This is a genomic window from Paraglaciecola marina (genome assembly GCF_004360155.1).
In the GTDB taxonomy this organism is placed as follows: domain Bacteria; phylum Pseudomonadota; class Gammaproteobacteria; order Enterobacterales; family Alteromonadaceae; genus Paraglaciecola; species Paraglaciecola marina.
The window spans coordinates 1-42,881 of sequence record NZ_SAIS01000034.1 but is presented as its reverse complement, the minus strand read 5'-3'; the positions used below and the strand labels follow the sequence as shown (position 1 = coordinate 42,881).

36 protein-coding genes and 1 tRNA gene are annotated in these 42,881 nt (G+C 39.7%); 14 read left to right on the top strand and 23 right to left on the bottom strand.

The window, feature by feature from the left end:
- Positions 1-206 precede the first annotated feature (206 nt).
- The 3 genes from gcvP to gcvT all read right to left on the bottom strand — a co-directional run bounded on the left by gcvP (position 207) and on the right by gcvT (position 4,778).
- Positions 207-3,113 (bottom strand): aminomethyl-transferring glycine dehydrogenase, encoded by a 2,907-nt coding sequence (gene gcvP, locus EOK74_RS19725; protein ID WP_133471834.1) that lies wholly within the window; start codon positions 3,111-3,113, stop codon positions 207-209.
- Between the two features lie 143 nt (positions 3,114-3,256).
- Positions 3,257-3,643, bottom strand: coding sequence for a glycine cleavage system protein GcvH (gene gcvH, locus EOK74_RS19720; RefSeq protein WP_133471833.1), 387 nt, complete (start codon positions 3,641-3,643; stop codon positions 3,257-3,259).
- Between the two features lie 55 nt (positions 3,644-3,698).
- Positions 3,699-4,778: a glycine cleavage system aminomethyltransferase GcvT gene (gcvT, locus tag EOK74_RS19715; RefSeq protein WP_133471832.1), complete on the bottom strand. Its 1,080-nt coding sequence runs from the start codon at positions 4,776-4,778 to the stop codon at positions 3,699-3,701.
- Positions 4,779-4,924: 146 nt separating this feature from the next.
- Here gcvT and EOK74_RS19710 point away from each other — a divergent pair, with 146 nt between their 5' ends.
- Complete coding sequence (locus EOK74_RS19710; protein ID WP_133471831.1) at positions 4,925-5,773, top strand: LysR family transcriptional regulator; 849 nt, start codon at positions 4,925-4,927, stop codon at positions 5,771-5,773.
- 439 nt (positions 5,774-6,212) lie between these two features.
- Here the strand turns inward: EOK74_RS19710 and EOK74_RS19705 are convergent, their stop codons facing one another.
- Both EOK74_RS19705 and trhA read right to left on the bottom strand, forming a co-directional pair.
- The gene (locus EOK74_RS19705; protein WP_133471830.1) at positions 6,213-7,256 is read right to left on the bottom strand and encodes an XrtA/PEP-CTERM system-associated ATPase; all 1,044 of its coding nucleotides are present in this window, start codon (positions 7,254-7,256) and stop codon (positions 6,213-6,215) included.
- Positions 7,257-7,393: 137 nt separating this feature from the next.
- Positions 7,394-8,038, bottom strand: coding sequence for a PAQR family membrane homeostasis protein TrhA (trhA, locus tag EOK74_RS19700; protein WP_133471829.1), 645 nt, complete (start codon positions 8,036-8,038; stop codon positions 7,394-7,396).
- A gap of 129 nt (positions 8,039-8,167) precedes the next feature.
- On the opposite strand from trhA, the gene EOK74_RS19695 reads away from it, so the two are divergent.
- Positions 8,168-8,497: a GIY-YIG nuclease family protein gene (locus tag EOK74_RS19695; protein WP_133471828.1), complete on the top strand. Its 330-nt coding sequence runs from the start codon at positions 8,168-8,170 to the stop codon at positions 8,495-8,497.
- Complete coding sequence (gene glnE / locus EOK74_RS19690; protein ID WP_133471827.1) at positions 8,494-11,412, top strand: bifunctional [glutamate--ammonia ligase]-adenylyl-L-tyrosine phosphorylase/[glutamate--ammonia-ligase] adenylyltransferase; 2,919 nt, start codon at positions 8,494-8,496, stop codon at positions 11,410-11,412. Before EOK74_RS19695 ends, glnE begins: the two co-directional genes overlap by 4 nt.
- Positions 11,413-11,423: 11 nt before the next feature.
- On the opposite strand, the gene EOK74_RS19685 is transcribed toward glnE, so the two are convergent.
- Both EOK74_RS19685 and lpxL read right to left on the bottom strand, forming a co-directional pair.
- Positions 11,424-12,041, bottom strand: a complete 618-nt coding sequence (locus tag EOK74_RS19685; protein WP_239024189.1) for a toxin co-regulated pilus biosynthesis Q family protein — start codon at positions 12,039-12,041, stop codon at positions 11,424-11,426.
- Between the two features lie 24 nt (positions 12,042-12,065).
- The gene (gene lpxL, locus EOK74_RS19680) at positions 12,066-12,998 is read right to left on the bottom strand and encodes an LpxL/LpxP family Kdo(2)-lipid IV(A) lauroyl/palmitoleoyl acyltransferase (RefSeq protein WP_133471826.1); all 933 of its coding nucleotides are present in this window, start codon (positions 12,996-12,998) and stop codon (positions 12,066-12,068) included.
- A 442-nt stretch (positions 12,999-13,440) separates the two neighbouring features.
- On the opposite strand from lpxL, the gene EOK74_RS19675 reads away from it, so the two are divergent.
- Entirely contained in the window at positions 13,441-15,348 is a 1,908-nt protein-coding gene (locus tag EOK74_RS19675) for a putative bifunctional diguanylate cyclase/phosphodiesterase (RefSeq protein ID WP_133471825.1), read from the top strand.
- A gap of 139 nt (positions 15,349-15,487) precedes the next feature.
- Positions 15,488-16,063 carry a thymidine kinase gene (locus EOK74_RS19670; RefSeq protein WP_133471824.1) on the top strand — a complete coding sequence of 192 codons (576 nt, stop codon included), beginning with the start codon at positions 15,488-15,490 and terminating at the stop codon, positions 16,061-16,063.
- 101 nt (positions 16,064-16,164) lie between these two features.
- Here the strand turns inward: EOK74_RS19670 and ilvN are convergent, their stop codons facing one another.
- From ilvN to EOK74_RS19635, 7 genes are all read right to left on the bottom strand, one after another.
- On the bottom strand, positions 16,165-16,662 hold the full coding sequence (gene ilvN, locus EOK74_RS19665) for an acetolactate synthase small subunit (RefSeq protein WP_133471823.1): 498 nt from the start codon (positions 16,660-16,662) through the stop codon (positions 16,165-16,167).
- A complete protein-coding gene (locus tag EOK74_RS19660; RefSeq protein ID WP_133471822.1) occupies positions 16,662-18,380 on the bottom strand; it encodes an acetolactate synthase 3 large subunit in 1,719 nt (572 codons plus the stop codon). Before EOK74_RS19660 ends, ilvN begins: the two co-directional genes overlap by 1 nt.
- Positions 18,381-18,582: 202 nt before the next feature.
- Positions 18,583-18,957, bottom strand: a complete 375-nt coding sequence (locus EOK74_RS19655) for a MaoP family protein (protein ID WP_133471821.1) — start codon at positions 18,955-18,957, stop codon at positions 18,583-18,585.
- A 177-nt stretch (positions 18,958-19,134) separates the two neighbouring features.
- Positions 19,135-19,623: a DUF4442 domain-containing protein gene (locus tag EOK74_RS19650; protein WP_133471820.1), complete on the bottom strand. Its 489-nt coding sequence runs from the start codon at positions 19,621-19,623 to the stop codon at positions 19,135-19,137.
- A gap of 80 nt (positions 19,624-19,703) precedes the next feature.
- Positions 19,704-20,789 (bottom strand): DUF917 domain-containing protein, encoded by a 1,086-nt coding sequence (locus EOK74_RS19645; RefSeq protein ID WP_133471819.1) that lies wholly within the window; start codon positions 20,787-20,789, stop codon positions 19,704-19,706.
- Positions 20,786-22,366, bottom strand: a complete 1,581-nt coding sequence (locus tag EOK74_RS19640; protein WP_133471818.1) for a hydantoinase/oxoprolinase N-terminal domain-containing protein — start codon at positions 22,364-22,366, stop codon at positions 20,786-20,788. The genes EOK74_RS19645 and EOK74_RS19640 overlap by 4 nt, the downstream gene beginning before the upstream one ends.
- Positions 22,366-23,655 (bottom strand): purine-cytosine permease family protein, encoded by a 1,290-nt coding sequence (locus tag EOK74_RS19635; RefSeq protein ID WP_239024188.1) that lies wholly within the window; start codon positions 23,653-23,655, stop codon positions 22,366-22,368. The genes EOK74_RS19640 and EOK74_RS19635 overlap by 1 nt, the downstream gene beginning before the upstream one ends.
- 179 nt (positions 23,656-23,834) lie before the next feature.
- Between EOK74_RS19635 and EOK74_RS19630 the strand changes: the two genes are divergently transcribed.
- Positions 23,835-24,335: an Lrp/AsnC family transcriptional regulator gene (locus EOK74_RS19630; RefSeq protein ID WP_133471817.1), complete on the top strand. Its 501-nt coding sequence runs from the start codon at positions 23,835-23,837 to the stop codon at positions 24,333-24,335.
- 28 nt (positions 24,336-24,363) lie between these two features.
- On the opposite strand, the gene EOK74_RS19625 is transcribed toward EOK74_RS19630, so the two are convergent.
- The 4 genes from EOK74_RS19625 to orn form a co-directional block, all read right to left on the bottom strand.
- Positions 24,364-25,938, bottom strand: a complete 1,575-nt coding sequence (locus tag EOK74_RS19625; RefSeq protein ID WP_133471816.1) for a tetratricopeptide repeat-containing sulfotransferase family protein — start codon at positions 25,936-25,938, stop codon at positions 24,364-24,366.
- An 81-nt stretch (positions 25,939-26,019) separates the two neighbouring features.
- Positions 26,020-28,500 (bottom strand): TonB-dependent receptor, encoded by a 2,481-nt coding sequence (locus EOK74_RS19620; RefSeq protein ID WP_133471815.1) that lies wholly within the window; start codon positions 28,498-28,500, stop codon positions 26,020-26,022.
- 460 nt (positions 28,501-28,960) lie between these two features.
- Positions 28,961-29,035 (bottom strand) — tRNA-Gly (locus tag EOK74_RS19615).
- A 169-nt stretch (positions 29,036-29,204) separates the two neighbouring features.
- Positions 29,205-29,750 carry an oligoribonuclease gene (gene orn, locus EOK74_RS19610; RefSeq protein WP_133471814.1) on the bottom strand — a complete coding sequence of 182 codons (546 nt, stop codon included), beginning with the start codon at positions 29,748-29,750 and terminating at the stop codon, positions 29,205-29,207.
- Between the two features lie 103 nt (positions 29,751-29,853).
- Between orn and rsgA the strand changes: the two genes are divergently transcribed.
- The 4 genes from rsgA to EOK74_RS19590 all read left to right on the top strand — a co-directional run bounded on the left by rsgA (position 29,854) and on the right by EOK74_RS19590 (position 34,730).
- Positions 29,854-30,885, top strand: coding sequence for a small ribosomal subunit biogenesis GTPase RsgA (gene rsgA, locus EOK74_RS19605; RefSeq protein ID WP_133471813.1), 1,032 nt, complete (start codon positions 29,854-29,856; stop codon positions 30,883-30,885).
- Between the two features lie 118 nt (positions 30,886-31,003).
- Positions 31,004-31,864, top strand: a complete 861-nt coding sequence (gene asd / locus EOK74_RS19600) for an archaetidylserine decarboxylase (protein ID WP_133471812.1) — start codon at positions 31,004-31,006, stop codon at positions 31,862-31,864.
- Positions 31,865-31,868: 4 nt separating this feature from the next.
- A complete protein-coding gene (locus EOK74_RS19595; protein WP_133471811.1) occupies positions 31,869-32,735 on the top strand; it encodes a DMT family transporter in 867 nt (288 codons plus the stop codon).
- A gap of 165 nt (positions 32,736-32,900) precedes the next feature.
- The gene (locus tag EOK74_RS19590) at positions 32,901-34,730 is read left to right on the top strand and encodes a monovalent cation:proton antiporter-2 (CPA2) family protein (RefSeq protein ID WP_133471836.1); all 1,830 of its coding nucleotides are present in this window, start codon (positions 32,901-32,903) and stop codon (positions 34,728-34,730) included.
- Between the two features lie 33 nt (positions 34,731-34,763).
- Here EOK74_RS19590 and EOK74_RS19585 read toward each other — a convergent pair whose 3' ends face one another.
- From EOK74_RS19585 to gpmI, 5 genes are all read right to left on the bottom strand, one after another.
- Positions 34,764-35,168, bottom strand: coding sequence for a MerC domain-containing protein (locus EOK74_RS19585; protein WP_133471810.1), 405 nt, complete (start codon positions 35,166-35,168; stop codon positions 34,764-34,766).
- Between the two features lie 104 nt (positions 35,169-35,272).
- Positions 35,273-36,199 carry a DUF808 domain-containing protein gene (locus EOK74_RS19580; RefSeq protein WP_133471809.1) on the bottom strand — a complete coding sequence of 309 codons (927 nt, stop codon included), beginning with the start codon at positions 36,197-36,199 and terminating at the stop codon, positions 35,273-35,275.
- 3 nt (positions 36,200-36,202) lie between these two features.
- The gene (locus EOK74_RS19575) at positions 36,203-36,916 is read right to left on the bottom strand and encodes a divergent polysaccharide deacetylase family protein (RefSeq protein WP_239024187.1); all 714 of its coding nucleotides are present in this window, start codon (positions 36,914-36,916) and stop codon (positions 36,203-36,205) included.
- A 124-nt stretch (positions 36,917-37,040) separates the two neighbouring features.
- Entirely contained in the window at positions 37,041-38,126 is a 1,086-nt protein-coding gene (locus EOK74_RS19570) for a murein hydrolase activator EnvC family protein (RefSeq protein WP_420818944.1), read from the bottom strand.
- Positions 38,127-38,205: 79 nt separating this feature from the next.
- On the bottom strand, positions 38,206-39,738 hold the full coding sequence (gene gpmI / locus EOK74_RS19565) for a 2,3-bisphosphoglycerate-independent phosphoglycerate mutase (protein ID WP_133471807.1): 1,533 nt from the start codon (positions 39,736-39,738) through the stop codon (positions 38,206-38,208).
- A 259-nt stretch (positions 39,739-39,997) separates the two neighbouring features.
- Here gpmI and EOK74_RS19560 point away from each other — a divergent pair, with 259 nt between their 5' ends.
- From EOK74_RS19560 to gpsA, 4 genes are read left to right on the top strand one after another with little or no spacing between them, the layout of a single operon-like run.
- On the top strand, positions 39,998-40,423 hold the full coding sequence (locus EOK74_RS19560; RefSeq protein WP_133471806.1) for a rhodanese-like domain-containing protein: 426 nt from the start codon (positions 39,998-40,000) through the stop codon (positions 40,421-40,423).
- A gap of 14 nt (positions 40,424-40,437) precedes the next feature.
- Entirely contained in the window at positions 40,438-40,695 is a 258-nt protein-coding gene (gene grxC, locus EOK74_RS19555) for a glutaredoxin 3 (protein ID WP_133471805.1), read from the top strand.
- A gap of 25 nt (positions 40,696-40,720) precedes the next feature.
- Positions 40,721-41,221 (top strand): protein-export chaperone SecB, encoded by a 501-nt coding sequence (gene secB, locus EOK74_RS19550; protein ID WP_133471804.1) that lies wholly within the window; start codon positions 40,721-40,723, stop codon positions 41,219-41,221.
- A 15-nt stretch (positions 41,222-41,236) separates the two neighbouring features.
- Positions 41,237-42,232: an NAD(P)H-dependent glycerol-3-phosphate dehydrogenase gene (gene gpsA / locus EOK74_RS19545; RefSeq protein ID WP_133471803.1), complete on the top strand. Its 996-nt coding sequence runs from the start codon at positions 41,237-41,239 to the stop codon at positions 42,230-42,232.
- Positions 42,233-42,881 lie beyond the last annotated feature (649 nt).

Below are 42,881 nucleotides of genomic sequence, written 5' to 3'. Positions count from 1 at the left end.
TTTGAAACCCGCAATGGATTGCGGTGAACGAAGTGAATGCCTTGTGTGCGTAGCGCATGCTTAATGAGCGAAGTGAATAGTCTCAATGCGCGCAGCACATAACCAGTGCACGAAGTGCATGCTCTGTGTGCGTAGCGCATGCCCTATGGCGCAGCCATAAAAAAAGGCGAGCTACCTGCTCGCCTCAATCAATTTTTTAAACATCCCTAATCTTGATAACTCTCAATACTTGGGCATTCACAAAATAAATTTCTATCCCCGTATACATCATCAATACGATTCACACTTGGCCAGAATTTATTACGTTTTACCGCTTCTACTGGATAGGCTGCTAACTGCCTGTCGTAGCTGCGGGTCCATTCGCTATCACAAATATCATCTAAAGTATGGGGGGCATTGTGTAATGGGTTGTCGATTACGTCCCATTCGCCTGTTTCTACTTTAGCGATTTCATAACGAATATTCACCATGGCTTCGATAAACCTGTCCAACTCTGCTTTGGCTTCAGATTCAGTAGGCTCAATCATTAAGGTGCCTGCCACAGGGAAGCTCATAGTAGGCGCGTGGAATCCGTAGTCGTTGAGGCGCTTGGCTACGTCCATCTCGGTTACCCCAGAGCTTTCTTTAAGTGGGCGCAGGTCAATAATACATTCGTGCGCCACGCGGTTATTGCGGCCGCGGTATAACACAGGGTAATGAGCTGATAGTTTGTCTGCTACGTAGTTGGCATTTAGCATGGCAACTTCGGTGGCTTTTTTAAGGCCTGCGCTGCCCATCATTTTGATGTACATATAGCTAATTGGCAGTATTGACGCACTACCCCATGGCGCAGCCGATACCGCTCCATGCTCACGTACTTGGCCATCACCTGCGTTTTCGACCCCTATCACTTTATGGTTTGGTAAAAATGGCGCTAGATGGGCTTTTACACCTATTGGTCCCATACCTGGGCCACCGCCACCGTGGGGAATACAAAAGGTTTTGTGAAGGTTAAGGTGCGACACGTCTGAACCAATAAAGCCTGGTGATGTTACCCCAACTTGAGCGTTCATGTTTGCGCCATCCATATACACCTGGCCGCCAAACTCGTGCACTATGTCGCACATTTCTTTGATGGTTTCTTCGTATACACCGTGGGTAGACGGATAAGTGATCATGGCGCAAGACAGGTTATCTGCCACTTCTGCGGCTTTAGTGCGTAAATCAGCTAAATCAACGTTACCGTCTTTATCACAGGCAACCACTACTACCTTCATACTCACCATTTGGGCAGATGCTGGGTTGGTACCATGGGCAGAGCTTGGGATTAAACAAATATTACGATGCCCTTCACCGCGGCTTTCGTGATATTTTTGAATGGTGATGAGGCCTGCGTATTCACCTTGTGCCCCTGAGTTTGGTTGCATTGATAAGGCATCGTAACCGGTAATGTCAATTAACCACTCGCTTAGCTCGTCCATCATTTGTTTGTAGCCTTGAGCTTGCTCGATTGGTGCAAACGGGTGTAGTTGCCCAAACTCTGGCCAAGTTACCGGTAGCATTTCTGCTGTGGCGTTTAGCTTCATGGTGCAAGAGCCAAGTGAAATCATGGAGTGGTTTAGAGCTAGGTCTTTGTCTTCCAATGATTTGATATAACGCAGCATTTCTGTTTCGCTGTGGTAGCTGTTAAATACCGGGTGCGTCATAAAGTCAGATGTTCTTAGCAAATTAGCAGGAATAGATTGGCTGCCATTGGCAACTATGTCTTTATCAAAGGCATCTATATCTAGCTCTACATTTGCTCCTACAAAGGCTTGGTATACGGCTTGTAGGTCTTCGCGACTAGTGGTTTCGTCAATGCTAATGCCTAACGCTCCGTCAAGGTCGCTACGTAGGTTTAAGTTACTCGCTAAGGCTGCCGCCAAAATTTTATCTTTGTTAGCACTCACTTTCACTGAAAGTGTATCAAACCAAGTATTGTTAACCAGTTCAAAGCCTGACTTTTGCAGCCCCGCAGCTAGGATATCGGCAAATCTATGAACCCGAGATGCAATAGTTTTAAGGCCTACTGGGCCATGATACACGGCATAAAACGATGCCATATTGGCTAATAATACTTGGGCGGTACATATGTTTGAGTTGGCTTTTTCGCGGCGAATATGTTGCTCACGGGTTTGCAATGCCATGCGCAGCGCTGGGCGACCTCGAGTGTCTTTAGATACACCAATAATACGCCCGGGCAATGAGCGCTTGTAGCTATCGCGGGTAGCAAAAAATGCAGCATGTGGCCCGCCATATCCCATAGGTACACCAAAACGCTGGGCGCTACCTAATACAACATCAGCCCCTAATTCACCCGGAGGAGTCAGCAAGGTTAAGCTTAGTAAATCAGCGGCAACGGCAACAATACCTTTGTTGCTTTGAACTGCAGCGATAATCTCTGAAATATCGTTAATTGCTCCAGATGTGCCGGGGTATTGCAACAAGGCACCAAATATATCGTTGTCACTGGCCTTAGCCGCTGGGCCTACTATGATATTAAAGCCAAACATATCGGCACGGGTTTGCACTACGTCTAAGGTTTGTGGGTGTACATCGTCAGCCACATAAAAACTGTTGGCTTTACGGTTTTTAGACATACGCTTGGCAAGGCCCATTGCTTCGGCAGCTGCGGTGGCTTCATCTAGTAATGAAGCAGACGCGAGCTCCATGCCTGTTAAATCAATAGTCACTTGTTGAAAGTTTAATAAGGCTTCTAATCTGCCTTGGGCAATCTCTGGTTGATAAGGGGTATAAGCTGTGTACCAGCCTGGGTTTTCAAGAACATTACGCAGAATAACGTTAGGCGTTAGGGTGTCGTAGTAACCCATACCAATAAACGAGCGCATCACTTTGTTTTTGCTTGCGACATTTTTTAAATAAGCTAATGCGTTAGCTTCTGTTTCACCCTCGCCTACTTTCAAAGATTCGGCTAAGCGGATCCCCTCAGGTACTGTTTGCTGCATGAGGTCATCTAGTGATGTGGCTCCGATGTCAGACAACATAGCTGCCATTTCTGTGTCACTTGGGCCTATGTGACGACGGACAAAATCTTGGGTTTGTTCAAGTTGAGATAGAGAGTGAGTGACAGACATGGCTAACTAATAATTCCTAATAAGAGGCAGTAGACCAAAGTTTATGCACTTTGGCCTTAGGGCTAAAATGTGTAAAACAAAACAGCAGCGTTAGGTGCTAAAAAGAAGTACCAAACAATTGGGCAATACTTGCCCTAGGCTTGCTATTCTTCGATGTTGCCTTCGTATGCTTCAGCGTCTAACAAGGCATTCACTTCTTCTGGGTCTTCAGCTTTGATTTTAAACAGCCAACCATCACCGTAAGCATCTGAGTTTACAAGTTCAGGAGAATCTTCTAGCTCTTCATTCACAGCAACTATTTCACCGCTGATCGGTGCATATACATCAGACGCAGCTTTTACAGACTCAGCGACAGCGACATCGTCACCCGAACCAACTTCAGAGCCGATTTCTGGTAATTCAACAAACACCATATCACCCAGTAATGATTGGGCGTGGTCACTAATACCTACGGTAAATACACCATCGCCGTCTGGACGAACCCATTCATGGGTACTTGCGTAACGTAATTCTGTTGGGATATTGCTCATCTTAGTTCCTAGTTTTTATTTAGTTTGATGTAATTTTGCTTGTTATTAATGACAGTTATAAGACACTTTTACCATTTCTGACAAAGCTGGGTTTGACCACTTTCACTGTAACCCACTTTTTACGGATTTCAACTTCTGCGTCAGCTTCGACACTCGCAGGAACTCTGGCCATGGCAATGCTGTGACCTAATGTTGGTGAGAAGCTACCCGAAGTAATAACCCCCTCGCCACCTGCTACTTTTACTTTTTGGCCAGCTCGTAATACGCCTTTATCGGTCATCACTAAGCCTACTAATTTTTCAGTGCCTTGCGCTTTTTGCTGCTCAAGTGCGCTACGGCCAACAAAGTTTCTATCACTTGGCTCCCAAGTGATTGTCCAGCCCATATTGGCGGCAAGAGGTGATATGGTTTCGTCCATATCTTGACCGTACAAATTCATACCCGCTTCTAATCGCAAAGTATCTCTGGCTCCTAGCCCACAAGGTACCACGCCTGCGTCTAACAGCTTTTGCCAAAAGTCTGCGGCATCATCAACAGGCACCATGATTTCGTAGCCTGCCTCGCCTGTGTATCCGGTGGTGGCAATAAATAAGTCTTCAGCTTGCACACCGTAAAATGGCTTCATATCTGCAACTGACTCGACTTGAGCGGCTGAAAAAAGCTTCGCTGCTTTAGCTTTAGCATCTGGGCCTTGAACCGCAATCATTGCAAACTCTGGGCGCTCGGTAATAGTGACGTCAAAATCAGATGCTTGAGAATTCAACCAGTTCATGTCTTTTTCACGGGTAGCAGAGTTAACCACTAGGCGATAATTAGTCACGTCAAAATAATAAACAATTAAATCATCTACCACACCGCCAGTTTCATTCAACATACCGCTGTATAATGCTTTTCCTTTGTCTTGTAGCTTGGCCACATCGTTAGCCAACAAAAAACGTAAGTAAGCTTGAGCTTGGTTACCAGTAATATCAACGATTGTCATGTGAGACACATCAAACATGCCTGCGCCTTGTCTTACAGCGTGATGCTCTTCAATTTGAGAGCCATAATTAATTGGCATTTCCCAACCATGAAAATCCACCATTTTAGCACCAGACGCTAAGTGCAGAGCATGTAAAGCTGTTTTATTTGGCATGTGATTTAATGTCCATTGAAAATAGATTGAGCTGAGTATATGCACTGAGATTATTCACAACAAATTGAAAGTTTTAATCTATACATTTATATTTTTAATGTATTATTAAATAAGCATTTAAAACTCTTATTTATCAAGGCCTAACTTTGAGACAACTATCACTCGATAATTTACGCACTTTTGTCACAGTAGTAGATTTAGGTGGTTACGCTAAAGCGGGTGAAATGCTAGGGCGTTCTCAACCCGCTATCAGCTTACAAATTAAGCGCCTAGAGCAACAACTCACAAAACGCCTTTTTCATAAACAAGGTCAACGGCAGGTTGTTAATCAAGATGGCCTTGCTTTATATCAACAAGCACGAACCATGCTTGCTCTAAACGATAATATATTTAAACAGTTTCAGCCTACTGGTTTAAAAGGGCGTTTACGTTTGGGTATACCCAGTGAGTTTGCAACAACTTTATTACCTAATATTATTGGTGAATTTGGCAAACTCTACCCTGATGTATCCCTTGAGGTCACGTCAGCGTTGAGCAAATCTTTGTTAGCCAAAGATACCTCTGAGTCGTTTGATTTAATTATGGCATTAGTGGATCCAAACGAATCCTTTGATGGTCAAATACTATTACACGATGATTTAGTATGGGTAGGTGACAAAGCATTAGGATTACAAACTCAAGCATTATCCTTAGTACTTGCTCCAAACGGGTGTGTATACAGAAGTAGAGTAATCAGTAAACTAAAACAACAAACTCAAAAATGGAAAATAAGCTACACCAATGCAGACTTAACTGGGATCACTGCCGCAATAAAACAGGGCCTTGGTATTACCGCTCTAGCTAAAAGCAGTGTTCCTGAGCAGTTAGATATAATTAAACATAAAAGCTTACCTGAGTTAGGTAAGATCAAAATTTGTTTATTTAGTGGTAATTCTGCGCACCCACAAGCCAGCGCTAAACTTGCCGAGTTTATTCAATCTAAGTTGACCCGCTAAAGGCCACAATTAGTCTACTAAAACTAAAAAAGCCGATTACTAAATTTTAGTAATCGGCTTTTTTAATTCATTTCTATACACAATGAACATTATCCATTATGTTGCAGCAGAAATATCAACACACATGTTATGCAAACTAAAAGAACTAACTCTCTTCTATGATACTTGCCATGGTAATAAGCTTTCCGTCGTTCCTTGATAACAAAATTACTGGGATCTCCTTCAGACGACCTTCGTCTATCCCCAATTAAGTTTTTCATAGAACACTCCCAAACTTAAAGTAAAGACACAAATATCAAAGTTTTTTGAGCCTAAGCAGAATAGAAAATACCTGCGTATAAGATATTATCCCATTCATAAAACTTATTCATCGACTTTTGTCATAAAAACTTAATTATTTTGTGTCCTAATTTAAATTAATGAGCTGGAGCCTCTAAAACTAATCATCAGACTTCATTCTGACGTAGGTCTTGTACTTTTTTTGTAATAAACGGTCTATATATCGAGTAAGCTTTATCTTTTGACTCAGGGCGTTATCTAATGCGTCAACTAACTCAGTTAACATAGTTTTATAATAATCAACGTCCTTAATTTGTCCGTCTTCTGTGGTTGCATCAAGAATTCCCGAAGCACTTTTTATTTTTGGTGGGGCTGCGTCTTGGTTTTCTGGCTGAAACATTTCTACTGACACTTCTTTTATTACATTTTCAACAGCATTTTCATCTAGGGTTTCTAACTCTTCAAGAAAACCATACAAAAGTATTCTGTCCATAAGGGTATTAATTTTACGAGGTACACCATGGGTAAACTGATAAATTCGATCGTATGCCTCTGCTGAAAACAAAGTCGCTCCAGACCAGCCAGCATGCTGCATGCGATACTCAATATAGGCTTGGCATTCTGTATCCGTTAATGGCGCTAAATGACAGGATGCAACAATGCGCTGCCTAAACTGCTCCATGTTGGGCGCCCGTAAAATGGGCTGTAACTCTTCTTGCCCTAGTAAAAAGCTTTGTAACAAAGGTTTACCTGCCGCTTGAAAATTAGACAGCATTCGTAGCTCTTCAATGGTCTCTAATGGTAAGTTTTGCGCCTCATCTACTAGCAATAAAGCTCGTTTCCCCTGTTTGTGGAGATCCATCAAAAATAATTCGAGATCATTTAATATATCTGTTTTAGTACTGCCCTTAACTGGCACACTAAATTTACTGGCTACCATTTTTACTAATTCGTCGGGGGACAGTTTTGGAGATACAATTTGTGCAGCCACGATATCTTCTTGCATATCGTCTAACAAACTGTTGGCAATAGTCGTTTTACCTGTCCCTATATCACCAGTAATGACTATAAACCCCTCGGCTTGAGATAGACCATATTGAAGGTATGACATGGCGCGCTTATGCCACTTACTCCCAAAAAAGAAACTTGGGTCAGGTGTCAATTGAAACGGTTTGGACTTTAGCCCGTAATAACTCTCATACATAAATAAAAATCGCTCAATCCGAGATAAGGAAAAGATAGTTAACTGTTAGCTTAAGCGATGTAACTAAGGCATAGCAATTAAATACCTAGAGAAATGTTATCCTTGATTGCAATCAGGTATACATAAATATGAGCTGATTAAATGACGTATTGGTATATTGACCAAAAATGGCAAACGCAACCTGCAATAACAAATAAATGCCAAACAACATGAGTAAACTGAAATTGTTTAGCCGCATAAAATACCGCACCTAAGGTATAGCATAAGCCACCAGCCAGAAGTAGCCAAAACCCTTCTGCTTGTAGAGAGTTGTATAAAGGGAAGGCAAAAAACACCGCCAGCCAACCCATCAATAAATAGGTAATTAAGGACAACTTTGGGAAACGGCTACTGACAAAACATTTACAGTAAATACCAATTGCGGCCAAGGCCCAAATTAAGCAAATAGCCAACATACCTAATTGGCCCCCAACAGCAAAAATTGTATATGGTGTGTAAGTACCCGCTATCAACAAATAAATTGCAACATGGTCAAACAGCTTTAACTTTGCTTTAAGATCTGGGCGACTTACCCCGTGGTACATAGTTGATGATAAAAACATTAACATCATGGATAATCCATAGATTACACATACAAACTGGGCCATTAAGCCATCGACTTTGAGTAGCATTAATGCCAACCCAATGCATGCTGCAAGAAACCCCAAACCATGGGTCAGCGCATTTAAAGTTTCTTCTATAGTTGAATAAGTCGAGGTGTTTTTTGAAACTGACGTGTTCATTTAACTAACTAAAAGTTTGTAGGTCTTTATCATAATATTTGCTAACCCATTTGCACACCAAATATTTATATAAATCAAAGACAAGAACAAAGTACACTAGGCAAAAAGTATTTAAGGTAAAGGCACTCAGTGACACACTGGCATGTATATATTATTGAGAACAAGCTCAAACAATATTACACAGGAATAACCAAAGACATTCAGCGACGTTTCAATGAGCATCAAGAAAGCGGCCCTAAATGTGCCAAAGCCTTAAAAGGTAAAGGCCCACTCACTCTAAAGTTTTATAGTAAGGCCCTAACCCATTCTGAAGCGTTAAAAACTGAAATTTGGATTAAAAAGTTAAACAAGGCAGATAAAATTAAATTGGTTAATAATCAGTTAAGTGACTCAAGTATTAAAAACATAAAACGATTAGAGTCAAGCCCAAAGCCTTGCAACAAGGTATCAAACGTATGAAGTCGGTATTCAGTAATTTACCCAACGAATTGAACCTGTTAGCCGAACAAAGATGGCAAGAATTTAGTGCCAATGTTAATTTTTGTAAGTCATTAGAGCCCCTCAAGAGCGACATAAGAACAGCATTGACCTTAAGTGACTTTATTCACAAGCACAGCCTTTCTCATCCTGAATGGCTAGAAACTTTTTTAATTGCAAACAAAGGCGAAATTGATACTAACCAATTTAAAAAGCGGTTGCATGAAACACTGAGTATTATTAATGATGAATCAAGTTTACATAAAGCTTTACGAGATTTTCGTCACTACCACATGCTGTGCATTGCCTGGAAAGACCTGCTAAAGCAACAAACCATTGAGGATTCTTTACACCAAGTATCCGAGCTTGCAAACCAACTCATAGTGCAAACCAACGATTGGCTTTATCATTCATTGCAACCTCGTTTTGGAGTACCCAATGGTGACTCAGGGCCCCAACCTATGCTTATTCTAGGTATGGGAAAACTTGGTGGCCATGAACTCAACTTTTCATCAGATATAGATTTGATTTTTACCTACCCCTCTCAAGGCAATACCCAAGGCGGACAAAAATCAATTGAGCATCAACAATTTTTTACAAAATTGGCTCAAAAACTTATTAAGGCGTTAGATCAGATAACAGCTGATGGACAAGTTTATCGAGTGGACATGCGCTTGAGGCCTTTTGGAGATAGCGGCCCTCTGGTTATGCATTTTGATGCGTTAGAAGATTATTACCAAGAACAAGGCCGAGAATGGGAGCGTTATGCCATGCTTAAGGCTCGTATACTCAACTCAGAATCAAATTACAGCCAAGAGCTTAGGACCATACTAAAACCTTTTATCTATCGCCGGTATTTAGACTACAGCGCTATTGATTCGCTAAGAGTGATGAAATCAATGATAGAACAAGAGGTACGAAGACGAGGCCTTAGTAACAATATAAAACTCGGTGAGGGTGGAATTCGTGAGGCTGAATTCGTTGTACAAAGTATGCAGTTAATTAATGGTGGCCGAATGCAAAGCTTGCAAGTGCAAAGCTTACAATTGGCATTAACAGTCTTAACCCAAGAGTCACTTCTCCCTACAGACAGCGCCGCAGAATTAAGACAAAGTTATTTATGGCTGCGAAAAGTAGAGCACTGTTTACAGCAATTTGCAGATAAACAAACTCAACTATTACCCACAGATACATTGGATCAAAAACGTTTACTTTGGATAATGGATATTGAAAACTATCCTAAGTTTCAAAAGCAAGTTCAGCACCATTGTCAACAAGTTCATCGGCAGTTTTCCCTTTTGATAAGAGAAACCAATCATACAGAAAAAGCCTTAGTAGACGACCACCAGCAAGCTGCCCAGGACCTTTGGTTACTGGATCTCAGCGCCGAAGAAACCCAAAGTTTATTGCTTCATTGGAATGCAAATATTGAAGCTCATTTCTTTAACGCAGAGCTTGGCTTATCAGTACATAAACAACTGACAGAATTTAAACAGAATTTAATAAAGAAACGGGTTGGACAAAGAGGCCTAGACACATTAAATAACCTTATGCCCACTGTTATTAATCTTGTACTTTCTAAAAGCGAAGGTACCGACCCAGAACAATTACTAGAGCGGGTGCTGATTGTTTTCACCTCTATACTTGGGCGCACAGCTTACTTACAACTATTATCTGAAAATTTGGGTGCATTAAAGCACCTCATAAAATTATGTGCCGCTAGCCCTTGGGTGACAGCACAAATAGCTAGGTTTCCATTACTACTTGATGAACTCATTAACCCTGCTGAACTATACCAACCCATACAACTTAACGAATATAAGGATCAGCTAAGACAGCTATTACTAAGAGTTGAACCAGAAGATTTGGAATTACAACTTGAGACGCTTAGGCAATTTAAACTTAGCCAACAGTTAAAAATTGCTGCAGCTGACATTACTGGGGTATTACCTATCACAGAGGTGAGTAACCATCTCTCTCAGTTAGCTGAGTCTATTTTGCATCAGGCTGTAGACTTAGCTTGGGGGCAAATGGAAGCTAAATTTGGTGTACCAGTTTGTGAAACTCACGGCCCTATGAGTATTCAGAATAAAGGATTTGCAGTCATAGGATTTGGAAAATTAGGCGGTTGGGAACTTGGTTATGGCTCAGATTTAGATTTAGTGTTTGTACACAGTTGCGTTGGTAACCAAGAAACTCTGGGCTCAAAAGCGACTGAATCAATCAAATTCTATATAAAACTAGCTCAACGGATCATGCATATACTCACCATCAAAACAGGACTCGGTTTGCTCTATGAAGTGGATATGCGCTTAAGACCTTCAGGCAATGCCGGGCTTTTAGTGTGCCATATTGATGGTTTCGCGAGTTATCAAATGGACAATGCCTGGACGTGGGAACATCAAGCTTTGTGCCGAGCTCGCTTCATATCTGGGGATACCCCTTTAAAAGTACAATTTGATAAAATTCGCTTTGATACGCTTTCAAAACCTAGAGTACTAAAAGAGCTTGCCAGTGAAGTGGTAGATATGCGTGAGAAAATGCGTAAACACTTAACAACAGGTGATTCAACTCAATTAGATCTAAAACAACGTAAAGGAGGCATTGCTGATATAGAGTTTATTACCCAATTTATGGTACTTGCCTACACAGAACAGCACCCCGCACTAGCGAAGAGAACAGACAACATCAGGATACTTGAGGACCTAGCCAAATTTGCATTGCTAACTAATCAAGAAGCAAGACTACTGATAGAAGCTTATTTAACATTTCGCAATAAAATGCATAGGTTAGCGTTACAAAACGAAAAATGGGCTGAGGCAACTGAGGAGCTAACTAAACACCAAGCTAATGTAGAAACTATTTGGGATAAATATCTACAAAACCTTATTGCTTAGGTTTTCTGAGGCTATCTAGCCTGCGTACATTCGCGAGTCAAGTAGTCATTGGCTTTAGCTGTGATAACTAGTGATCGCTGTTTGGGACACATATAGGCTTTTACCTCACCATCAAACTCAGCATCAATTGCAGTCGCAATCATGTTCAAACTGCCCAAAATCGAATCATCTAACTGAAAATGGTGCTTAACAATAAAGTCCCGCTCTAACTCCCAAATCACCTGCATTCCTTCAGACTCAGCAAAATTAGTGATTGCACTTCTAAGTGTACTTCCTACTTTGAAAGTACGGTGTTTATGTTCACCAACCCAGCGTCCAGAAATAGGCTTTTGGAGGCTTTCCATTTTTTGTAAACGTTCACTTAGTGGCGTTTCAGACGTATTGACCTCAATAACAAAGTCCCCTAAATCTTCTTCTCTGGGGTGACGTGATGACAAACGATAGTCCGCATAAAAGTTACTCATGTTAGTTTCAATGGACTTATGACCGGTATCCCCTTCTGGCCTAACCGTATTCAAGTTAGTCTGTTGTAAATACAGCACTATGCCTGCAATGATTATAATACTTACAGCAAGCATTAAGTGCTTAAGCCAAAATAAAGAACTCGAACCTTTTTTAGTTTTACTCATGACTCTTACAAACTCTTAATTTTCTTAATCGTATAACGATGGGTCTTCTTTATTAGGACGTGTTTTAAAACGTTTATGCATCCATAAGTACTGCTCTGGCGCTAACAAAATCATTTTTTCAACCATCTCATTGATACGGGTAACATCATACTTATCGTCACCTGAAGGGAAATTCTCCAGTCCGGGTAACACTTTTACTTTGTAGCCGGTCTTGGTCTTTAAAGATACAAAGAATACAGTCTCACAATCGGCTTGCTTTGCAAACAATAAAGACCCTGTAGTGGTAGCAGTTTCAGGAACTGCAAAAAATGGCGTGAACTCACACTTTTTGCGTCCATAATCTTGATCAGGTAAATACAAACAAAGCTCTTTTTCGTCTAATGCCTGTATCAACCCTTTGACATTACGCTTGTGGATCATGTACTTATTAGCACGGTTTCTACCATGATATTGCATGTATTCCATTAAAGGGTTGTTATGCTTACGATAAAAAACCACTGATGGCTTTTTTATGCCTAACATTCGACAGCCAAACTCAATATTCATATTATGAATAGCGTAACCAAGAACACCTTTACCTTGGGCCTGGATTTCATCGATTAATTCCAAACCTTCATACTCAACCATATTCTTAACACGCCAATCTGGCCACCACCAGCCCATACCCGTTTCAAGAAGCGCCATACCTGCGTTGTCTAAGTTTTCTTTAAGCATTTGTGCACGCTGCTCTGTACTTATATTAGGAAAACACAAATCTATATTACGCTTCGCGACTAGGTAACGTTTTTTGGCAACCACTTTTAATATTTTGCCAATCAACTTCCCAATTGGGCTTTGTACAGAATAAGGTAACCAAGAAATACTATACAAAAAAATTACACTAACCCAAGTAGGCCAATATTTAGGCCCTAAAAAAGACAACTCAAATTTGGGGGCGACGACTTTTTTTTGCTGCAAAACTAACCTCTTCATATAGTTTTCAATGGCGTATCGGAGTATTTTAACCTACTTCTAAAGCCCTAGTGAAAACAAATAACAGATAATTTACCTAACCTAAAATAACTAATCACAATACAAATATAGGCAAAATTAATTTAGCTAGACTATGCCAGCAAGCCGACAGTGTGTTAGTTATGCCGATTAATACCCACCTGCTTTAAAACACATTTAAATTCATATTAATTGGACTAAAGTCGTATGCTAAGATCACAGAGAAAAATAATAAAGCTATCGGGTTAACCTTAATGATTAAAAGAGTTTCGATAGTCCCATCAGTTTCTAAAAGGGCTTTGGCATTAACATAGACACTTCACTTCAACAAAGACTGCAACTTGATGCCGCAAATAGCTTGTACAGTAATGGCGTACTTGGTGTTTTAACCAACATAGTCGCCACCGTTATGCTTGTATTACTGTTTGCAGATGGTGCTCTTCTCGACGAAAAGGCTTATTGGTTGGGTACAATTAACCTTATCTTAGTGGGCCGCATAATAGATATAGCTTTATGGAAATCAAAAAAAAATGTAAGTGCTGACTCCGGGCCTTTAGGTATACAGCGTTACGCAGTAGGTACTATTTTAACTTCAATTATGTGGTCTATGTACGCATTCTTATTTTTTGATGCTATGCAGGTCTCCGAGTTTACCTGCTTTATTGTCATACTGGCTTCATTAGCTGGAGCTTCTGCGTCTATGTTCTCTGCGAGTAGTTTTATAGCTATTAGCTATTCAATTATCATACTAGCACCCACAGCTATTATGGGAATATTTGCTGATCAAAGTGAAAGAGTTCACCTAGGTATATTAAGCCTCTCTTACTGCGTACTGATGATAATTTATAGTTTAAAGAACTCGCGATTTACTGAACAGGCTATATACAACAAAAATGTTAACCAAAAATTGGTTACCAAAGCGATAGAAGAGAAAAACCGATTTGCGACTATTAATCACGAATTAACTACAACTACGGAAGCCCTCAATCAAGTAAACCAAAACCTAGAAGAACAGATTAAGGCGCGAACAGAGGAAATATATAACCTTAGTAACCTAGATTCATTGACAAAATTGGATAACCGAAAAGCATTTACTGCAAATCTAAAAACACTAGTTAAACAAGCAGTAGAAAAAGACAGGCCATTGGCATTACTTTTTATCGATTTAATTAGTTTCAAAAATATTAATGACACTATGGGCCATAAAGTAGGTGATAGCGTTTTAGTGCAGGTAACCCAGAGAATCTCGGCATTTTCAGAAAACCATAGAGCAGGAAGATGGAGTGGTGATGAGTTTCTAATTGCCCTGCCCTATAGTGACTCTAATACCGCTTTGGAAATCGCACAAGCTATGAGCCATAGTATTTCTCAACCTATTTATGTACATGGAAATGAAATACACCTAACGGCATCGATTGGCATTGCTATGGCCCCAAATGATAGCCAATCGGCAACCGAGTTAATTCAACTAGCGGATCTCACTATGTGTGAGCAAAAGCAATCTAGTAACAATAAGCCCCAATTATTTTCAAATGATGTAAAAGAAAGGATCTTAGCCTCACAGGCCATTTTGGAAGGACTACAACATGCTATCGAAAACAAACAATTATATTTATGTTACCAACCTATACAAAAAGCAAAAGGCTATAATTGTTGGGCTAACGAAGCGTTATTAAGGTGGGACTTTGATGGTAAATTTATAGGCCCCGATGTATTTATTCCCTTAGCAGAAAAGTCTGGGTTAATAAAAGAAATTGGCGCATGGGTATTAAATCGAGCCTGTATGGATGCGGTCCATTGGCATGACGCACCAAAAGTAGCGGTATCAGTGAATGTATCTGTTATCCAACTTATGGATAAAGGATTTATACGCCTTCTAGATAAATGCTTACAAAGCAGTGGACTGCCGCCAGAACGATTACATCTAGAAGTAACCGAATCAACCTTTGTCGAAAATCAAGCATTCATTTTGCAACAACTTGAACAAATTCGAGCTCGCAATATAGCCGTATCAATCGATGATTTTGGCACAGGTTATTCGTCATTATCGCAATTACAAGCTTTACCCGTTAATTTTGTAAAGATTGATAAAACCTTCGTAGATAATATTGAAGGTAAAGGTGAAGCAATTATAAGAGCCACCTTATTCATTGCTAGGGAGCTAGGGTGTCAAACCATAGCCGAAGGCGTGGAAACTAAAGAGCAAGCTATGGCCCTATCGGCAATGGGTGTAGATTATTTGCAAGGTTACTACTTTGCTAAACCTATGAAAAATAAAGATTTATCTGATTGGCAAAAAACCACAATAAAAACCTAACATCTAAGCCTTGCAATTAAAGTAACAATATCAACTGCATACAGGTAATATTAAGTATTATCTGTTATTAGCCTGCAAACATCCCACTTTATTTTTCAGTCGTAAATAACACAACAATTTCTTGCGAAGAGATCACCCTATGGCACAACTTTATTTTTATTATTCAGCAATGAATGCTGGTAAATCCACGTCCTTATTACAATCCGCTTACAACTACACTGAAAGAGGTATGCGTCCAGAAATATTCACCGCAGCCTTAGATGATAGATTCGGTAAAGGGAAAGTTGCCTCAAGAATTGGCTTAGAATCTAGTGCTAACCTTTTTACACCTAAAACTGACCTACAAGATACTATTCAAACTCTTAATAAAGAAAAAGTGATTGATTGTCTTTTTATCGATGAAGCACAATTTTTAACTAAACAACAAGTCCAACAACTTATATATGTAGTAGACAATATGAATATCCCGGTTTTAGCCTATGGTCTTCGAACAGACTTTTTAGCAGAAACCTTTGAAGGTAGCCGATATTTACTGGCTTGGGCTGACAAGCTAATTGAATTGAAAACCATCTGCCACTGTGGACGAAAGGCTGCCTTTGTAGTCAGGATTGATGAGCATGGCAATGCTGTAAAAGAAGGAGAGCAAGTAGAAGTGGGTGGCAATGATAGATATGAATCTATGTGTAGAAAACACTTTGCGGAGCTAGTTTGGTAATCAATCGTATTGAATTTTAATACAAAAAAAGCAAACAGCTTACGCTGTTTGCTTTTTAAAAATCTAATCCTCTATTATCAAGACTGCTTTATCAGTGATAACTAAGGTCGAAGTGCTTTTTCACCTCTAGCCAAGCCACATACACCTGACCTTGATACTTCGATAATTTCAGTACTTTGCCCTAGCGTATACGCAAATGCGTCTAACTTATCACTAGTACCTGTAATTTGAATCGTATAGTTATGAGCATCTACATCAACAACTTGAGCTCTAAAAATATCCACATTACGTTTTATCTCAGCGCGTATCGACTCACTGCGAGTGGCGACTTTAATCAACATAAGCTCTCGCTCAATATGCACGCCGTCAGATAGATCAGACACTTTTAATACATCAATTAGCTTGTTGACTTGTTTAGTAATTTGTTCAATTACTTTGTCATCAGCCTCAGTCACTATGGTCAACCTTGATAAACTTTTATCATCTGTTGGCGCAACACTCAATGAGTCAACGTTATAGCCACGTTGCGAAAAAACACCAACCAATCGAGACAAAGCACCTGGTTCGTTTTCCATCAATACAGATAAAATTCTTCTCATTAGGTACGCTCCGTCTTACTTAAACGCATATCATCCATAGCACCGTATTTAATTTGCATTGGATATACGTGCTCATTTTGATCTACTCTGATGTCCATAAACACTAATCTGTCTTTCTCAGCAAAACAGCGTTTCATGGCATCATCTAACTCTTCAGGCTTATCAACCCTTATGCCGATATGACCATAAGCTTCAGCCAGTTTTACAAAGTCAGGTAATGAATCCATATATGAGTGAGAATGACGACCTTTGTAAATCATGTCTTGCCATTGGCGAACCATACCTAGAGCACGGTTATTAATAGATATAATTTTCACTGGAATATTGTATTGCAAACAGGTCGCTAGCTCTTGAATATTCATTTGAATACTGCCGTCACCTGTCACACAAGCAACAACTGCTTCAGGGTGAGCCATTTGCACGCCCATCGCAGCTGGGAAACCAAATCCCATGGTTCCTGCGCCACCTGAATTGATCCAGCGGCGAGGTTTAGAGAATGGGTAATAAAGTGCAGCAAACATCTGATGTTGACCTACATCAGAGGTAATGTACGCATCGCCACCTGTATGCTTATAAAGTGATTGCACCACTTCTTGAGGTTTTATCTGAGTGTCACTGGTTTTATATTCAAGGCATTTTTTAGCACGCCATTGATTAATTTCTTGCCACCAATCAGCTAAACGTTCAGCTTGAGCTTCGGTATCGAAGTCTTCTAACTTTTCAAAAAACTGCTCTAATACTCTATCGATAGAGCCAACGACAGGAATATGGGCTGCAACCGTTTTAGATATAGAAGTAGGATCAATATCCACGTGTACTATGGTTGCATTCGGACAAAACTTAGCAACATTATTGGTTACCCTATCATCAAAGCGAGCGCCTAATGCGATAATACAATCAGCATTATGCATAGTCTTATTCGCTTCAAAGGTACCGTGCATTCCTAACATGCCAACAGATTGCTGATGTACACCAGAGAAAGCACCTAGGCCCATCAAAGTAGAAGTTACCGGACAGCCTAAGGTTTCAGCCAGTTTAGTAACTGAATCAGTAGCTTCACACGCTACCGCTCCACCACCGACATACATAACAGGACGTTTGGCAGCTTTTATAACTTCAATGGCTTTCTTAACCTGCTTATTATGCCCCTTCAATGTAGGATTATATGAACGTAATTCTACCGAACTTGGAAATTCATAAGGGTGTGATTCTTGTGGGTTCACAATATCTTTTGGCAAATCCACAACCACAGGTCCGGGACGCCCTGTGTTAGCAATATGGTAGGCCTTAGCGATTGCTCCAGGAATATCCACTGCGCGTTTAACTAAAAAGCTATGTTTCACTATAGGTCGTGAACAACCAATCATATCCGTTTCTTGGAATGCGTCTTCGCCAATGTGCATAGTAGGGACTTGACCTGAAAGTACTACTAGTGGAATTGAGTCCATATATGCAGTTGCAATACCTGTAATGGTATTGGTTGCACCTGGACCAGAAGTTACTAAAACAGTTCCAGTTTCACCCGTAGCTCTGGCATATCCGTCTGCCATGTGGGCAGCAGCTTGCTCATGTCTGACTAGTATATGTTCAACGTCATCTTGAACGTATAAAGCATCGTAAATATCTAGTACAGAACCACCAGGGTAACCAAATACATGTTTAACTCCAGCGTCTTTAAGCGCTCGCACAACCATTGCAGCGCCTGACATCATTTCCATAACGAAATCTCCCAAAGAAGGTTATTAAATAAGGACGGGCACTATACGTGAGCAGTTAGAAAGAATAAACAGCTAGAACCATAAAAGTGAGATACATATTCCTATATACGGCAATATTAGGATAAATATACCAATAAAAAATAAAACGACCTAAATTTTAGAATAAAAAACCATAAAAAACAAAATAAATAGTTAAAGCATCCTATTCATCTTCTAATTCTATGGGAATATCGTCATCTTCATCGGTACTTTCATTGTCAATATCAACAGAAGCCTTGTGTGAACCATAGATACTTCCCATTTTAGGGCGATTAATTCGTTTTTGATATTTTAACCAAGCTTTTTCAGCAATACTTTTTGGGTCTTGTTTACCAAAAGCCGAAGCCAAAAAACTCTCTTCCTCGGGTGTTGAAGGTGAAATTTCACCATCAACTAATGCAGCGATGAGTGCCCCATATTGAGATAAAGCTTTGCTTTCATTTATTGAAAAATCACCTGAACGGGAAAACCCATATGGATAGTTTTTAGGATCGTTGAATAATCGATTGACTAAAGATTCTCTGGTAAGTTTTGTCATCGCAGTACCTATCAAAATCATTTAAATTATTGGTTTAAAAGAAACAAGGTTAAGCCAAGGTAAAACACTGAACCTTGTATCTTGCTTTATAATTTAAATCAAAAATCTGTCAACTATTTTTCTAAGTTTTGTGATTAATTTTTTATGACATGTGAATCATCTAACAGCAAATTCTAACTAGCGCTTAGGAACCCATGCCCAAATCATTTCACAAATCAAGGGCTCTATTCCTGTCTCATCTTGAACCACTACTTTCACATTAACCTCGCCTTTGTCAGTGGTCTGCATCAAATTAATTTGTTCATCTGTGAGGCTTGCCACGGCCGTCATGTCGCCCGTGGCCCGCTTTACATAATTCAGATTCATTGTTTTTATGAGTGGTAATTTATCGGCGGGTAGATTGATACCCACTATAAATCCAGTACAAGATTCTGCTAGCAAAGCCATGGCGGCGGCATGGACGCTGCCAATATGGTTTTGTGCTTTACTCTTATTTTTTTGCCTGTAGGTAGCTGACTTACCATCGGTGCGCAAAACTTCAATCCCAGTAGTTCCTGCTAGTTTAACTTTATATCTGAATACCCAGGTCATGAGTTTTGAACTGACCCAAATTGGGTATTGATTTACTTTATCAACAAATTTTCTTAGTGGATTAATGCTAGTCATGACGCTCACCTCTGGTTTGACCAGTTGAATTATGAGAGCTTAACAGCCTAATTGCAATTTTTTCATGTTCTTTAAATATATTAAATAGCTTCCAAAGGAACATAATCAAGGTCAAAACCAAAACACCTTGGCGACACAGCTTTAAGCGCTTCGGGTGTTCTATAAAACTCAGGGCAACCGATAGCAAAAACAGCCAACCTCTGCCCATACCTTAATCTTTCGGCATTTATAGGGCTGGAGGTTTCATATTCAACTATTACTATTAAATCTGGGACGCTAGCCACAACCTTGCCATCTAATTTAGCAATTAAGTATTCATTTTTAATACAGATACTCATAGGTGGTGTTTGTTCTTCAAATGAAGCAATAGTCACTTCACCAACATCAAAGCCGCCTACTACTGAGTTATGCTTATCGGTGACTTTCCCCGTATATAAAAGACGGCACTCACCGTATACAGAGTCTTTAAACAAAGCCTGTAATGGCGATAATAATTGTTCTGCACTGCCTCTGTTTTCACGCAACAAAGCACCCAATTTAACCGAGAAGCTCACGGTGCCAGGTATAATGGCTTTTTTCAGAAAGGCACCTGTCATGGGGTGGTCAATAGATAACATCATGCCACCTGAGGCTTGAGTTAAGCCTCTAATATGGCGTTCGAAAGTATGGGTGTCTTTGGTAGAGAATAACGTAGCGTTACCTTCATAATCTAAAGCGACTGCCGGTGTTGGGCAAGCACCACATATTGCATATGTCATCATTTGAGCCTCAGGTAAGGCACGCCCCATTCCGTCACCATCTACCACAGGAATACCTTTAGCTAAAGCAGCCATTATAGGTATTAATGAATTTCCACCGCCTATTTCAAAAGAAACAAGGGCATCAACTTTTCTGCCAGTGTGCTTTTCGTAAGCCAACAAAGCTTCAAAACTTTCATTTTGTGATGGCAGTAACTCTAACCCTACAGTGGGGGCGCCTACGCCACCAATAGTCACCACATGGGCGTCATCTGATAATTCACTCACTTCTATCAAGTTCACAGGGCCGTATTTTTTGAATGCCAAAGCCGTGAGTAATTTAGATACATAAGGATCACCACCTCCACCTGTAGCCAAAAAGACAGCACCAAGTGCTAAATCCTCTAAATGTGATTCGTCTAGATTCATGATGATGCTTCCTCTATCTTATTATGAGTCGTTGAAGCCAATGCTTTCACATCACCCATAACTTTTATTCTTAATTTGGTGCAGGCACCATCCATATAGGGAATTGCGGTTTCTTCGATATCAACCATTTCTAATGATACCTCAGACGCGCCGGCGGCTATGGCACGTTTAAAGGCTTCTTGCTTCACTTCTTCTATTGCTTTGTCACGGGGAATATTCTGATAGGACACCATTTTTTCACTCTCACCACTGATCTTGGCGATAGATGCCCCTATGGCATTCGCAACTTCAGCATGTTTAGGACGTAACACCTGTGATGCCGATTTCAAATCTCCACTCACTAACACAGCACCGCCGCCAACTAAAATTACAGGTACAGGTTCACTATTGAGCTTCATCATATCAATGCCACGATCAAGCATTTGGTTAATCGTCTTTATGCCACTTGCAACTACCTCTTTCGATAACTGCTGTAACTTAGTTTTATCCCCAATTTCAGCGCCACCAGCGGCAACTATAAGGTCAGTAGCCGTTAAAATATCACCACCAAACACTAGCCCGTCATCAACTAACCTATGGCCTACGGACTGCGGGCCAATTTGCAGGCCGTCAGGTGTAACCATACTGCCCCCGCCCAAGCCTATTGCATTGATATCTGGCATTCTGAAATTAGTGCGTATTCCGCCTATATCAACAATAGCGCTAGACTCTCTAGGAAAGCCATTTTGCAATACGCCAATATCTGATGTGGTGCCGCCAATATCTACCACTATGGCATTGGCTACTCCGGATAGTTTGAACGCGCCTCTTAATGAGTTAGTGGGTCCAGATGCAAAGGTTAAGGCAGGAAATTTTTTGACGTAACTGGCATTCATTAAGGTGCCATCATTCTGGCTAATAAATACTGGGCACTGAATACCAAGTTTATTAATAGCCATACCAAACGCGTCAACCACTCTGTCTGCAAAGTCCAAAAGGGCGGTATTTAAAATGGAAGCATTCTCTCTTTCTAATATTCCTAAACGCCCAATATTATGAGACAACGTAATCTTAGCTTCTGGGATCACCGCTTTTACTTTTTCAGCAAGAAATAACTCTGGCTCTGGATTCATAGGAGAAAAAGCCGACGCTATAGATATATTGGTTAGGCCTTTTCTTTTTATATCATGCAATACGTCATTTATTTCCGCCTCATCAAACTGGGCTAATGGCCAATTGTCGTAGAGGTAGCCCCCTTTAATCATATATGCATGATTACCTACAGCAGCTTTAATATCAGCAGGCCAATCCACCATAGGAGGTAACCCTTCACCGCTAGGTAAACCAATACGAATGGCCGCAACTTCAGACAACTCCCTGCGTTCTACCACAGCATTAGTAAACTGTGTGGTGCCAATCATAATTGCATCTATTTGAGTGCCAGATACCACACCATCAGTGAGAATAGTGGTCAATGCATTGACGACCCCAGTAACAATATCTGCAGAGGTAAGTGCTTTGGTACTTGCTAAAATATCATCACCACTAATCAATACAGCATCTGTGTGTGTGCCGCCAACATCAATACCTATATGCATTAGATTTCTCCTTCGACATTTTTAACGGGGGTAGACCAAACATGACAAAGCAGCGCATAAACAATGCCAGAAATTAAAACAGCATCTAACACGGTGATGCTGGTAAAAGATGGCATGAATGCCGCATCACTAAACACTGCAAGGGCTGCACCGAGTAACCAGGCAATAAAAGCAGCAGGTGAAAACTTTACATTATTCTTAAGAGAATCAAGATTATAAAACTCTCGCCTTATAAATAAGAAATCAACCATAATAACACCCGATACGGGCACAAATATCGCGGCTAAAAAAGACAAGAAAGCAATAAACACATCTAGAATATTAAAGAAGGCCGCGATGATCCCAGCCAATCCGAATAAACAGGTATACAGCTTACCCGTAATTTTTGGCCAGGTAGCTTCAACACTCAGCATAGTGCTGTAAAGATTTAAGGAATTAAGTAACCAACTGCCTGCAATCACAATCACAAAAGCCGCTAACCCCAAACCTAAAGCTAACATTAAACTTAAAATTTCAGATTGCCCAATAGCAGCAGCGGCAAATGCAGCTACAAATAACACGATCAGTTCAACCACCATATAAGCCCAAAAAGCGGTATAGACTCCACCGGTCCAGTGCTTAGTGAAGCGAGTGATATCAGGAAGAATAATCGCGCCAACAATAATCGCTCCTACTATGGCACTGACGGCATCACTTAATGTTAGCGTGGCGCTTTTTTCAAAATACCAAAACTGCTCTAAACTTAATTGATTGTAAGCAGCCCAAAACATCATAGCCGTTACCACTACCAGCACAGGAACCATAATCGAAGCCAGTATATTGATTGCTTTAAATCCAAAAATAGTGGTAATTATCATGCAAATACCAGCCGCCATTTCTATTGGCCAGTCAGGAATATGTAACTCAAAAACGTCTAATGCCAAGCGGCTCACTGCACCAGAAAAAAGGTCTATATTGACGCCAAACCAGCCTATAAGTGACAAAGCAAAAGCTAAATTAACAACACCAGCTCCCCTATCTCCAAATGCTATTCTCACCAACAGATAAGAGCTTAAGCGGGTTTTAGCGCCAATAGCGCCCATTGTGCCACCAATGATAGTTAGCAAAACTGAGCCGATAATCAAAGCCCACACCGTATCAGGAACAGTTAACCCTTGATAAATCTCAATCCCAGTTATGAAAGTCGGTAATGAAAATGCAATCATTACAGAAACCGCTGCGACCCTGGGCCAAGACACAATTTGTTCAGCTGTTACAGCCACACTTGAGTATTCGCTTTGATTATCCAAAATATCACCTTTGTTATAATTTTTAGTATGTGGTTTTGCAGCAATTTAAAGAAACGGGACTTGCTTATATTAAAGGACTATTGAAAAAATAATCTATTGAAGATTACCGTTTTATTTAAAGAATGTATTTATTGGTCTACTTGTATCAAAATGATATTTTGCATTAATCAGTTGCCAGTATGAAAAAACATAAAACAGTAAAATTAGACGCAATCAATAAAAAGATACTTGCAACCCTGCATAAAAACGCTGACCTATCAAATCAAGAGCTTTCTGATGCAGTGGCCTTATCACCCAGCGCATGCTTTCAAAGAACTAAAGCTTTAAAAGAAGCAGGATATTTCGTCAATTTTCAAACAGAAATGGATTTAGACAGACTATGCGAACATGTTTTGGCTTACGTTGAGTTCAAGTTAGACAACAATACTGTAAATGGTAGAGCTGCATTTGAAGAAGCCATTAACCAGCTCCCTGAATTTATGGATTGTGTTCGGGTAAGTGATGATATTGACTATATTTCTTTCACTTGCTTTCCAGACATCAAAGCCTTGAATCAAGCTTGTAATGAACTTAGTGCTAATCCAAAACTGGGAATAGAACGCATTAAAACACGAGTTATTCTTGAACGGGCTAAATGGTGTTTAGGTTATCCTTTGGAAAAACTGAAGTGGATTGAATAGCCATACTCAAACTATCGCCAGTAATAGATTACCTTGTTAGCACTTTGTTATTTCTAAGTAACGCCTCTAACTCATCAGTATAAGGGCGGAATTTTTTCCAACGGCCGATTGACTTAGCATTTATAGGCTCTCGCACTTGAACCTTGCTAGCGGTAGAAACGGGCGCAGTATTTGTTTCAGCATGCAAACATTGCTCTTGCCACTCAAGCCCACAAAAACCTAGTAACTCAGTTACCTTAGCTCTTGGTTCAGCCACCAGCTCTTGATAGTTAAGCATCATAAGATTAGGTACATTTTGTTGGACTCTTTGATGCACTAGCTCAAAAAACTCAGAATAAAACTGCCCAATAGTTTTCAAGCTATATGCGTAACTGTAATAAGGGCTATTGATTGAAAATAATTGCCTATAGTTACCGATACAGGTATCCATAGGATCCCGCAACAAACAAATAATCTTGGCATTGGGTAAAGCTTTAGAAATGAGGTCTATATAGAAAAAATTAAATGGAAGCTTATCAATAAAGTGAGCTGTATTACCCGACACCGCACTTGTGGTTTCTATGTATCGTTCACCGAGAGCTTTAAAATCAAGTTGTTGCGCTGCCATTAACGTTTCCACATCAAGCACTTTTCTCGACTGTGTGTTAGTAAGCTCTTTTACCGCAACGCCAAAATCTTGTAATTCACCACACGAGTTAACTTGGCTATGATTACTCAATATTCGCTCCACTAATGTTGTCCCTGAGCGCGGCATTCCTACGATAAAAATAGGTTGTGTAGAGTCACAACCCTGCTCTGTATTTGAGCTTGATTGATTAACATTTTTTAAATAGCTAAACAGCTCTTTATCATCAGAGAACTGATAATTCATAGTACTAGCTTTATTATTTTTAACCCGGTTTAGCATCTCAATACTTTGGCCATACTCCCCTAATGCTTCGTACTCTTTGGCTAAGGCGTGCCCAAGGTGCAGTAAATTGTCGGGGTGGATATTGTCATCCAGTAAAGCTTGCAGCCTTTCAATATGATTTGAGGATTGGGTTATTCCACCTAAATCAGATAAGGCAAAGTGTGATTGGTAATATTTAGGTTCTAATGCAATGGCTTGATTAAAGGCTCGTTTAGCTTGTTCAAATAACCCAGCAAACTTAGAGGACACCCCAAAATTGTAATAAAAACCTGGATTATGCTTTTCAAGCTGTAAAGCTTTTTCAAAATACACTAGTGCCTTTGTGTGATCACCCACACGACTAAGTGCTACTCCTAGAGTGTCTAAGGTAAGAGGTTTAGAAATAATATCTAAAGGTATGTCTTGCACAACATTTAAAACTGATGCCATATCGCCCATTAGCGAATAACACTTAGCTAGGTGTGCTAGGTATTCTGGCACCACTTGGAACGATAGCGCTTTTTGAATTAGCTTTATTGCTTTTTTGATTTGCCCAATTTCGCAATGGATCATACCTAACAGAAAATAGGCATCGGCATGATTAGGCTGGAACTCGATAATCTTTACGCAATAACTGTGGGCCTTAACATAGTCTCGCTGATTCAGAGCAATCTGAGCATTGCGGTGTAATGTTTGAATGGTGTTTGTATTCATGAGCAAAAGCTTCGATGGTTAACTAAAAAATAAAAAAGGGTACACAAAGTACCCTATTTAGTATTGAAGTAAGATAACTTCTTACATGTCGAAGTTATAGGTAAACTTGATACCAACTTTACGTGGATTTATCACATAATGGCCATAACTACGCAAAAGGTCAGTTCCATTTACATAGTTTTCCTCTTGATAAGCCCCTAAGCCAATACTAGAAACATTACTCCGAGTAGACGAATACGCATATTTATTGAACATGTTGTCAATATATAGAGTAACGGCCCAATCATCATCTGAGATAGAAGCGCTCAAGTTACTCAATGCGTAACCTGGTAATGCTTCACCATCAGCCCGTGACCCCACTTTAGTTAACACGTTACTTTGAGCGGTTAAACCATAGGTAACATCTAACAATTTATCATTGAAAATATCTTGGGTGTATTTTAGACCAAATGAAAATTGTTGTTTTGGAGAGCCTGGTAGACGATCACCATCTTTACCGTCGTAATAATCTTGAATAGGTAAAATGGCTTCACCTTCATCATCCACAAAAATATCAAACAAGAATAGCGCGTCGTCTGTTAGCTCCGCTTGGGTATAAGAGTATGTGGCATAGGCTGACAAACTATCGCTTAAAATTGCCCTAGTAGAAATTTCAACACCTTTAGAATTTGCAGTTGCAGCATTAGACGTAATGGTTTGTTGACCATTTACCGTAGCACCAGATACTTGAGCGTTATCCCAGTCTACGTTGAATAGAGCTCCGTTAAAGTGAAACTTATTTTTCAACCAAGTACTCTTGAAACCTAACTCATAGTTAGTGGTAGTGTCTGGTGTGTACAATACTTCGTTTGGTAAGGCGCAGACTATTTGTGTTGCTATTTCGTCTATATTATCAGGGCATGCAGCCACACCATTTGAACCACCAATTCTGAACCCTTCACTAACAGTAAAGTAGCCCATTAAGTCATCAGTAAATTGATAACTGGTATTGAATTTAAATAAATTACCAGAGTCACTGGCATTTTCAGTAGATAAGTCGATCTCTAAAGAGTCAGAATCTCGGCCATCAAACACTGTGTAGAATAAAGGTAAGTCAACAGCTGATGATGACGTCACGTCGTATTCGTACTTTCTAAGTCCAACGGTTACGTCCCACTTATCGTTTATCTGATAACTTAACTCACCAAATAACGCTTTTTCTGTCACTTCAGTATAACCAACTGAGTAATACTCTAACGAGTCTGGTCTTAAATTACCGTCAACTCCCCATACATTAATGGCGTATTCGTCAAAGCCAGGAGTAAACTCACTGCTTTCACCAAAACTTTCAATGTTATTATAGAACCCACCAACAATCCAAGAGAGTGCAGAATCATTAGTTGAAACCAATCGAAGTTCTTGAGTTAAGATTTCGACTTCATCAACTTCGCGAGTATAAGCAGAAAACGCAGGAAACTCTTCATAGCTATAATCTAAGCGGATAAGTAAGTCAGTTTGATCTCGCTGGCCCACAGCATTGTATTCAGACTTACCCGTTGCAGAAACGAGCTCAGCGAAGCCTAAATCGACTTTCATTTCTAAACTTAATAGAGAATCTTCTTTTTCTCTTGGCTCTACATAGCGGTACGCTGACTCATATTTTCCAACTAGATCAGCAAGAGGATTATCATCTGACAAGGCATTGTAATGGGTAATCGAGCGCCCTTCTACTTCTTGGTTTTGATAAAAATAAGATAAAGTAGCATCAAATTTTTCATTTGGCTGCCAACGTAATGCAACCTTAGCCGACAAAGTATCTTCGCCGTTTGCGTCTTCAACCTGCTTAAGGTTTTCATCAATCGACGATTGATCAGTCCAATCTGGATCAGGCAGGGATACACCACCGTCTTTTACAACATAGTTATAATCAATAAAGCCTGGATTATGGTATCTATTAACAGAAACTCTGACACCTAGCTCATCTTCAATTAAGGGCGTATTAAAAATAAAACCAGCTTCACCACCTAAACTGGCGCTTTCTGATTGTGAGAATAAATCTCCATATACTTGCCCTTCAGTTACGTCCAGCTCCACTTGTTTTGGGATGTAACGAATAGCCCCACCTAATGTTCCGGCACCATACAATGTCCCTTGTGGACCAATTAACACTTCTACTCTCTCAATATCATTTAGGCGTAAATTAATGAATAGAGGGATTTCACCCACATAAGTTGCCACAGTTCCACCATCTGATGATGGACCAGATGAATTGGTATTCAATCCACGAACAATAATAGGAGAATCACTACGACCACCCTGGTCAGTTACTGTCAAACCTGGTACCCAGCGAGCAACATCATCCAAATCAGAAATATTCTGTTCTGCTAAGGTATCAGAAGTTAAAGCTGTGATATTTAAAGGGGCATCCTGAACAGTCCCTGTTCTTCTGGTGGCTGTAATTTGAATGGTTTCGATTTGAGCTTCTTGGTCTTGGGCAATAGCGACATTTGGTAAAAAGTTAACAGATACTGCTAACGCAATAGCTGAATAGCTAAATGCTTTTCTGTGTGATTTGTTGGTCATTTAAGTCTCGTTTTTTGTAAAAATAAGAAGTTGGGTTAATCTTTGTAGTTATGTTGCGCGATCCGATGCGGTTCAATTCCCCTTCAGCACATACTGTGCCGACATTACTTAACCTGAAGAGTTAAAGGGGCTTTTTTAATGCTAGTTGCTGAATACTTATTCACTTCTTCTTTAGGTTTTTTAAAAACAAATATTAGCGAAACGAATAATCTCACAAATACAGTGCAAAATATTCAATAAATTCCCCTTTCGCACCAACAAAAAACACCAAAACACCATAAAAGTGCAATGTAGATTTAATATTTATGCATTTTTTGAAAATTAACGGGTGTTTAATTTCACTTAATTGAAGCAAGGTAAATATATTTAACTGAAGTAAAATAGCTTGGAACTATAGTGGTTTACATAGTCTGTAAAAAATAGAGAAGAGATAAAAAATCAAAAGTAGCTTTACAAAAATTGGAGCGGGAAACGAGATTCGAACTCGCGACCCCAACCTTGGCAAGGTTGTGCTCTACCACTGAGCTATTCCCGCTTAATTTTCTTGCGCCCGTTCCAGATTGTGGTTACCCAAAACGGAGGCGCATTTTACAAAAATTAAATTCTGATGCAAGTCTAAAAAGGAGTTTTTTTCATTTTTCTTATCATTTGCATAAATACTCAGCAAATGATTCAAGAATTATACAACTACAGCAAAGTAAGACTTAAATATTAAAAACATGTTGGCGGTAATAAGCCATTTCGGCGATAGACTCACGAATATCGTCTAGTGCTAAATGCACTCCTTTTTTGTGAAAACCATCTAACAACTCGGGTTTCCAACGGCGAACCAATTCTTTAATTGTGCTCACATCTACACTTCTGTAATGAAAGTATGCTTCCAACTCTGCCATGTACTTGACTAAAAAACGGCGGTCTTGCCCAATAGTATTTCCACACAAAGGGGATACACCTTTAGGAACGTAAAGCTCTAAAAATTGAATCGTTTGTGCAACAGCCTGTTCTACAGTAATAGTGCTCTGCTGACACCTAGTTGTTAATCCAGACTTTCCATGGGTATTGGTACACCACTCATCCATACCATTTAATATGCTGTCTGGCTGATGGATCGCCAACACTGGACCTTCTGCTAGGATGTTTAGATTTTTGTCTGTCACTATTGTAGCTATTTCTAGTACAACATCAGTTTCAGGCTCAAGTCCGGTCATTTCCATATCAATCCAAACCAAATTTTCATTATTTACTGACATTGTCGCTCCTGAGTTTAAGAAGAATGCTTGATAGTGTTTGGTTTAAAGCCAACCAAACGGTAACATGATACTAGAAATAGTATTAAATACAGCAAAGATTAACGTGGCAAAAAAACCAAAACTTACTCATCGTCAAAAACGTCAAGTTTCAGTAAACCGTTCTAAACGTCTATCTGAGCCCTCCAAAAAGTCAGAACTTGAAGATAGCCAGTTAGGTGAACAACAAACTGGACGTGTTATTGGTCGGTTTGGAAAACACGCTGATGTTGAAGATACTGCTGGCATAACTCATAGATGCCATATGAGACGGACCATAGGTAGTGTAGTCTGCGGAGATGAAGTGTTATTTCGTCCAGGAAAAGATCAGACACTCACCATTAGCGGTATTATTGAAGCGGTTCTGGATAGAAAATCGGTACTTACACGACCAGACTTTTACGACGGTGTTAAACCTATTGCTGCAAATATCGATCAAATTATTATTGTCAGCTCGGTACTGCCAACCTTGTCTTTGAATATAATCGATAGGTACTTGGTGGCTTCTGAGGATGTTGAAATTACCCCTGTTATCTTGCTGAATAAAGTTGAATTACTTAACGAACAGCAAAAAAGTGAAGTCGAAGAGCAACTCAACACCTATCGAGATATAGGTTATCAAATTGTCTATACCAGCTGTAAAACACAAGCAGGAATTGAGCAATTAGCAGCTTGTTTAAAAGATAAAGTGAGTGTTTTTGTGGGTCAATCAGGTGTTGGGAAGTCTAGTTTGATTAATGCCCTATTACCCGATGCCGACGAAGTAATTGGTGACATTTCGGACAACTCAGGTTTAGGCCAACACACAACCACCACGGCAAAGCTTCTGCACTTCCCAGCGGGTGGTGACTTAATAGATTCTCCTGGTGTTCGAGAGTTCGCACTTTGGCATCTGCCATCTGAGCGTTTGACCTATGGTTTTAAAGAATTTAGAGACTATTTAGGAGGCTGTAAATTCAGAGACTGTAAACATGGTGACGACCCAGGCTGCCTAATAAAAAAAGCAGTAAATGATGGCAATATAAGTCAACAGCGATATCTCAGTTATCATAAAATACTGGCAAATATGGACGAACTTCGCCCATCTCACGCCAAATAACCCAGAGCATTAGAACTTTAAATTCTACTAGCATATAGCCTATTGAACTTAGTGAAAAATACACCTACTAAAATATTCAGGTACAATTTTAGATGGATTATAAGCTAGGATTTTAATTTTGTTGGATTCATTAAAAATTGCACTGCAGTACATTACCCCTAAGCACCTACTATCTAGATTGATTGGGAAACTCGCAGCTGCTGAGGCCGGAGCTCTTACTACGGCTATCATTAAGCTTTTTATCAAGCAATACAAAGTTGATATGGCTGAGGCGTTAGAATCAGATCCAGGGTCTTATCCATCTTTTAATGCTTTTTTTACACGATTATTAAAAGCCGATGCTAGAACTATTTGTGCCGATGAAAATCAATTGGCCCTTCCGGTAGATGGAGCAGTGAGCCAATTAGGCGATATAAACTTTGACTCTATTTTTCAAGCAAAAGGCCACGATTATAGTTTAACCACTTTACTAGGAGGCAAGCCTGAAATAGCCCAACCTTTCTTAGGGGGGAAATTTGCCACGATATACCTATCACCAAAAGACTATCACCGCATTCACATGCCTATTGATGGCCAACTAACCGATATGATATATGTTCCTGGTGAGTTATTTTCAGTTAGCCCGCTAACTGCAGAACGAGTACCAGGCTTGTTCGCTAGAAACGAACGTGTAGTCGCTATTTTTGATACCGAAATTGGAAAAGTGGCCATGGTTTTAGTAGGGGCAACGATTGTTGCTAGCATAGAAACTAAATGGGCCGGTACAATCTCACCACCAACAGGGAAAACCGTACAGCATTGGAAATATCCCGACCAAGGTGAAAACGCTGTAACCATCAAAAAAGGTGAAGAAATGGGCCTCTTTAAGTTGGGCTCAACTATTGTTGCTTGCTTTGAAGCTAACACGATAGATTTCGCAGAATTAGTAGCGGGAGACGTTACGCGCCTCGGCGACGTTTTTGCAACAATTAAGAAATAACTAAGTGGATCCCGTTAAAAAAAGCTTAATTTCTCTGCACTTCACTGTAGTTTTATTAGGGGCCACAGCGCTTTTCTCGAAAATAATACCGTTATCGGCCATTGATATTACCTTTGGACGTTCAATTGTTGCGTGCCTGATGTTAGTGGTTATTCTAAAACTCACGAAACATAAAATAAGGCTACATAGTAAGAAAGATTATGGAGTAGCTCTAATTCTTGGCCTTCTAATGGCTGCTCATTGGGTTACTTATTTCGCAGCGATGCAATACTCTTCTGTATCTGTAGGAATGATAGCCTTGTTTACTTTCCCCGTCATTACCGTATTGCTTGAACCTTTTTTTGAAAAAATACGCTTAGTTTGGCAAGACCTATTTAGTGCTTTGATTGTATTGTTTGGAATTTGTCTAATTGTTCCAGAGATTTCTTTAGATAATGACGTCACCTTAGGCATTTTAATCGGGGTGGTTTCAGCTCTGTTATACGCACTTAGAAATCTAATCCATAGGAAACATTTTTCCCATTATTCTGGTGCTCACGCAATGGCTTACCAAACACTTGTTATATTTGTATGCCTGAGCTTTTTTTCTTCAGAGCAATTGTTCACAGCTGATAAGCATACTTATATTTGGCTTTTAGTTTTAGGTACTTTTTTAACTGCGTTACCCCATGCCCTTATAGCAGCCAGTTTACGGCATTTACGCGCAAAAACCTTTTCTCTAGTAGCCTGCATGCAGCCATTTTGGGGGACGATCATGGCCATAGTCATTTTGAATGAGCAGCCCAATTGGCAAACATTTTTAGGGGGTGTATTAGTTATATCAGCTGCCATATATGAAACAATTAGTGCTCAAAAACTTCACGGGAAATAACCCTACAAATAGAAATACTGATATTCTACAACCCGATTAAAATTGGCAACACTCCTATTCTCACTCTCCCAAGAGGAGAAGCTCAATTCAACTAACCATGTTATAAATAACGTAGCACAGCTTGTAATACACTCAATACCACAACACTAATGACAAGGGAAAATGATGTTAGAAATGGCACTTATTTACTTAGTAGCAGCTATTGTAGCTGTGCCAATCGCCAAACGTTTAGGGTTGGGCTCTGTACTTGGTTATTTAATTGCAGGAATACTCATAGGTCCTTTTGTTTTAGGGCTAGTTGGTGACCAGACTGATGCAATGCATTTTGCGGAGTTTGGGGTAGTCATGATGCTGTTTTTAGTCGGTTTAGAGTTACAGCCAGCCCGATTATGGAAGTTACGTCACTCAATTGTGGGGTTAGGAGGTTTACAAGTTTTACTAACCAGTGCTTTGTTTTTTATAGCTGTTCACTTAGTTTTAAAGCTAAGGTGGGAGACTGCGCTAGCAATAGGGCTAATGTTATCTCTATCGTCTACAGCTATTGCAGTGCAAACCTTGACAGAAAAAGGTTGGATTAAGCAAGAAGCTGGGCAAAACGCCTTTTCTGTACTTTTATTCCAAGATATTGCCGTCATTCCGATTTTAGCTTTGTTGCCCTTAGTTGCCTTTTCGGACTTGACCAACGCTACACCTAACCATACTAATCTAATTGAACATTATTCAGCTTCCATACAGGTGATTGTTTCTTTGGCAATCATCGCGGCAATTGTATTTGCTGGAAAATACATTGCAGCTCCCGTATTCCGTTATATTGCAGAAACACGGATACGTGAAGTGTTTACAATGTTTGCATTATTTTTAGTTATTGCTATTGCTGTTTTGATGCAAAAAATTGGCTTATCACCTGCTCTAGGAACATTTTTGGCTGGAGTGGTCTTGGCAGAGAGTGAATTTAGACGTGAGTTAGAAGTAGACATTGAACCATTCAAAGGCTTGCTTTTAGGATTGTTTTTTATCACAGTTGGTGCATCAATAGACTTCCCATTGTTTGTCTCTGAGTTTTACAATGTAAGCTTGTTTGTGATCGCACTTATTACAATTAAAGCACTAGTTTTATGGGCTCTGGCATGGTTGTTTAAAATTAAAAGTAAGCAGCAATTACTATTTACGGTTGCCTTAGCGCAAGGTGGAGAATTTGCTTTTGTACTACTTTCACTTACCAGCTCCTTAGAAATTTTAACTACAGAACAAACTAAACTGACGACTCTTGTCGTAGCTATTTCCATGCTAATGGCCCCAATGTTAATGATGCTCTGCGAGAAAATCATCAATAATGGAAATAGTAAGCAACCGAAATTCGACTCCCCAGAGAAAATTGAAGCGACTAAAAATGTAATCATTGCTGGCTATGGGCGTTTTGGTCAAGTAATTGGCCGTTTACTAACAGCACAGGGTTATCACTTGTCTATTTTGGACCATAGCCCCAACCAAATAGATCTATTAAGACGTTTTGGTAGTAAAGTTTACTACGGAGATGCAGCTCGGGGAGACTTGCTAGAAGCTTCGGGGGCAAGCGATGCACAATTATTGGTAATTGCAATTGACGATGCTGACAAAATACTAGAGATAGTAAAAATTGCCCAAAAGTATTATCCAAGTTTAAAAATTGCTGCACGAGCTATTGACCGTCGCCACGCATATCAATTAATGAATCTAGGCATTACAACATTTAAACGTGAAACCTTCGACTCAGCGCTCAACTTAGGAGTACAAGCCTTAACACTGTTAGGAAATAACGAAACTGAGTCACAAAGAGCGGGTAAACTATTTGCAGAACACGATATCGAATCCTTAACGACGTTAGCTGAATTGTGGGGGGACGATCATAGTTACGGCGTGGCAATCAAGCAACGCACTGAGGATTTAAAGCAGGTATTGAGCAAAGATAAAGAGGCACAAAAAAAATTAGGAACCTGTAAAAATAATGAAACCTAAAGCCTGCTTGTTAACCTAATTTATCAAGGTTAGTTAGGAGCTTGCACACCCAGAGTTGCAGTCCTGACAGCTTTGGCAAAGTTTCAGGTTAACAATGTGCGCCCCTACAATTAATATTGCACCTATAGCCACTGTAAAAGGTTCGTAAGACTCACCAAACATATCTTTATTCCAGTAAATTACACCACCTAAAGCTAAACTGTATAAAGGGTAGAGCTGTCTATGATAACGGTAAAAACCTGAAAACAAAGCCCAAAAACCAACTACCATTGAGATAGATAAAATAGTTCTCTCAAACCACCCTTGGGCAAAAAATGACGCACCTATAAAAGGAATAATAGGAATAAGCACAGGTAACAACAAGCAATGTAGTGCACACAAACTTGAGGCCCATATACCTAGTCTGTCTAGTAAGCTTCTATCATTATTAACTTGCATTAAGATACCACTCCAATTTTCGGGGCGTTATAGTATAACATTTCAAAAAATATACAAGAGGTCATATCCAGTTAAGACGAACAAATTTCAATCGTTAACTAAAGTTAGCGCTTTATTCTTTTTATAACGGTAAAAACAATTAATACGATAGCACCAGCTATTACACCAACTAAACCTTCAAGTAAAATTGGGGCTAATATAGAAATAAACTGTATGCCTTCGAAGGTAAGGAGCATAGGTTCTAACAAATGATGAATAATTGAAATACTGTGAACCAAAATTCCCCCGCCGACTAAAAACATAGCAGCGGTCCCCACTACAGATAGTGTCTTCATCAACAGCGGAGCCACTATTAATAAAGCACGACCGCAGGCTCTCTGAAAAGTATTAAAGCCACCAGTAACCGACTTTCTTAGCAAATATAAACCTGCATCGTCTAGTTTAACAATACCTGCTACCAACCCGTATACTCCAACTGTTATTGCAATGGCCAGTAGTGAAACCACTGCAACTTGAGTCATAAAGGGTTCGGCTTGTACCGTACCTAATACAATCACTACAATTTCTGCTGATAAAATAAAATCGGTACGAATTGCTCCTTTTATTTTATTTCTTTCTAATGCCACCAAGTCCGCTTGAGGATCAGCAACGGCCTGTAACTTTTGTTTATGTTCTTCATCTCGCTCTTCTTTTGAATGCAAAAATTTGTGAGCAAGCTTTTCGACTCCTTCAAAACATAAATATAAACCACCGAGTATTAAGAGTACGGTAATTAGCCAAGGTAAAAATGCGCTAATTAAAAGAGCTGAAGGCACTAAAATCAGTTTATTTAAAAATGAGCCCTTTGCCACGGCCCACACGACCGGTAATTCTCTCTCAGCTTTGACACCGGAAACCTGCTCCGCATTCAACGCTAAATCATCGCCTAGTACTCCAGCCGTTTTTTTAGCTGCAACCTTTGAAAGCACAGCGACATCATCTAAAATAGTCGCGATATCATCAATTAAAGCAAGTAAGTTTGCAGCAGCCATAGATTAATCCTTAAATGAAAGTGGTAATGAAGCAGTGTACTTTGGCAAAATATCACTCAGCTTAGACAATGTTATCTGTTGTTTCTTAAGTTCAGGTAAATGCCCTTTCAGAAAATTTAAAGTTTCTGGATGAGGATGTGCGATTCCTACTGCATACCCATTCTTTTTTGATAGTTCAATTAACCGGTTAAATTGGATTTCAATTTCTTTTAACTCAACTACATGATCTAGAAATACATGCCTCATAATATTTGGTACACCAACCTGCTCAGCTATGCGTTGAGCTTTACTGTATCGAGTAGTTCGACTATCAACAAAAAACAAGCCTTTATCTAATAAAAACTCCATTGTCACAGATAAGGGAAATGATAGTTGCGTAAACTTGCTTCCCATATGATTATTTAATCCAATAGCATTAGGAACACTGTCTAATGCATTTTGTAGGCTACTCAGAATATCTGTGGCAGACATATTAGACAATAAAACACCTTGTTCTTGTTTCACGCCACCCAAAGATTCCATAGGCATATGCAGAATCACTTCTCTGTGCTGTATCGCAGCTTTTTCGGAAAAGCTTTTAGTTAGTGCCTTATTGGGAAGGATAGCAAAGGCAATATTTTCAGGTAATGAAAACGCTTCTGCATCTTGTGATTTGTTTCCCATATCATCAATAATCAAAACAATTTGTGATGATTGCACTGAAACGGTGATGGTCAATAATAAAAAGCTTATAAGGAAACGCATTGAATAATGATTAATCTCTTCTTTAATTAGGGGCTAATTTAAAATCACAAAAAACTAAGTAATTCATAGACTTATTAATTATGAGTGATTAAAGCCTTTAAAGTTTCAACCAAGAAACTGGATTGACAGGTTTGCCTTTATGGCGAATTTCAAAATATAAATTAGGTCGACTCTGACCACCACTTTGGCCTAAAAGAGCAACAGATTCACCAGCAGTTACCGAATCACCAACTTGCTTTAGTAGCGCTTGGTTATGCCCATACAAGCTCATAAAACCATCTCCATGATCTAAGACAGTGACTAATCCAAAGCCTCTTAACCAATCTGCGTATAATACTTTTCCATCATGTATAGCAATTACGTCATCGCCAGAGTTACCGTAAATAACGATACCCTTCCACTTTATTTGCCCCTGCCTAAATCGACCAAACATTTTACGTAAGGTGCCCTTAGCGGGTATCAACAAACTGCCTTTTTGTTTACTTAAACCATTTAAGCTGACACTTTGCTGGGCAACCCTTTGCTGGGCTCTAGCTAATGCCTCCGTTAGATTTTTTTCATTGACTTGTAATTGGGCTATTTTAGCTTCATCAGACTCTATAGAAGCTTGTAGTTTAGTCATTGTGACTTGCCTACTCGCTAATTGTTTTTTCAAAACGTTTTGCTCTGATACTTGCTGGTATTTGAGGCGTTCCAGTTCTGACTGCCCTTCTATTAATTTTTCTCTAACTAATTTTAAATCTTTGACTAAGACATTAAAACTGTCAATTTGCTCTTTTCTGGCTTTATTTAAATACTGGTAATAAGTAATACTTCGTTCAAAATTAGCTGCATCTTCTTGGTTTAGCAGCATTTTTGCAAAATCATAATTACCTGTCATATAAGCGCTTCGAATCTGCTTAGCTAATTCAGATTTTTGTTGATTTAATGCATCTTGATATTCTTCTTGCTGCTTCAGTAACTTTGCTTGCTCTTTTTGATTATTAGCTATTTGGTTATCTGTATGATTTAAACTTTTAGCGGTTTGAGCAACATTTAGTTCTATTTTTTTTAAATTCTCTTGAAGCTTTTTGGCTTCGTTTAGCTGTTTTGCTATTTGTTTCTTTTTATCTTCAATTTGTTTTTGAATTAACTCTAAATCACTTTTTTCTTGAGCCAAAAGTTGGGGAGTCGTTGCTAGCAATAAAAACACTATCGAAACTAAGCTGCGAAATAAACGGCTTAGTTTCGATGGTTGTTTAATGACAAACGGTTTCAAAAGCCTAAGCCAAGGTCACAATAGGTGTTCCTGTCATTTCGCTAGGTTGTGGCATCCCCATCAAATGCAACATAGTAGGGGCTACATCACTCAATGTTCCGCCTTCTCTAGCAATTGATTTTTTTCCAACATGAATGAAAGGAACCAATTCACTAGTATGTGCGGTATGTGCTTGTCCTGTTTGTTCATCTTGCATTTTTTCTGCATTACCGTGATCAGCCGTAATTAAACAGTCCCCACCATTTTCTTTAATCGCTTCTACAATTCTTGCAATACATGAATCAACAGCTTCACAAGCTTTTACTGCGGCGTCAAAGTTACCAGTATGACCTACCATGTCACCATTAGGATAATTGCATATGATGGCATCAAACTTACCAGATTTTATTGCCTCGACCAATTTATCGGTGAGTTCTTCAGAGTTCATTTCTGGTTGCAAGTCGTAAGTTGCTACTTTAGGTGAAGGGATCAAAATACGTTCTTCACCTTCATAAAGCTCCTCACGCCCACCACTATAGAAAAATGTTACATGAGCGTATTTTTCTGTTTCTGAAATGCGCAACTGAGTTTTATGATTTTGTGCAAGCCAATCCCCCATAACATTAACGAGTGGTACAGGTGGATATGCTGAAGGGGCATCGATGCTCTCTGCGTATTGTGTCAACGTAACAAAAGCACTTACATTAATATGTTTACTTTTAGGAAACTCATTGAAGTCTACTTCAACAAACGGACGACTAATTTCACGAGCTCTATCTGCCCTGAAGTTCATAAAAAAGACTGAATCGCCTTCTTCAACAGGGCAAGCGTCACCAATAACGGTGGCTTGCATAAACTCGTCATTCTCATCTCTAGCATAAGATGCATCTAAGGCTTCAATTGCATTCTCAGCAGCACAACTACCTGTTGCATTTGCTATGAGGTTATAAGCTTTCTCTACGCGATCCCAACGAGCGTCACGGTCCATCGCATAATAACGGCCAACTAATGTTGCAGTTTTACCGACACCTAGATCTTTAAACAAGGCATCTGCCGCTTCAAGTGGCTTTTTAGCGCTTCTTGGCGGAGTGTCTCTCCCATCTAAGAAAGCGTGAAGATATAACTTCTTAGCACCACGTTTCGCCGCCATTGTTAACAAAGCAAAAATATGGTCTTGATGGCTATGGACTCCACCTGCAGACAATAACCCCATTACGTGAATAGCTTTATCTTGAGTAATCGCTTTATCAAGGTTGCTAGTTAAGATTGGATTTTCATAAAAATCACCATCATCTATTGCTTTAGTCACACGCGTAAAGTCTTGATAAACCACTCTTCCAGCACCTAAATTTACGTGGCCTACTTCAGAATTTCCCATTTGACCTGGCGGTAAACCAACATCCATACCAGAGCCTGAAATCAAGGTATTAGTGTAAGAATCACATAAACCATCTAATACAGGGGTGTTAGCATGTGCAATTGCATTGCTAGTTAAGTCTTCACGATGGCCCCAGCCGTCTAATATAATTAACGCTGTGGTCTTTTTTTTCTCGGTCATTATCTAATCCTCTTGAATGAACTATGCATTTAAAGTTGATTGGTGCTTAAACCCTAATTTCAACGTTTACTTGAATAACACTAATGGTATCTTTACTGGCGGTGCTCGTCACGACCATTTCACCTAAAAAACTAAATGGATAACAATAAGTTATTCATCGCTTATAATATCAAAGTATTTGGGGGCTAGTTTCTATCAACAAATTCTATATACTTTGGCCTCATTTTTTTAAGTAATTACGTAAAGAGACTCAATCCATATGGATCAATTAATAGAATTTGTTACTAACCACTACATATTGTCTGGTTTGTTTGCTGCCATTTCAGTGGCATTAGTTTATTCAATCGTTGCTGGGCAACTCTCTTCAGTAAAAGATTTAGGTACTCACGAAGCTACTTTACTTATGAATAAAGAGGACGCATATATTTTAGATATTCGCCCTGTAGCTGAATTTAAGAAAGGCCATGTGTTGGGCTCTAAACAAATCAAAGCTGATTTGGTAAATAAGGCAGACTTTAGCCCCCTTGAAAAATTAAAAGACAAACCCATAATTGTTATCTGTGCCATGGGCATGACATCAAAACGAACGGCTGCACAAATGTTGAAAGCAGGGTTTGAGAATGTTGTAACATTAAAAGGTGGCTTTAACGCTTGGCAAAGTGCCAACTTACCAATTACTAAGTAGTATCGAGAACAGCAATGAGTAACGTAATTATATATACAAAAGGATACTGTCCCTATTGTCATAAGGCAAAAGCTCTATTGACTGACAAACAAGTGAATTTCAAAGAAATTGATATTGAAGTACAGCCCGAGTTACGTGGTGAGATGATAAGTCTTGCGGAAGGTCGCTCTACTGTACCTCAAATATTTATTAACAATAAGCATGTAGGCGGTTGTGATGACTTGTTTGCATTAGAAGCGAAAAATAAACTAGATAGCCTATTAGCTAACTAATCAACTAAAGTGGAAGGACATTACAATGGCTGACGAAAATCAACCTAACGAAGCTGCAGAGCAGCCAGCGGCTCAAGGCCCTCAATTCGCAATTCAAAGAATTTATACTAAAGATATTTCATTTGAAGCACCTAATTCACCAGCTATGTTCCAAAAAGAATGGAAACCAGAAGTAAAATTAGACTTAGACACAAAAAGTAACCCAATCAGTGAAGGTCTATATGAAGTTGTTTTATCTGTTACCGTAACAGCATCAATTGGTGATGAAACTGCTTTCCTGTGTGAAGTTCAGCAAGCAGGTATATTCAGCATAGGTCAAATGCCTGAGCAAAATATTGCGCAAATGATTGGTGCATTTTGTCCAAATACATTGTTTCCATATGCCCGCGAAGCAATCTCAAATTTAGTTAATAGAGGAACTTTTCCTCCACTAAATTTAGCGCCTGTAGATTTCAATCAGGTATTTGCAGCATATATGCAAAAGCGTGCTCAACAAGACCAAGCTCCTCAGAAGCTTGATGCGTAAACGGATACCGACGCATTGAACTCTGTATGCGTTTTAGGAGCGGGATCTTACGGTACCGCTCTAGCGTTTTGCCTTTCTAGAAATAAAGTAACAACAACTTTATGGGGGCGAAATAAAAACCATATTGATTCTATGTCTAGAACTAGAACAAATGAAAAATACCTATCTGGTTTTACATTCCCTGACTCATTATCATTAGAGCCTAACTTACAAAAAGCAGTAGCATCCAGTCATGATATTTTAGTTGTAGTTCCAAGCAGTGCATTTGCAGAAACATTAAAAAACATACAGCCTTATTTAACCCCAGAGCATCGAATTATTTGGGCAACGAAAGGATTAGAGCCTGAAACAGGAAGACTACTACATGAAGTAGCAGTTGAAATATTAGGTAAAGATCTACCTTTTGCAGCTCTTTCTGGCCCGACATTCGCCAAAGAAATGGCCGCAGGCCTCCCTACAGCGATTTCTTTAAGCTCTACTGATGAGACCCTAGCGACTGAGTTTTCAAACAAACTACATTGCTCTAGTACATTTAGAGTTTATAAAAATAATGACTTCATTGGCATTCAGTTAGGTGGAGCCGTTAAAAATGTCATTGCTATTGGCGCAGGTTTAGCTGATGGTTTAGGTTTTGGTTCTAATGCTAGAACAGCACTGATTACTAGAGGGTTAGCTGAGCTTACCAGACTAGGTATCAAAATGGGTGCAAAACCCGAAACCTTTACAGGCATGGCAGGCTTAGGTGATTTGGTATTAACTTGTACCGACAATCAGTCTCGAAATCGAAGATTTGGCTTAGCTTTAGGGAAGGGCGCATCCATTGACGAGGCTATATCTGAAATCGGCCAAGTTGTAGAAGGATATAAAAACACTAAAGAAGTACATATTTTAAGTGGGCGAATTGGTGTTGAAATGCCTATATGTGAACAAATATATTTAGTTCTATATCATAATAAATCAGTCAAGGAAGCGGCAATTACACTCCTAGCAAGAGATAAAACAACAGAGTAACTTAGTTACACCTAGCCTATTGCAAGATACTCCTTGAGTTAGCATAACACTTCAAATAATACGAAGCCCCTGACCAATTACAACTCATCCACGGCCCCCCTCATTAAACACTACCAGTACTCATTTGCAGTTATCTAATTGATGGTATTTAAGTACTGGCCTAGGTTATCTAAGGATAACCTAGGCGCTTCTAGACAGATATTCTAACTCTATCAACTTCCTAACAAAAATTTACAGTTGACTACTTTAATTTACCCAACACCTGAATGCAAAAGGCTACTCTTTCGGATAGCCCTTCTTCTAAATAGGACCCTGCTGGGCTGGCCTTCCAGCAGTGTGCGGGGCACCCCGTGCGACCTATATGGATGGTGGAAGTGCAGAAAAGTGTCTGGAACATTTTCTGTCTACTCTCGCATGGGGGAAAAATGGTCTTTTTAGGAACACCGTTCCGCTCCATTTTTCAACGAGCCAAGGATGGCGAGTTTGGGTGAGCATCATCAGGGGGAAATGCCGTCTTGAGACGAGCACTGCTTGGCAAGGCATTTTCAATATGACATGCGACCGCCATGGATGGCGGAAGGTAGAGCAATGCAGGAGCAATTTGCCGAGATGTCATATTTGGGTGAATATCATCAGGGATGTGCACACT

What these genes read in the sequence shown, in the direction of transcription:
- gcvP (WP_133471834.1), bottom strand. Translation starts at nt 3,113, where the DNA reads ATGTCTGTCACTCACTCTCTATCTCAACTTGAACAAACCCAAGATTTT.
- gcvH (WP_133471833.1), bottom strand. Translation starts at nt 3,643, where the DNA reads ATGAGCAATATCCCAACAGAATTACGTTACGCAAGTACCCATGAATGG.
- gcvT (WP_133471832.1), bottom strand. Translation starts at nt 4,778, where the DNA reads ATGCCAAATAAAACAGCTTTACATGCTCTGCACTTAGCGTCTGGTGCT.
- EOK74_RS19705 (WP_133471830.1), bottom strand. Translation starts at nt 7,256, where the DNA reads ATGTATGAGAGTTATTACGGGCTAAAGTCCAAACCGTTTCAATTGACA.
- trhA (WP_133471829.1), bottom strand. Translation starts at nt 8,038, where the DNA reads ATGAACACGTCAGTTTCAAAAAACACCTCGACTTATTCAACTATAGAA.
- glnE (WP_133471827.1), top strand. Translation starts at nt 8,494, where the DNA reads ATGAAGTCGGTATTCAGTAATTTACCCAACGAATTGAACCTGTTAGCC.
- EOK74_RS19685 (WP_239024189.1), bottom strand. Translation starts at nt 12,041, where the DNA reads ATGAGTAAAACTAAAAAAGGTTCGAGTTCTTTATTTTGGCTTAAGCAC.
- EOK74_RS19675 (WP_133471825.1), top strand. Translation starts at nt 13,441, where the DNA reads ATGCTTGTATTACTGTTTGCAGATGGTGCTCTTCTCGACGAAAAGGCT.
- EOK74_RS19670 (WP_133471824.1), top strand. Translation starts at nt 15,488, where the DNA reads ATGGCACAACTTTATTTTTATTATTCAGCAATGAATGCTGGTAAATCC.
- ilvN (WP_133471823.1), bottom strand. Translation starts at nt 16,662, where the DNA reads ATGAGAAGAATTTTATCTGTATTGATGGAAAACGAACCAGGTGCTTTG.
- EOK74_RS19660 (WP_133471822.1), bottom strand. Translation starts at nt 18,380, where the DNA reads ATGGAAATGATGTCAGGCGCTGCAATGGTTGTGCGAGCGCTTAAAGAC.
- EOK74_RS19655 (WP_133471821.1), bottom strand. Translation starts at nt 18,957, where the DNA reads ATGACAAAACTTACCAGAGAATCTTTAGTCAATCGATTATTCAACGAT.
- EOK74_RS19650 (WP_133471820.1), bottom strand. Translation starts at nt 19,623, where the DNA reads ATGACTAGCATTAATCCACTAAGAAAATTTGTTGATAAAGTAAATCAA.
- EOK74_RS19645 (WP_133471819.1), bottom strand. Translation starts at nt 20,789, where the DNA reads ATGAATCTAGACGAATCACATTTAGAGGATTTAGCACTTGGTGCTGTC.
- EOK74_RS19640 (WP_133471818.1), bottom strand. Translation starts at nt 22,366, where the DNA reads ATGCATATAGGTATTGATGTTGGCGGCACACACACAGATGCTGTATTG.
- EOK74_RS19630 (WP_133471817.1), top strand. Translation starts at nt 23,835, where the DNA reads ATGAAAAAACATAAAACAGTAAAATTAGACGCAATCAATAAAAAGATA.
- EOK74_RS19625 (WP_133471816.1), bottom strand. Translation starts at nt 25,938, where the DNA reads ATGAATACAAACACCATTCAAACATTACACCGCAATGCTCAGATTGCT.
- EOK74_RS19620 (WP_133471815.1), bottom strand. Translation starts at nt 28,500, where the DNA reads ATGACCAACAAATCACACAGAAAAGCATTTAGCTATTCAGCTATTGCG.
- orn (WP_133471814.1), bottom strand. Translation starts at nt 29,750, where the DNA reads ATGTCAGTAAATAATGAAAATTTGGTTTGGATTGATATGGAAATGACC.
- EOK74_RS19590 (WP_133471836.1), top strand. Translation starts at nt 32,901, where the DNA reads ATGTTAGAAATGGCACTTATTTACTTAGTAGCAGCTATTGTAGCTGTG.
- EOK74_RS19585 (WP_133471810.1), bottom strand. Translation starts at nt 35,168, where the DNA reads ATGCAAGTTAATAATGATAGAAGCTTACTAGACAGACTAGGTATATGG.
- EOK74_RS19580 (WP_133471809.1), bottom strand. Translation starts at nt 36,199, where the DNA reads ATGGCTGCTGCAAACTTACTTGCTTTAATTGATGATATCGCGACTATT.
- gpmI (WP_133471807.1), bottom strand. Translation starts at nt 39,738, where the DNA reads ATGACCGAGAAAAAAAAGACCACAGCGTTAATTATATTAGACGGCTGG.
- EOK74_RS19560 (WP_133471806.1), top strand. Translation starts at nt 39,998, where the DNA reads ATGGATCAATTAATAGAATTTGTTACTAACCACTACATATTGTCTGGT.
- grxC (WP_133471805.1), top strand. Translation starts at nt 40,438, where the DNA reads ATGAGTAACGTAATTATATATACAAAAGGATACTGTCCCTATTGTCAT.
- secB (WP_133471804.1), top strand. Translation starts at nt 40,721, where the DNA reads ATGGCTGACGAAAATCAACCTAACGAAGCTGCAGAGCAGCCAGCGGCT.